This window comes from Kribbella turkmenica, from assembly GCF_004348725.1.
Classification (GTDB): domain Bacteria; phylum Actinomycetota; class Actinomycetes; order Propionibacteriales; family Kribbellaceae; genus Kribbella; species Kribbella turkmenica.
Window position 1 is genome coordinate 1 of record NZ_SMKR01000017.1, and the last position, 57,105, is coordinate 57,105.

The following is a 57,105-nucleotide window of genomic DNA, read 5'->3' on the forward strand; positions in this document are numbered from 1 at the left end:
CTGGTGGACCGGGACGGTGAGCTCGCCGGTCGGGCCGCTGAGGACGACGGTTGCGTCGCCGTCCGGAGGACCGCCGGCGCGGACGCGGATCAGCGGGCCGTCCTGTTCGAGCTTGAGCCACTCGGCAGTGGACGACGCCACGGCGGTCAGAGCGAGTGGCGGTCCCTCCAACCGTAGTTCGGCCGCGCCCGCCGGACCAAGGTCCAGCTCGGCCGGTGTCGCCCGCGGCACGCCTTGCTCGAGTGCCTCCGCGGCCGCCAGCGCGACCCGTCGGCTGTCGTCGTCCACCATCGGGCCCAGCGCCTGCCACGCGGCGTACGCCTGACTCAGATCGCTGCCGACGAGTCGCTCACGCAGGTAGTCGACCACGCCGAACCTTGCGGCCGGCAACGGACTGGCCATCGCCTCCAACAGCTCTGGCGCCAGCGGTGCCGGGGTGATCCGCCGGATCCGGCTGCGGGCGATCAGCAGCTCGCCCTGCGAGCCGAACGTCCACATCTGCGGATTCTGGTTGGGCGTCACCCGGCGGACCCGGTCGGAGACGTACCCGACCAGCTCGGTCAGGCCCACCCAGCCGTCACCGTCGCGGTCGGCCTCACCGGTCGACAGCCCGTCCACGACCGCACTGGTGAACACCGACGGTGCCGACGCGTCCGACGCCAGCTGTCCGCCCTCGAAGGCGTACTCCATCGCGCTCGACGCCGTCACCACCACTCGCCCGCGTCCACCGCCGACTTCCTCCTGCCCCGCGAAGACGTCCCGCACCTGCGCCTCACCGGCCGCGCGCACGACCATCCCGCGCGGAAAAGCACCTCCGTAGCAACAATCCAGGAACAGCGCGATCCGCTGCGCTCGGCTGTCGGCCATCTGCCGGTTGACGAAGTCGGCCGCCACCGCGGTCGAGGCCAGCCGCGTCGGCTTGGTGTCCGCGACGGCCAGGAACAGTTCGCCCGCCGCGTTCTTCAGGCCGTGGCAGGAGAAGTGCAGCATCAGCAGGTCCTCGGGTGCCCGGTCGGCGAAGAAGTCCTCCACGGCGAGCCTGATCTCCTGCGCGGCGGCGTTGCGCATGACCTGCACCTCGAACCCGCCGACCGACGGGTCCGCGAGCACCTCGGCCAAGGCGGCCGCGTCCTGCGCCGGCGCGACCAGGCTGCGCAGGCCGGCGTCGTCGTACTGGTCGTTCGCTATCACTAGCGCGACGCGAGAGCCGTCCATTTCATGCATCCGCCCCGGTCTGGTGCTTGCGGACCCAGGCATCGACCAGTTGCTGCTGGACCGCGTCACTGGCTCCGCTCAGCTCGATGGTGTCGCCGTCGATCGTGACCTTGACCGTCCGGCCGCTGCCCGACCGCCGCAGCCAGTCGCGCACCACCGCGACGACCGAGCCGAGCACCTGCAGACCAGGCTGGAGCGACACACTCAGTACGCCGGCGAGCGCGGCCAGCCCCGGCCCGCGCGTGCCCTCCGGCACGTCGCCCTCCCGGTAGGGCTCGACCGCGCGAACGTCGAGTGCCAGCAACTCCTGCCGCAGCAGCAGGGCCAGTTCCTCGAGCCGCGCGTCGTTCGACCCCTCCTCGACGACCCCGACCCGGACTTCAGCTCCCATCAGCGCTCCCCAACGTCCCCAGGCCGATCTTCTCCAACGATGCGCCTGTACCGTCGCGGCCACAAGCCGTCATGGGACTAGGCTTCGGGAACTGAAGTCGGCCGGGCTACGTCGGAGGGGCGTCATGGTGGGGAAGCGGGGACGCGTGATCGGCCGGATCGCGCCGGGGATCGTCGGCGAGGTGATGCTGCCGGTGCGCGGTGCCACCGAGGCCTTCTACGCTTACCCGGCAACCGACGAGGTGATCGAGGTGGGCACGCCGGTGGTGGTGGTCGAGTTCGACCCGCCGCGCACGGTCTACGTCGCTCGCGCCTTCTGAAACAACCCTCGCTCTCGATAGCCGCAGTCCCTTGGAGGGGAAATGCTCTGGACGTACCTGATCATCGGCGCGATCGCGCTGGTGGTCCTGCTCATCCTGTTCCGGATGGTCTGGCGGGTGGCCGAACCGAACGAGGCCCTGATCATCTCCGGTCTCGGCGCGCACTCCAGCCAGGACCAGGTGAACGAGACCCTCGGTTTCAAGATCGTCGTCGGCCGCGGCACCGCGGTGCTGCCCGGCTTCCAGACCGTACGGCGGCTGCCGCTGGACATCCGGGCGACGCCGCTGACGGTGACGTGCGTGTCCAGCCAGGGCATCCCGCTGCACATCAAGGGCGTCACGGCGTACAAGGTCGGTGACGACTACGGCTCGATCGCGAACGCCGCCCGGCGGTTCCTGGAGCAGAGCGACGAGCAGGTGATGAGCACGATCCACGAACTGTTCGCCGGTCACCTGCGGGCGATCGTCGGTTCGACCACGGTCGAGGAGATGCTGCACGACCGGGAGACGCTGACCACGAACATCCGCGGCTCGCTGGCCGGCGACATGGAGAAGCTCGGCCTGGTGGTCGACTCGCTGCAGATCCAGGAGATCGACGACGAGTCCGGCTACATCAAGAACCTCGGCCGCCCGCAGGCCGCGGCGGTCGAGGCGGCCGCCCGGATCGCGCAGGCCGAGCGGGACCGGGAGGCGACCGAGCGCGAGCAGGCCGCGGCCGCGAAGAAGGCCGCCGCCGTCCGGGAGAGCTCGATCGCCCAGGCCGGCTACCAGGCCGAGGTCGACCAGGCGAAGTCGAAGGCCTCGCAGGCCGGTCCGCTGGCCGAGGCGCTGGCCCGGCAGGAGGTCGTCGTCGCCGAGACCGAGACCGCGAAGCTGAATGCCTCGCTGGCCGAGAAGCAGCTGGAGTCGACGGTGCTGAAGCCGGCCGACGCCGAGGCCTACAAGCAGCGGACGCTCGCCCAGGCGGCCCGGGACGCGCAGATCGCGGCCGCCGAGGCGCAGGCCCGCGAGGTCGCGCTGCGCGGTGAGGCCGAGGCGAAGGCGACCGAGCTGACCGGTAAGGCCGAGGCCGCCGCCGTCCAGGCGAAGGCGATGGCCGAGGCGGCCGGTATCAAGGCCCGGGCCGAGGCGCTGGCGACCAACACCGACGCCGTCGTCGCCCAGCAGCTGGCCGAGGCGTACCCGCAGATCGTCTCCGCGGCGGCGAGCTCGTTCGAGAAGGTCGGCAACATGGTCGTGCTGAACGGTGCCCAGGGCATCGAGGACACCCTGGTGAAGACCATCACCATGGGCGGGTCCGGGTTCGCGCTGGCCAAGCAGCTGATCGACTCGCTCGCGACCAAGAAGGACGAGGACGAGAAGCCGACGCTCGAGCCGGTGCCGAACGAGGCCTGAGACCGCACCGCGGCTCCCCTTGTGCGCAAGGGGAGCCGTGGCGTTTCTCAGGCGGTGTGCAAGGTGAGCCCGTACGCCGACAGGATCTCGTTGACCGGCTGGAACCAGGTCTCGCCGCCGCTGCTGCAGTTGCCCCAGCCACCCGAGGTGACGCCCTGGGCCTGGTCACCGGTGATGAACGACCCACCGGAGTCGCCGCCCTCGGCGCACACGCTGGTCTTGGTCGCGCCGTGGAACAGTTGGCCGTTGCCGTAGTTCACGGTCTCGTTCTTCGCCAGGATCGTGCCGCAGTGCCAGTGGGTGGTCGACCCGCTCCGGCAGACCGAGGAACCGATCGGCGCCTCCCACGAGCCGCGAACCAGCCGGTCGCTCGTCTGGCCCCAGCCGTACACGACCGGCACGGTCCACCAGCCGTTGCCGACCGAGACCCAGCCGTAGTCGTTGTCGGGGAACGACCAGCCGCGGAAGCTGCCGATGTCCGTGCCGTCCCAGCCGCGGACGGTGCCGCCGCGACCACAGTGGCCGGCGGTGACGAAGCCGCCGTGCACGGAGAACCCGATCGAGCAGCGGATGTTGCTGACGTAGTACGGGTCGCCGCCGACCGTGCCGGCCGCGAACGTCCGCGGCGCCTGGGCGGCCACCTCCCGGACCGTGACCGCGCCGGCCTTCGCCACCCTGGCCACGAACGCGTCGACGGCCTTGGACCGCTTGCCTGCCTGCACGTTGATGACCACGGTGCCGGTACGCGGATCGGCCGCCCAGCCGCTGACGGCGTCGGGCACCGCCTTGCCGGCCAGTTCGTCGACCGCGGCCTTGCGCCGGTCGAGCTCCGCCGCGGTCACGGGTACGGCGGTGGTCTCGGCACCGGTCGCGCGGACGGCGGCCGCGTGGCCGGGCCGGGCGAGTCCGACCACGAGCTTCTGCTGGGCGGCGTCGTACCAGGCGCCGCCGAAGTCGGCGCCGGCGGCCTTCTGGGCGGCGGGCAGCAACTTCGCGGCCGACGTCTCGGCCTCGAGGCGTTGCCGCACTTGCGACTCGGTCAGGCCGAAGTCTCGTTGCATGGCCGCGGCCTGTCCCGGCACGGCCAGAGGCTGGGCCGCGACGGCCTGGCTGGGGACGGTCACCGCGCTCACCGCGAGCACGGCGGCTAGAAGGACTTTCATCGGACTCTCCTCACCTAGGGGCGGTTCGGTGTGTGAGAGCGCTCTCGCACTTGAGGGTGGCCTACCGCGGACGACTCGTCAAGGGCTGGTGGCCGACGTTGTCAGAGCCCGAGATGGGCGAGTACGGCGAGCACCCGGCGGTGACCGGAGTCGGTCGGGGGGAGATCGAGCTTGAGGAAGACGTTGCCGACGTGCTTGTGGACGGCACCTTCGGAGATCACCAGCTTCTCCGCGATCGCCGTGTTGCCGAGCCCTTCCGCCATGCCCGAGCACGTCGCGTTCGCGGGGCGTCAGCCGGTCCAGCGGGCTGCTCCGCCTCACCATCAACTGGCCGACCACCTCCGGGTCGAGCACGGTCCCGCCGGCGGCCACGCGCCGTACCGCCTCGAGGAACTCGTCCACCCGGGAGACCCGGTCCTTGAGCAGGTAACCGACGCCTTCGCTCCCGGCGGCCAGGAGCTCGGCGGCGTACACCTCCTCGACGTACTGCGAGAAGACGAGCACCGGCAGGCCGGGGCGGATCCGGCGGGCCTCGATCGCGGCCCGGAGACCCTCGTCGGTGAAGGTCGGCGGCAGGCGGACGTCGACCATCGCGATCTCCGGCTCCTGCTCGGCGACGATCCCGGCGAACTCGTCCGCGCCACCGGCGACCGCGACCACCTCGAAGCCGGAGTTGCCGAGCAGCAGACCGAGTCCCCCGGCCCAGCAGGTCGGACTGCTCGCTGATCCGCGCACCACCGATCCCGTCGTCGGTGATCGCCAGGTAGAGCTCCGGCCCACGCCGTTCCATCATGACGTCGACATGCCCGGCGGCGCTGTGTTTGGTGATGTTGGTGAGCGACTCGGCGACGACGAAGTACGCCGCGGCCTCCACCGGGGCCGGGACCTGGCCCAGCTCACCCAGCCGCAGCTCCACCGGCAGCGGACAGCGGGCGCACAGTGCGGGGCCGCACCGGCCAGACCGCGGTCGGCCAGGATCGGCGGGTACATGGTCCGCAGTACGCCGCGTAACTCGTTCATGGCCTGCTCCGCGCCGTCACGGGCGTCGTCGAGCAGCTTGGCGGCCCTGTCCGGGTCGTCGGCCATCATCTGCTTGGCGATCCCGATGCGCATGGCCAGCGGAACCAGCTGTGCCTGCGTGCCGTCGTGCAGATCCCGCTCGATCCGGCGCAGTTCGGCTCCGTGCGAGTCGACCGCGCCTGCCCGGCTCCTGGTGAGTTCTTCGACCCGCGCCGACAGGAGCTCGGCTTCACTCGGCGCCAGCACGTCGCGGACCGCTTGTGCGTGCCGACGGGCCACCGCGGGCGCAGCCCAGCCCAGTACGCCCAAACTGACCAGGATCTGCAGTGGACCGAGAACGAGCGCTTCCGGCCAGCTGTCGACGCCGACCCCGAGGAGCGTGAAGTTGCCTGGGTCAAGCTTCCAGAGCACCATCCTCCGCCAGACGACCCGGCCAGGTCGGTACAGCAGGCTCTACTCTTTCCTCACCCGCCGGCTAGCACTCCGGTACTCCTGGGAGCTTCGGGTCGGGGTGGTCGATGTAGATGTTGGTCATGTAGCCGCCCTGGTCGCGCAGCTTGGACCACCAGTTGTTGGTTGTGCCTTCGGCGGTGACCGGGTCACCCTGCACCTGGCACTCGACCCACACCTGGGTCGGGCCTGGCAGCGATGTGACGACGGAGGCGGACAGGCTGGGCGCCGAGCGGACCCGGACGCCGGTGCCGTAGGTGGTGAAGTTGTACTCCGGCGGGTTCGGGTTCCCGCCGTTCACCAACTCCATGTAGTAGTTCCAGTTCCAGTGCGGACCCGGGTCGGTGTGGTCGTTGCCGGGGATCTCGTTGTGACCCTTGATGTGGGCCCGGTCCTTCGGGATGCCGCGGCGGTCGGCGATGTTGCGGGTCAGCGCGGCCGACGAGCGGTACATCGCGTCGGTGAACCAGGACGGCTGGTCGACCCAGCCCTCGTGCTCGATGCCGATCGTGTACGGGTTCGCGCTGCGGACGTGCCAGGCGGTGTCCTTCTCGGCGACCATCTGGGTGACCTGGCCGTCGCTGGAGCGGACGACGTAGTGCGCGCTCACCTGCGACGACGGGTTCTTGAACCAGCTGATCGTGCCGGCGTACGACCCCTGGGTCACGTGGACGACGATCGTGGAGATCGCCTCGGTCCGGCCGACCCGGTAGTTGCTGCCGCTGGCCGCGTTCCAGATCGCGCCCGGGTAGTCCACGGCCGCCACCGAGGCCGGCGTCCGGGTGCCGAGCGGAGCCACGGTCGCGTACGCGCCACGGTCCGGGGTGACCTTCTTCGGCTCGGTGGTGACGCCGGCGGCGTTCACGCCCTGACCGATGATCTTGTAGACCTCGTCGGTGTAGAGCCGGCCGGTCGGCGCGTCCGCGGAGTGCGAGTACTTCGCGATCACCTCGTACCACTGGCCGAGGTCCGACCGGTCGGTCAGCTTCGCGGCGTCGGCGTACGCGTCCAGGACGGCGGCCGCGCCGAGGATGTTCGACGCGGTGTCCTTGGCCAGCTTCTCCACCGGCAGCCCGGTGAGTTTCGTTGCCTCGGACATCGTCGGGTTGACGTCGTTGCTGACCAGGTGCATCACGCCGTACCCGTTCGCCTGGCTGGGCAGGCCGTTGTGGCCGTCGAGGTGCGACTCGGTATAGCCGACACCGACGAGCACTTCCCTGGGTACGTCGTACGTGGCTGCCGCGGCGTCGAACGCGGCGGCGAGCCCAGTGGTTGCGGTCGACTCGACCGGCTCGGCCGCGTTGCTGGGCAGGGCACTCAGTGCGAGGGCGCCGGCGGCCGCGGTGGCGAGCAGCGCGGTGAGTCTGGACATGGGTACTCGGGCGGTTTTCCCCATTGGGCGGTTCCTTCCCTGATCCGGTCCGCCGAGGGGCGTCGGCGGTCCCGAGGTCACGCTAGGCCAAATTCTTCCGCCACGGCCAGCGTTTGAGTGAACTTCTTCCGATCACGGCCTGAACTCACACCGTCACGCGCTGAAGACAACCTTGCCACGCAACAGGATCACCCGGGGGTGGGTGAGGACGGCCGGGTTCGTTCGCGGATCCTCGTCGTACACCACCAGATCGGCCGGGTCGCCCGGCTGCAACGTGCTGGGGACCCCCAGCCAGTCGCGCGCCGCCCACGATCCGGCGGCCAGTGCCTGCTCCCCCGACATGCCGATCGACGTCAGCGCCTGGATCTCCTGGGCCACCAGTCCGTGCCCGAGCACGCCACCCGCATCGGTCCCGGCGTACACCGGTACGCCGGCCTCGTAGGCGTCGCGGAGTCGCTCGAGGCGGCGGTCGTACAGGTCGCGCATGTGCGCCGAGTACACCGGGAACTTCGCGGCGGCCTGGTCGGCGTACTCCGGGAAGTTCTCCAACTGGATCAGCGTCGGGACCACGGCGACGCCGCGCCCGGCCAGCTGGCCGAGCATGTCCGGAAGCACCCCGGTGCCGTGCTCGATGCAGTCGATGCCGGCGGCCAGCAGGTCGGGAAGGGCGTGCTCACCGAACACGTGCGCGGTGACCCGGGCACCGAGGTCGTGAGCCCGCGCGATCGCCGCATCCAAAGCCTCCGCGGGCCAGCAGGCGGTCAGGTCCCCGGCGTCCCGGTCGATCCAGTCGCCGACCAGCTTCACCCAGCCGTCACCGCGGCGGGCCTCCTGCTCGACGTACGCGACCAGTTCGTCCGGCTCGATCTCCCAGCCGTAGTTGCGGATGTAGCGCTTGGAGCGGGCGATGTGCCGGCCGGCCCGGATGATCTTCGGCAGGTCCTCGCGGTCGTCGATCCACCGGGTGTCCGCGGCCGAGCCCGCATCCCGGACCAGCAGCGCGCCGGCCTCCCGGTCGGCGATCGCCTGCTGCTCCTGGGTCTCCCGGTCGACGGCACCGTGCTGGTCCAGGCCGATGTGGCAGTGCGCGTCGACCAGGCCGGGCACGATCCAGCCGCCGGTGTGCACGGTGCTGACATCGGCAGCGGTGGGCCGGTCGACGACCAGCCCACCGCTGAGGTGGAGTTCCTGCCGCTCGCCGGCCGGCAACACCGTGCCGACGAGCCTGAGTACGCCCCTGTCTGTCAGTGCACTGTCCGTCATACCGCGACGTTAACCGGCTGTGTGTCAGCCGTGCGAGCCGCCGCCCGGCGTGCAGGTCGGCGTGGTCGGGTCGGTGCTTGCGCACGGCGAACTGGTCGGCGTGTCCGACGGGGTCGGAGTCGGCGTCGGGGTCGGCGTCGGCGTGGGGGTCGGCGTCGGCGTCGGCGTGGGAGTCGGCTTCGGGGTCGGCGTCGGACGCGTCGTCGGCCGGGTCGGCTTGTGCGTCGGCTCCTTGGTCGGCGTGTCCGCCGGGTCCGGCACGGTCGGCTCGTGCGTCGTCGTCGCCGGCGCGGTCGGCTTCGGCGTCGCCGACGTCGACGTCGCCGTCGCCGGCTTGTCGTCCGCGACGTCCGGCACCTCGCGCGGGTCCACCTTGCGCTCGGCGTTGCCGCTCGACCTGGCGACCGACAGGCTGCCCTTCTCGTTCGGGATGAGCACCGCGTTCTTGCTGTAGACCCGCATCCACTTCAGCACGGTGGCGACGAAGTCCTTGGAGTGCTGGTACCGCAGCAGGGACGCGACCAGGTCCCGCGGGCTCTTCAGGTCGCCGCCCTCGGAGCACAGGTACACCGCGACCGTGGTGACCGCGTCGTACACGTTGTTCGGGTTGCGGAAGCCGTCACCGTTGCCGTCGGCGCCGAACTCGGTCCACACCTGCGGGATGATCTGCATCGGCCCGACGGCCCGGTCCCAGGTGAGGTCGCCGTCGTACCGGCCCTTGTCGGAGTCGGTGATCCGGCCGTTGCCGCCGCGGCCGTTCAGCACCGGGCCGAGGATCTTCCCCCGGGTGGTGCCGGCCACGTCGACCCGGCCGCCGCTGGCGTGGTCGGACTCGACCTTGCCGATCCCGGCCAGCAACGGCCAGGTGAGACCACAGTTCGGCCGGACCACGGCGAGATTCGCGGTGGCGCGGCGGTAGGCGGGGAAAACCCCGCGCGGGATGCCGTTGACGGCACCTGGTCGTCCCGGCCGGACCACGGACCGGCCGTCGGTCGCACCCTGCACGGGCACGTCGGCACGGGCAGGCTTGTCCGAACCGAGCCGGCCGTCCACTCCGGGACGCTGCGGAACGATCATCGTCAGTTCGTCGAACTCACCGCTGTTGAGCCCGGCTCCAGGCGACGGAGCGACCGGACTGTCCGCCGCGAGCCGGCCGGAGGCACCGGCCCCGCCCGAGGCGACTGTCACGATGGCCCCGACCAGGAGCGGGGCCGTGCACAGTGAAGCGATGATGATTTTGACCCGACGGTTACCACTACGGGTTAGGCGCATAGTCCCCTCAACGATCCATACGCCAGAAAGTTACATCAAGACGACGCAAAGTTACCTGAGCCGCCAACACACCTGACAACGGGCGCCGTTCCCGCCTGGATCCGGCCGTTCCGGGCGCGCGGACCGGGGTAACCTGCCCGGTTACCCCGGGCTGAAACCTACCGGCTCAGCTACCGGGCTTCGGTGCCTGGTGTCGACTCCCCCGCCGGGGTCGCGCACGGGTCCGGCGTCGGGGTGGCCGTCGGCGTCGCGGTGGGCGCCGGCGTCTCACATCCCGGGGTGTTGGTGGGCGTCGGCGTAGGCGTCTCCGAGGGCGTCTCGGACGGGGTCCCGGAGGGAGTCTCCGACGGCGTCTCGGAGGGCGTCTCCGACGGCGTCTCGGAGGGCGTCTCGGTCGGCGTCTCGGACGGGGTGCCCGGGGTCTTCGTCGGCGTGGACGTCGGGCTGTCCGACGGCGTCGGCCTGGTCGTCGGCTTCGTCGTCATCGGCGGTTTCTGCGTCGTCGGCGGCTTCGACGTCGTGGCCGGCTTCGAGGTGCTCGGCGGCGGGGCGGTCGTCGTCCGCGACACCGTCGGCGCCGGCGTGGGCGTCGAGGTCGTCGCCGGGGTGTTCGTGTCGCTGTCGGAACGGGTGGGGTCGTTCGAGTGGTCCACGTTGCCGTTGTCGTCGACCGGCGGGTCGATCGTGCCGTCGGTGTCCGGGATCGTCACCGTCTGGTTCGCGTACGACTGCATCCACCGGAGCACGGTGGACACGTAGTCCATCGAGTGGTTGTAGCGCAGCACCGCCTGGACCAGGCCCTGCGGGTCGGCCAGGTTCGCCCCGCCCGAGCACAGGTAGTCGCCGGCCGCCCGGGCCGCGTCGTAGATGTTGTGCGGGTTCTTCACGCCGTCACCGTTGCCGTCCGCCCCGAACGCCTTCCACGTCCCCGGGATGAACTGCATAGGGCCGACCGCGCGGTCCCAGGAGGTGTTGCCGTCGTACAGGCCCTGGTCGGTGTCGGTGATCGCGGCGATCCCCGGGCCGCCGTCGAGGACCGGGCCGAGGATCTTGCCGCGGGTGTTGCCGCTGGCGTCCAGCCTGCCGCCGCTGGCGTGCGCGGACTCGACCTTGCCGATCCCGGCCAGCAGCGGCCAGGTGATGTGACAGCCCGGCTTCGCCAGGGCCAGGTCGTTGGCAGCCTTCTGGTACGCCGCCAGCACCGTGCCCGGAATGCCCGACGGGTTCCCGGTGATCCCCGGGATCGGCTGCACCGGACCGTCGACCGCACCGGTCACCGGCACCTGGATCTGCGACTTCTCCTGGGTCGGCAAGCTGCCGTCGGCACCCGGCCGGCTCGGGAGGTTGTCGGCCAACTCGTCGAACTGGGCGTCCTGGCGCGGCTGGGCCAGCGCGTGGGCGTCCACGATGAACGTGTTCGAGGTGACGCCCCCGGCGACGAAGACGGCGACCATGGCGGTGGGCGGAGCCAAGATGACCCAGGTGGCGGTCAGCTTCCCCCGCCACGTGTCCAGGTTCCTGAACTGCTGCCTCATCCGAGCCGTCCTTCGACGTTCGCAGTACACGGTGCTTCGGGCGTAGGCACGATCTTAGCCGTCCAGGGTCTACGGACAACCGGTCACGGTGCGCCGTATTCGATTGCCGCGCCCGCGGCACGGCGCGGCGGTGGGGCCGTTGGTTCCCGGCCCTCCCTCGTCCCTACCGGCCGCCGCCGAGCATCTTCTTCAGGTCGTCCGGGAGCTCGAAGTCGCCGCCGTTCTGGCCGCCGCCGAACGCGGCCGGCAGCTGGCCCGGCTGCGGCTCCGACGGCTGCCGGCTGCCCTGGTTCGCCCGCTTGGCGGGGTTGCCCGAGCCGCGCTTCTTGCCCTTCTTCGCCTGCTGCTTCGCCTTCCGGGCGCCGCCGCCACCGGCCATGCCCGGCATCCCGGGCATCCCGGGCATGTTCGGCAGGCCCTTGCCGGTCGCCATCGCGTTCATCATCTTGCGGGCCTCGAAGAACCGCTCGACCAGGCCGCTGACGGTGGCGACCTCGGTGCCGGAACCCTTCGCGATCCGGGCCCGGCGGGAGCCGTTGATGATGTTCGGGTCGGCCCGCTCGGCCGGGGTCATCGAGTGGATGACCGCCTCGATCCGGTCGATCTCACGCTCGTCGAAGTTCTCCAGCTGGTCCTTGAACTGGTTCGCGCCCGGCAGCATGCCGAAGATCTTCGTCAGCGGACCCATCTTGCGGACCGACTGCATCTGGGCGAGGAAGTCGTCCAGGGTGAAGTCCTTGCCGCCCTTCTTCTGCAGCTTGGCCGCGGTCTTGGCGGCCTGCTCCGCGTCGAAGGTGCGCTCGGCCTGCTCGATCAGGCTCATCACGTCACCCATGCCGAGGATGCGCGAGGCCATCCGGTCGGGGTGGAAGACGTCGAAGTCCTCGAGCTTCTCGCCGTTGCTGGCGAACATCACCTGGCGGCCGGTGACCTGCGCGATCGACAGCGCGGCACCACCGCGAGCGTCACCGTCCAGCTTGGACAGGACGACGCCGTCGAAGCCGACCCCGTCCAGGAACGCCTGGGCCGTGGTGACCGCGTCCTGACCGATCATCGCGTCGACCACGAACAGGATCTCGTCCGGGGTGACCGCGTCCCGGATGTCCGCGGCCTGCTTCATCAGCTCCTCGTCGACACCCAGCCGGCCGGCCGTGTCGACGATCACCACGCTGTGCTGCTTGGTCCGGGCCTCGTCCATCGCCCTCCGGGCGACGTCCACCGGGTCGCCCACGCCGTTGCCCGGCTCGGGCGCGAACACCGGTACGCCGGCCCGCTCGCCGACCACCTGCAGCTGGGTCACCGCGTTCGGCCGCTGGAGGTCGGCCGCGACCAGCATCGGCGTCTGGTGGCGGGTCTCCTTCAGCCACTTGGCCAGCTTCCCGGCCAGGGTCGTCTTACCGGCACCCTGCAGACCGGCCAGCATGATCACCGTCGGCGGCCGCTTCGCCATCCGCAGCTCACGGGTCTCGCCACCGAGGATCGTCACCAGTTCCTCGTTGACGATCTTGATGACCTGCTGCGCCGGGTTCAGCCCGCCGCGGACCTCGGACCCGCTCGCCCGCTCACGGACGGCGCCGATGAACTCCTTCACCACCGGCAGCGCGACATCCGCCTCCAGCAGCGCGATCCGGATCTCCCGCGTCGTCGCCTCGATGTCGGCATCGGTCAGCTTGCCCTTACCACGCAGGTTCTTGAAGGTCGCCGACAACCGATCAGAAAGCGTATCGAACACGAAACAGTCCGTTCTCCAGAGAAGACTCAGTACAACCCCACCGAGTCTACCCGGACGAAGATCGTTGACAGCCGGGTCGGCGGCCAGCAGGATCTAACCACTTATAGTCCTCATAGTGGTTAGGGGTTGGCTGTGGCGCAGCGGCGGGTCGTGGTGGACGGGCCTTCGAACCTGGGGTTGCGGCCGCCGGTGGCGGAAAGCGTACCGGGGTGTTACAAGCTGGCGGGGGCGGTGCGGGACCAGGGGTTCCTGCGGCGGATCGGGGCCGAGGACGCGGGGTGTGTGACGCCACCGCGGTACGACCGGGCGGGGTGGAAGCCCGGCGACGGCGTGTTCAACGCCGCCGCGATGGCGGCGTACACGGTGAAGCTGGCCGATCGGTTGACGAGACTGCTCGACGACGGGCGGTTCGTGGTGCTGCTCGGGGGTGAGTGCAGCAATGTGCTCGGGCCGGCGCTGGCGTTGAAGCGTCGTGGACGGTACGGCGTGGTCTACCTCGACGGGCACTCGGACTTCCGGACGGCCGACAACTCGCCGCACGTCGGGGCCGCCGGCGGCGAGGCGCTCGCGTTGATCACCGGGCGCGGACAGGCGGACCTCACCGACCTCGAGCAGCGGGGCCCGTACGTCGAGAACGCGGCCCTGCTCGGCATCCGGGAGGACGACGAGTACGTCGACGACGTGAAGGCCGCCGGGATCCCGGTCTGGCCGGCGCTCCGGATCGCCGAGGACCCGGGGGAGGCCGCGAGCGGCGTCCTCGAGCACCTGACGGACCTCGACGGGTTCTGGGTGCACCTGGACGTCGACATCCTGGACGCGGCGATCATGCCGGCGGTCGACAGCCCGGACCCGGGCGGCATCAGCCACACCCACCTGGCCGAACTGCTGCGACCGTTGCTCGCGGCACCCACCTGCGTGGGCCTCGACGTCGGCATCTTCGACCCCGACCTGGACCCCGACGGCCGGTACGCCGCCGAGCTCACCGACACCCTGGTCGCGGCGCTGAGCTAGGCCGAGGGCTCCCAGACGAGATCCTGCCCGTGGGGTTCGGCACGTCCGAGGATGCGGCGCCGGCCGGTCGGCCAGACCTGGAGCTCGACCAGGAAGTCGGAGGGACCGTCGGGCGTCCGGCGCAGCGGTTCGAGTCGCAGCCGGGCCAGTGGGGAGCTGTCGTCCGCCCGGGCGCCGAGCTCGGCCAGGCGTTCGTCCACCGCGGCCCGGTCGTCGCGGGTGAGGTACTGCCACATGATCGAGTGCCAGACGACGGTCACGTGCCCGGCCGAGAGCTCCAGCCCACGCACGAACGAGACCGCGTCCTCCCGTCGTACGTCGGCCGGCACCTGACGCGCGACGTCGAGCGCCCCGCGCAACCGGGCCAGCCGCGCCGGCATGTCCGGCCACACGTACGACGTCAGGGTCCGCGCGCCTTCCTCGGACAACGGGTCCACCGGCGCGATGTCGCTGCCCACCCGCTCGGCGATCCGCAGCGACACCGGCTTCAGCGCCTGCCCGGACCACGCGTCGTCGAACACCACCGGGCTGTCTGCCCGGCCGAACACGGTCCCGTCAGCAGCCTTGTAGCGGAAGTGGTCCGGCCGGAGGTTCAGCCCACCGCTCGCCCCGATCTCGAACAGCCGCACGGGCAGCGGCATTGCGGCGACCAGTTGGAGCATGCCGCCGTACAGCGCGGCTGCCCGGCCGACTTCGTTCGTCTGCGGCGGCTGCGTCAGCAACGACCTCAGCTCGGCCTGCCGGGACTGCAGCACCTGCTCGAACGCCTCCCACCCGAGCACCGGGTCCCACGACCCACCCACGCTCGGGTAGAACGCGGCCAGCTCCGGTGCCTGTCCTGCCAGCACCAACCGGTGCACAGAGCCCAACAACCGCAGAGCGATCGCATCACCGAACGAACGGTCCTCGTAGCCGGCCAGTACGCCGGTGGACACGCCGCCGACCTCGTAGTCGTCCACGAGAAGCCGGCACAGCTCGGCGTACATCGCCGACCCGAGGTCCTCGCAGGCGACCGCCTGACGCTGGAGAGTCTCTACGACATGCACGGTGCCGAGACTAGGCCGACACTAGAAGGTCAAGCGATCCAGGACCGTCTTTGCCGTCGTGCGCGCGTCCTCGTCGTCCAGCGGTGAACCGTGGCTGTCAGTCAGGTAGAACACGTCCACACACTCCGCTCCCAGCGTGCTGACGTGGGCTGACCGGATGTCGGCGCCGGTCGACGCGATGGCCGACGTGACGTCGTACAGCAGGCCTGGACGGTCGTGCGCTCGCACCTGCAGCACCGTGGCGGTCTCTGATGCGCCAAGCAACAGATCCACCCGGCTCGCGAACCGTGCCTTCGCTGCTGACGAGTCACGAGCAGTCAAGCGCCGTACCAGATCGGTGTCGTCGCGCAGGGCAACCGCCAGCCGGTCCCGCAACCGCACTGGGTCCGGAGCCGATCCGGCCACGGTCCACTGCGAGATGCCCAGCCCCTCGACCGACGTGATCACGGCGGACCGTACGGCGAGCCGCTCAACGGCCAGCACGGCCGCAACCGTGGACAGCGTGCCCACCTGATCGGGTACGGCGACGTTGACGCGCACGTCACCGTGATGCTCGGACACGGTCACGCCCAACCGCCCGACCCCGACGACCTGGTGCAGCGCCGGAACGGGAATCGGCGGAGCCTCGCTCCACATGCTCTCCCCTCCCCCGGCCAGCTCACTGCGCACACGGCGGCACAACTCCCCGACCAGCCGCATCCGCCACGGCGAGGAGGCCGCGGGCCCGGCCGCACGCGCGTCGGCATAGGTCAGGGCCTCCAGCAGGTCCAGCGTCTCGGTGTCGTGGACGATCCCGGCCACCAGTTCGACCGTCATCGGGTCGTCCAGGTCCCGCCGGGTGGCGACCTGCGCGAGCATCAGATGCTGCCGCACCAGCAAGGCGATCGTGTCGGCATCCGCCGAAGCGAAGCCGAGCCGGTGAGCCACTCTCGCCGCGATCACCGCTCCGGTGACGCTGTGGTCGCCGTCGACCGCCTTGCCGAGATCGTGCAGCAGTGCGGAGACCAGCAGCAGATCGGGCCGCCGGACGTCGCGGACCATCGTGGACGCCTCGACACAGGTCTCCAGCAAATGCCGATCGACGGTGAACCGGTGGATCGCCGACTGCGGCGGCCGGAACCGCACCGTGTCCCACTCCGGCAGGATCCGCGAGATGTAGCCGGCCTGGTCCAGCGCCTCCCACACCTCGAGCAGACCGTTGCCCGCGCCAAGCAGCGCGCACAGCAGCCGCCGGGCCTCACCCGGCCAGGGTTCCGGCAACTCCAGGGCACGCTTGGCCAGCCGTCCGCAGACAGCAGGGGACAACACGAGCTCCCGGTCCGCAGCAACCGCAGCAGCACGCAATCCCAGTACTGCGTCCCGTTCGGGTCGCGCGTCCGGCATCAGCACGACCTCGCCCTCGTGCTGACCGACACCCTCATCGAGTGCCAACAGCAGCGGTCCCCCGCTCCGGTGGCGACGCCTGGAACGCGGTGGCCGGGTCATCAGGCTCTCGATCCGCCGCCAGGAAACGTCGCAGACGTGCGCGAGCGTCCGTCCGGTCGAGTAGACGTGCCGCAGCAGTTCGTCCCGGCCGTCCAGACCGAGGCCCGCGGCGACTTCTCCGGCCACGTCCGCCACCAACCGGTCGGTGGCCCGCCCAGAAACTGTGTGCAGCTCGTCCCGGATGTCCAGCAGGTCCAGTCGAGCCCGCTCGACCACCGGATGCGGTACGTCGATCAACCAGGACGCCACCAAGGCACGCAGTACGACGGCGTCGCGCAGGCCGCCGTACGCCTCCTTGAGGTCAGGTTCCGCGAGGTGTGCGAGCTCTCCGACCGATGCGGCCCGGTCTTTGCAGGCCTGCGCGAGTCCAGGCAGCCGCGCACGGGCCGTACGACGCCAGTCCGCCATCAGTACCGACCGGAGCTGCAGGGTGAGGTGGGAGTCGCCGGCGACGTGCCGTGCGTCCAGCAGGCCGAGGGCGACCCGGAGGTCGCCGGCAGCCGCCTTCTGCGCCTCCGCGACGGTGCGGACGCTGTGGTCCAGCTTCGTCCGGGAGTCCCACAGCGGGTACCAGATCTGCGCGGCCAGCTCGTCCACCCGTGGGTACCCCTCGGCGTGCACGAGCATCACGTCGAGGTCGCTGTACGGCGACAGCTCCTCCCGGCCGTAGCCGCCGACGGCGACCAGCGCGACGCCCTCGGTGGGCACACCGAGGGCGTCACAGGCTTTCGAGAGGAGCAGGTACAGCAGCGCGTCGGCCTCCTCGGCACGAACGCGCCGCTGCTCTGCCCGGTCCACCATCTAGAGGGCGTCTCCGTCCAGTTCCCCGGTGCGGACGCGGACGATCGTCTCGACCGGGGTGACCCAGACCTTGCCGTCGCCGATCTTGCCGGTCTGCGCGGCCTTGACGATCACGTCGGTCACGTCGGCGCTGTCGCCGTCCTCCACGACCACCTCGACCCGGACCTTCGGTACCAGGTCCACCTCGTACTCGGCGCCGCGGTAGACCTCGGTGTGGCCCTTCTGCCGGCCGTAGCCGCTCGCCTCGGTCACCGTCATGCCGGTGACGCCGAACGTCTCCAGCGCGGCCCGGACGTCCTCCAGCTTGTGCGGCTTGACCACCGCGGTGATCAGCTTCATGCGTTGGCACCTTCCTTCGAAGCCTCGGTGGTCTCATTGTCGACCTCGGCCGCGGCCTGCGGCCGGGCGAGGGGGCTGTGGCCCCGCAGGCCGGAAGCGCCGAGGAAGTCGTACGCCGTCTCCGCATGCTCGACCTGGTCGACACCGGTGACCTCGTCGTCCTCCTTCAGCCGGAAGCCGATGGTCTTGTCGATGACCTTGCCCAGCAGGAAGGCGACCGCGAAGGAGTACAGCGCGACCACGACGTTGGCCAGGGCCTGCTTGCCCAGCTGCGACGCGCCACCACCGTAGAACAGGCCGTCCACGGCCGACGGGGCGGCCGCCGTACCGAGGAAGCCGATGGCCAGCGAGCCGACCAGACCGCCGACCAGGTGGACGCCGACCACGTCGAGCGAGTCGTCGAAGCCGAGCTTGTACTTCAGCGAGACCGCGAAGGCGCAGATCCCACCGGCGACGACACCCAGGATCAGCGAGCCGACCGGGGTGAGGGCGCCACAGGCCGGGGTGATCGCGACCAGACCGGCGACCGCACCGGACGCCATGCCCAGCGTGGTGGCCTTGCCGTGCCGGATCCGCTCCACGATCAGCCAGCCGATGACGGCGGCGGCGGTCGCGACCTGGGTGTTGACGAAGGTGACCGCGGCGGTGGTGCCGGCGCTCAGCGCGGAGCCCGCGTTGAAGCCGAACCAGCCGAACCACAGCAGCGCGGCGCCGAGGACGACCAGCGGCAGGCTGTGCGGCCGCATCGGGTCCTTGCGCCAGCCGATCCGCTTGCCCAGCACGATCGCCAGCGCGAGCGCGGCGGCACCGGCGTTCACATGCACCGCCGTACCACCGGCGAAGTCGATCGCGCCCAGCTTGTCGCCGATCCAGCCGCCGTTGCCGTCGTCGAGGAACCAGACCGAGTGCGCGACCGGGAAGTACACCAGCAGGGTCCAGCCGACCACGAACGCGATCCAGCCGCGGAACGTCGCCCGGTCGGCGATCGCGCCCGAGATCAGCGCCGGCGTGATGATCGCGAACATCAGCTGGAAGGCGACGAAGGCGAGCGTCGGGATCGTCCCGCTGACCGCCTCGGGCGCGATCAGGCCGGACAGGCCGACCTCGGAGAAGTTGCCGATCACGTGCCCGCTGTCACCGCCGAACGTCAGCGAGTAACCGACCAGCACCCACAACACAGTGACGACGGCGATGGTGATGGCGCTCATCATCATCATGTTCAGCACGCTCTTGACGCGCACCATGCCGCCGTAGAAGAAAGCCAGGCCCGGTGTCATCAGCATCACCAGGGCGGCGCTTACCAAGACCCAGGCGGTATCGCCGGCGTTGATCTCCATCAACGTCATCCCTTCCATCGATCCGGTGGTGGCCGGCGCCCTTTCGGCGGGGTGAGCTCCACAACGGCGGAGAGCCCGCGCCTGGCCACACCGCACACGGTGTCGGCGCGGGGTTTCAGCCGATCGGTCCGTTTGTTTCAGGCATGTGACAAAGAGGGCGTTCAGGTGACATCGAGGTGACATCGGCGAAGTTGTGGCACTCTGGCCTGGACCACACGGGTTCGCAGCCGCGCCACTGCACCCGTCCGAGCTGGGGAAACACCACATGGGGACCAATCACGGGGTGAGGCCGCGCCGCGGCAGGCCACGGGACCCGGACGCGGAACCGAGGATCCGCCGGTACGCCGTGCAGCTGCTGCTGGAGCGCGGGTTCGACGGAATGACGGTGGACGACGTCGCCGAGGCCGCCGGGGTCGGCAAGGCGACGATCTACCGCCGCTGGGCGAGCAAGGAGCAACTGGCCAACGACGCCCTGGCCGACCTGTTCGACATCGAGATCCCCGATGCCGACACCGGCTCGATCGCGGGCGACCTGCGCCAGGTCTACTACGACGCCCTGAAGTTCGTGAACAGCAAGGAAGGGCTGGCCCTGATCCGGCTGGCAGTGTCCGAGGCGACCCGCGACGAGCGGTCGGCCACGATCTACCGGGCCTTCCTGGAACGGCGGATCCAGCTGACCGAGGCCGCGCTGGCCCGGGCGCGGGCCCGGGGGGAACCGGTCCGGAGCAACGTGGACACGACGCTGGTGGTGCAGTGGCTGGCCGGGGTGTTCGTCATCCGGGCGCTCACCGGTGAGGACATGCCGACTCCTGAGGACGCCGACCGGCTGCTCATGTTCACGATGCGCTGCGTCATGGACGACGGCTCAGGGCCGGATCCCGGGGCCGAGAGCAACTCCGTCCACGGCTAGCTCGGTGACGCGTTGCACCCGGCCGGACCGGACGTCCCAGGCGAGCAGCCAGCCCCGAACCTGAATCACCGGCTTGTAGTCGTCGTACCAGCCCAGTACGGCGCAGCAGCCGGGCTGACGGACGTCCTGCGGGTCCATGGCCGGAGTGCTCCGATCGGCCTCCCCCAGGACCAGCAGACTGCTGGGAAGTGCGCGCAGGGTGGAGATGGCCGCGACCACCTGGGGCTGCGAGGCCTTGGTGGGCACCTGCTGGAGGTCGTCCGAGACGAACAGACGGGCCGTCATCGTGTACGTCGAGAAGGTCTGGCCCACCCAGGTCCGCACCGGCAGGTCCAGTTCGCTGTCCACCGCCCACTCACCGTTGCCGCGGTACCGGAGTACGGCGTCGCGCTCGATCCGGAACGGCGCCGTGATCGAGGCGGGGTTCGCGGACGGCGGGATGGCGACCACGGACTGTTCGCCGTCGCCTCCGCGCACGTGCACGCGGTAGGCCTTACCCGGCCCGCTCACCAGCACCTGCTGCGCATCCGGCGTCCAGGCCACGCTGCGGAGGTCGCGCGTCGGCAACGGGTAGCGGGAGACCTCGGCGGTCACCACGTCGAGCGTGACCAGCTCGCCCGGTTGCGGGAACGCCGCGGTGCGCCCGTCAGGCGAGACGGCGCCCGAGCTCAGGGGCGACCCGCTGCTGATCGGCGCCAGTTGCAGGTCCGCACGCGCCCAGGTCGAGTCGCCGCCGAGCAGGAGCGCGTCGTACCGGCCGTTGCGTTCCTCCAGCATCAGGGCAGCCGGGTTCTCGATCGGGTGCTCGGTCAACGAATCAACGTCGTCCGGCGCGCCCAGGCGATCGCCGAGTGGCGTGTAGACCCGGTCGAGGAACCGCTCGCTGCCGGCCGGCGGGGCGAGCCAGTAGTCGATCCCGGCGATCTGGCCCTCGGGCGGGACGTGGCCCGGCGGGAGACTCGGGGTGGTCGGCGGCGGCACCAGTTCGGCGTTCCTGCTGCCACTCACCCCCGCGCCGATCGCCAGCACCACAGCGAGGGCCAGCGCGGCCAGCAAGCCGATCACCACGTTGCGGCGCTGGCGGCGCCGGGTCTCCAGCCCGCCGGCCCAGGCGGTGTCGGCCAGGTCGGGTTCGGGGAGCCGGTCGGCCGCCTGGTAGAGCAGCGGCCGGATGTCCTCGCGCCTCATCGCGGATCGCCGGCGTCACGCCAGTCGCCGGCGCCGAGCGCCGCACGGAAGCGGCTGAAGGCGGCGAGGCCGTGTCCGTGCACGGTGGTGTGGGACATATTGAGTACATCGGCCACCTCGAACTCGGTCAGCTCCTCGAGGTGCAGCAGCACGAACACCGCTCGCTGGGCCCCGGTCAGCTCGGCCAGTGCGAGCTTGACCGGGTCGTCCTCGTCCGGAAACGCCCTCACCCGGTTCCACCGCACCAGGGCCGGCTGGTAGAGCACCCGCTGGACGAACGCATCCGGGTCGTCCACCTTGGTCCAGTGCAGCGACAGCCGGGTGAAGGCGTGCAGCAGTGCTTCCTCAGCCCGCTCCAGGTCGCCGTACACGAGGTACGCCGTACGGAGCCATCTGCCCTGCCGCGCGTCGACATACGAGGCGAAGTCCGGGTCGACCGATTTCTCCATCCACCCTCCCGCCTCTATTCAACTCCTCAACGACTGCGCGCGGCCACCGCCAGTCGCGTCTCTTCCGCGATCAGGTCCGCGTTGACACCGCCGGCCGCCATCAGTCCACCGGCCGCGGCGGGCATCACGGTCGCGCGGGCGTCGGTCACGTTGCCGGCGACGAAGACTCCCGGGACGGCGGTCGCCCCCTGCGCATCGGCCGCGACGATCGCGCCCACCACCATGCCGTTGTTCTCCTGCTCGACGATCTCGAGGCCCAGGTCGGCCAGGAAGGCGGCCCGCGCGCGCAGGCTGGTCTGCACCGCCAGAGCCTGGCTCGGGATGATCCGGCCACCCTCCAACCGGACACCGGTCAGCTGGTCGCCCTCCACCTCGAGCTGCTCGACTTTCCCCTGCACGACAGCGATTCCGCGGGCGGCGAGCTGCTCCCACTGCTCGTCGGTCGGCTCCGGCGCAGTGTGCAGGAAGAGGGTGACGTCGTCACTCAACTGCCGGAACAGCAGCGCCTGGAACGTCGCCATCCCAGTGGTGGCCAGGACGCCGATCGCCTGGTCACGCACCTCCCACCCGTGGCAGTACGGGCAGTGCACGACGTCCCGACCCCACCGCTCCGCCAGCCCCTGGACGTCGGGCAGCACGTCCGTCAGCCCGGTCGTCACCAGCAGCCGCCGGCCCTGGTACGCCGTACCGTCGGCAAGCTCGACGGTGAACAGCTCGTCCCGGCGGGCCGTGGTCACGGTGCCGGTGACGAACTCACCGCCATACCCGGCGACCTCCTCGCGGCCGATCGCGTACAGCTCGGCCGGTGGGATGCCGTCGCGGGTGAGGACGTTGTGCACTCCCTCGGCCGGGGCGTTGCGCGGCGTGCCGTCGTCGACGACCAGCACCGACCGGCGCGACCGCACCAGCGCCAGTGCACCACTCAGCCCGGCGGCTCCTCCGCCGATCACTATCACGTCATAGGTCTTCATCTCTCGGACTCCTCTCTCGGTGACTCGATGATCCGCGATGTTTTTCGTTTTCGACAACATTGTTTGCCATAATGGCAAGATGGAGACCTTCGACGACGTTCTCGAGGCGGTCGGGCCGCGGCTGCGGAAGCTGCGGGCCGAGCGGCGGACGACACTGGCCCAGCTGTCCGAGTCCACCGGAATATCGGTGAGCACTCTGTCCCGCCTGGAGTCCGGGCAGCGCCGGCCGACCCTGGAGCTGCTGCTGCCGCTCGCCCGTGCGCACCAGGTGCAGCTGGACGAACTGGTGGACGCTCCCCCGACCGGCGATCCGCGGATCCACGCCAAACCGATCAAGCACCACGGCGTGGTGCACATCCCGCTGTCCCGGCGGCCGGGCGGGCTGCAGGCGTTCAAGCAGGTCGTGCCGGCGGGCTGGCCGGGCGGCGACGTGGAGCAGAAGACCCACGAGGGCTACGACTGGTTCTACGTGCTGTCCGGACGGATCCGGCTGGTGCTCGGCGACAAGGACTTCGTGCTGGCCGAAGGCGAGGCGGCGGAGTTCGACACCCGGGTCCCGCACTGGTTCGGCAACCCGGGGCCCGGTCCGGCCGAGATGTTGTGCCTGTACGGGCCGCAGGGCGAACGGATGCATGTACGCGCCCGCACCCGGTAGCCTTCGCGGGCTCGGTTTTCGGCGGGTGCGGAAGCTGCTGTCAGCGGCGCGTTGTTCACCCGCGGTCGTTGGCATCGCCGGCCGACCTGACCGCGGCCGCCTTCGCGGACAGGTAGTCGCGTTCCGGCTTGGACGTCGTCCGGCGGGCCGCCTCACGGAAGTGGTGCGCGGCGGTCCCGAAGTCGCCGCGCATCTCGTACAGGTGTCCGCGAACTGCGTCCAGGCGGTAGTGGCCGGCGAGCTCCTCGTCCAACGGCTCCAGCAGCTCGAGTCCGGCGCCAGGGCCCCGAACCATGGCGGCCGCGATGGCTCGGTTGAGTTTCACCATCGGGTTGCCGGAGAGGGTCTCCAGCAGTCCGTACAGGGCGAGGATCTGCGGCCAGTCCGTGTCTTCCGGGCGGTCGACCTCGTCGTGCAGCGCGGCGATCGCGGCCTGCAGCTGGTACTCGCCCAGCGGCGGCGTAGCGAACGCTTCGACCGCCAGCGCGACGCCCTCAGTGATGTAGTCCTTGTTCCACAGTGAGCGGTCCTGCTCCGCCAGTGGGATCAGCTCACCGGCGCTTCCGGTGCGTGCGGCCCGACGCGCGTCACTGAGCAGCATCAACGCGAGCAGTCCGGCCACCTGGCCGTTCTCGGGCAGCAGGGCACGGACGGCGCGGGTCAGCCGGATCGCCTCGCCGGACAGGTCGCTGCGCTGCAGTTCCGGACCGCTGCTGGTCGTGTAGCCCTCGTTGAACATCAGGTAGAGCACGTGCAGGACGTTGCGCAACCGCTCCTCGCCGGCGTCCAGTTCGAAGGCCGCGCCCTTGAGTTTCTGCTTCGCCCGGCTGATCCGTTGCGCCATCGTTGCCTCAGGCACCAAGTAGGCGCGCCCGATCTCGGCGGTGGTCAGGCCGCCGACGGCGCGCAGCGTCAACGCGATCGCGGACGCCGGCGTCAACGTGGGGTGGCAGCACAGGAACAGCAGCCGCAGGGTGTCGTCATGCTCCTCGACGTCCTCCGGCGGGACGTCGCGCAGGGCGGCCCGCTCCTCGCGCCGGCGCCGGGCCTGCTCCTGCCGGACCTCGTCGATCAGCCGCCGCGAGGCGGTCTGGATCAGCCACGCCTTCGGCTTGTCCGGTGTACCGTCGCGCGGCCACGTGGTGGCCGCCGCCAGCAGCGCCTCCTGGACGGCGTCCTCGGCCGCGGCGAAGTCACCGGACCACCGGACCACCGCACCGAGGACCTGCGGCGTGAGCTCACGCAGCAGGTCCTCGATCGACTGGCTGGTCACATCGCCGGGTCGCCGCGCCGGAGGTCCCCGACGTCGTAGAGATCGGCGTCGGAGTCCATCACGCGGCGGACCTCGATCGGCTGCTCGACCGGCACGCCGCCCGGGCCGGGCGCCGCGGACAGCTCCGCCGCGATCTCCAGCGCCCGCTCCTCCGACTCGACGTCGACCATCTGGTAGCCGGCCAGGATCTCCTTGGACTCGGCGTACGGACCGTCGGTCACCACCGGCGCGTTCACCCCGGCCGCACGGACCACCTTGGCGTGCGACGGCCACGTCAGCGCCTGGGCCTCGACGAGCTCGCCGCTCGCGCGCAGCCGGTCCAGGTGGTCGGTCAGGTACTGCATGTGCGCCTTCATGTCCGGCTCGTCCCACTCCAGCATCGGGGTGTCGACGTTTCCGCCGTCCATGTTCACCAGCAGCAAGAACCTCGTCATGTCATCTCCTCCTCGCTGCCCATCCTCGGGCTCGTGTCACCCACGGGACGAGACCGGCACGCGGTTTTCGACATTCCGCTCAGTGTTTCCTGGTCCGCTCCGGGCTGGCGGTCTCCAGCGGCACGTCGGCGGCCGGGATGACCCCGAGCTGAGTGGTCTGGCGTCGCAGTACGGCGTCGTACAGCCAGTCCGTCGCGGTCCGGATCCGGTTGCCCGGCATCGAGAGCAGATGGTAGCCGCGCGTCACCGCCTTCGCGGGCAGCCCGGCGAGCGGGATGTGCAGCGGGTTGGCGGCCGCCTGGGTGCCGCCGAGGTCCACCACGAACCCGAGGTCGTGGTGCACGTACGGCTGCCGTTCACCGGTCCCGAAGCCGGCCGCGACGTTCTTGGCGGCTCGCTTGCCCTGACGCTCGGCATGCTGGGCGGTCATCGGGGTGACCTCGCCCGGCGTGGTCAGGTCCGGCACCGCGGCCGCGTCGCCGCAGGCGAACACCTCCGGGTGGTCGGGCACGTTCAGGTACTCGTCGACGAGCAGACGACCCTTCTCCGTCTTGAGTCCCAGTCCGTCGACCATAGGGTCCGGCCGGACGCCGACGCACCAGACCAGCGAGTGTGTCGGCACGAACGACTTGTCGGTGAGCCGTACGCCGTCGTGCATGGCCTCCTCGACCGACGTACCCATCAGCACCTCGACACCGCGCTCACGCAGGACCTTGTCCGCCGTCCGCGACAGCCGCTCGTCCAGCTCGGGCAGCACCCGGTCGGCGACGTCCAGCAGCAGCCAGCGCATCCGCTGATGCCGCAGCCGCGGCCGGCGCTTCCTCAGCAGTTCGGTGTAGAGCACCCCGTGGGCGGCCACCTCCGTCCCGGTGTAGCCCGCTCCGACGACCACGAACGTGCAGAGCGCGTTCCGTTCGGCCGGGTTGTCGCTGGCGTCGGCCAGCTCGATCTGCTGGGTCAGGTGGTCGCGGAGGAACACGGCCTCGGGGATGCCCCGGAAGCCGTGCGCGTACTCCGTGACGCCGGGGATCGGCAGCAGCTTGTTCACACTGCCAGCAGCGATGATGAGCCGGTCGTACCGGATCTCCTCGCGCCGGTCGACGGGGTCGGCGTACCGGACCTTGCGGTGCTCCAGGTCGAGCCCGTCCACCTCGCCGAGCACCAGGCGGACGTCCGGCAGCGTGTCGGCCAGGGAGACGGTGAGCCGCCGCGGCTCGAGAATCCCGGCGGCCACCTCCGGCAGCAACGGCACGTACAGGAAGTAGTCCGTCGGATTGATCACGACGATGTCGGCCCGCCCGCGCGCCAGCCGGCACAGTGTCCTGGCCGCGTGGTACCCCGCGAACCCGGCCCCGACGATGACGATCCTCGGTCGTTTCATCCTCCCTGGGTACCAGATTCCGCGGGGATGAAACGAGATCTCAGTCCAGCAGCGCGTCGACGAACTGCTCGGGGTCGAACGGCGCCAGGTCGTCCGGGCCCTCGCCGAGACCGACCAGCTTGACCGGGACGCCGAGCTCGCGCTGCACCGCGATCACGATGCCGCCCTTCGCCGTACCGTCGAGCTTGGTCAGCACCAGGCCGGTGACGTCGATGACCTCGGCGAACACGCGGGCCTGGGTGAGGCCGTTCTGACCGGTGGTCGCGTCGATGACGAGCAGCACCTCGTCCACCTCGGCGGACTTCTCGATCACCCGCTTGACCTTGCCGAGCTCGTCCATCAGGCCGGTCTTGGTGTGCAGCCGGCCGGCGGTGTCGACGATGACGACGTCGGCCTCCTCCTCGATGCCCTGCTTGACCGAGTCGAACGCGATGCTGGCCGGGTCGCCGCCCTCGGCCCCGCGCACGGTCCGGACACCGACCCGCTCGCCCCAGGTCTGCAACTGGTCCGCGGCCGCCGCCCGGAAGGTGTCCGCCGCGCCCAGGACGACGTGCTTGTCCTCGGCGACCAGCACCCGTGCCAGCTTGCCCACGGTGGTGGTCTTGCCGGTGCCGTTCACGCCGACGACCAGCACGACGGCCGGCTGCGCCTCCTTGCGGCTCACCTTGAGCGAACGGTCCAGCGCCGGGTTGACCAGCTCGATCAGTTCCTCGCGGAGGATCTGCCGGGCTTGCTCGCCGCCGACGCCCTCGACCCGGATCCGGGTCCGCAGCCGCTCGACCAGCTCCTGCGTCGGCGTGACGCCGACGTCGGCCGTGATCAGTGTGGTCTCGATGTCCTCCCACGCTTCCTCGTCCACCTTGTCGCGCGACAGCAGGGCGAGCAGTCCCTTGCCCAGCGAGCCCTGCGACCGGGCCAGCCGGGCGCGCAGCCGGACCATGCGGCCCTGCGCCGACTCCGGCTTCTCTATCGTCGCGACCGGCTCCTCCGGGAGCTCGGTGTCCTCGAGCGTCCGAGTCGGCGTGTCGCGCGGTTCTTCCGCGTCCTCGCCGACCTTCGGCTCGGCGGTGTCGAGCGGCGCCGGCGGGGTGGGTGCGGACACTTCGGCCTTGCGGCGCCGCGTCACCACCAGTCCGGCCGTACCGGCGACCAGAACCACGGCGGCGACGATGACGACGATCAGAACGGAGTCGGCGAGCTGAGCGACGAGCTGGGAAGTCAACACGGTTCCCCATCTTGACAGACACCCAGCCCGCTCCTCGCATCCGTCACGTCAGGCGCACCAGCTGTCGCGGTACGTGATCGGGGACCAGCTCCGGCCGGTGGGTGAGCAGTACCACGGTCCGGTCGCCGGCCGCGGCGAAGAGGTCCGCCAGCAGCGCACGGCCGGTCTCCTCGTCCAGGTGCTCGGTCGGCTCGTCCAGCACGAGTACGTCGCGATCGGCCAGCAGCAACCGGGCGAGCGCGAGCCGCTGGCGCTCACCGCCCGACAGCCGGGCACCGTGCTCGCCGACCATCGTGTCGAGCCCGTCCGGCAGCTTCTCGACGAACACGCCGAGCCTCGCGCGGTAGAGCGCCTTCCAGAGCTTCAGGTCGCTCGCGCCCGGCTTGGCGAGCAGCAGGTTCTCCCGGATGCTCGTGTCGAACACGTGGCTCTCCTGGGTCAGCAGCCCGACGACCGACCGCACCTGGTCGCCGTCGAGCTCGGCGAGATCCACACCGTCCATCCGGACCTCACCCGCGCGCGGCTCCAGGAACCGCAGCAGTACGGCGGCCAGCGTGCTCTTGCCCGATCCACTCGGCCCGGTGATCACCACCCGGCTCCCGGCCGGCATGTCCAGGCTCAACCCATCGAGTACGTCGTCCGCGCCGTACCCGACGCGCAAAAGCTTGACTTCGAGGTCACGACCGTCCGGAAGCGGCAGCGGCTTGGCGGGCTCGGTCACGGGCTCCGGGCTGTCCAGCAACTCCTGCACGCGACCGAGTGAGGCCCGCACCCGGATGGCGAGCTGGGCAGCGGCCGGGATGCCACCGAGCACGTCGGCCAGCGCAAGCGGCGTCAGCACGAGTACGGCGAACACCGCGCCGGTAATGTCCGCCGTACTTCCCAGGACCAGCCCGGCCACGCTCGCACCGCCGACGCAGAGGATCAGCAACGCACTCCCGAGTCCCGCACTCCAGGCCGAGCGTCGTTCCGAGTTGGCCAGTTTCGCGTCGCTGGCGTCGAAGGAACTGAGTATGTCGTCAACCGCATTGAAGGCCACCACATCGCCCGCGGTGAGCAGTGCTTCGGTGGCGGCGGCCGCCACCTCACCACGTGAGCCGGCGATCTTCCGCTCGGCACGAGCGGCCGTCTGAGCCATCAGCCATGGAACGGCAGTGCAGGCGACGAGGACTGCCAGCGCAACGGCGGCGCCCGCTTCGGGCAGCAGCACTGCGAGGAGAGCGACCGTCGCCGTGGCGGTCACGGCCGCGGCTGCGATCGGCAGCAGGACACGCAACCACAGGTCGAGTACTGCGTCGACGTCGAGCACGAGCCGCGCGAGCAGATCACCCTTGCGTCGTGAGCTCAGCCCACCCGGCGGCGCCAGCTTCTCCAACCGCCCGGTGATGCGTGCCCTCGTCTCCCCCAGCACCCTGTACGCCGCGTCGTGGCCGACAAGCCGCTCGGCGTACCGGAACACGCCCCGACCGACGCCGAACGCCCGTACTGCCACGATCGGCACCAGGAGCAGCAGCACCGGAGGCTGAGCGGCCGCGGCGGTGATCAGCCAGGCCGACGTCGCCAGCAACGCCACTGCCGAGCCCGCGGCGAGCACGCCGGTCAGCAGCGCCAGAAACAGCCGCCACCAGATCCGTCGCTCGGGTCTCACCAGGTGCCAGAGTTCGGCTGTGCTCGCGTTCATGCGTTCACCAGTTCTCGTGTGCCTACCTCGACTGTTCGGTCGGCAGCCGCGATCAGCGCCGGCCGATGCGCGACCATCAGGACCGTCCGGCCGCCGGCCCGCAGTCCGGCGACCACAGCGGCTTCAGCGTCCGCGTCCAGGCCCGCGGTCGGCTCGTCCAGCAGGAGGACCGGCGCGTCCGTGATCAGTGCCCGTGCCAGCGCCACCCGGCGCTGTTGCCCGCCGGACAACAGTTGGCCCTGCTCCCCCACCGGCTTGTCGAGCCCGAGCTCACCAGCACCGGCTCCGATCAGTGCGAGCCGTACGGCGTCGTCCGACGCATCCGGGCGGCCGAGCCGCACGTTGTCCGCGACCGTGCCCATCCGCAGGCCGGGCCGCTGCGGCACCCAGGCGAACTGCCGCCGCCACACGGTCGGCTCGAACTCGTCCGCCGCACTCCCGCCGGCCACGACCACACCGCGTTCCGGCTGGACGAACCCCAGCAGTACGGCGAGCACGGTGGACTTGCCGACTCCACTCGGCCCGGTGAGTGCGATCACCTCACCAGGCCGGACGTCGAGGTCGAACCCGTCCAGGGCGGGCTCGTCGCGACCCGGGTATCGCACTGTCACGTCGTACAACTGGAGGGCGGTCGTGCGCAGGTCGGGAACGTCGGTGCGGTCGCCGCTCGCAGGCAGTGGTGTCTCCAGCACGCGGAACACCTCTTCACTCGCGGCCACGCCATCGGCGCTCGCGTGGAAGTGCATCCCCACCTGTCGCAGCGGGAGGTAGGCCTCGGGCGCGAGGATCAGCACCATCAGGGCGGTCTCGAGCCCGAGTCGTCCCTCGACCAGGCGGAGGCCGACGCCGACTGCGACGAGCGCCACCGAGATGCTGGCCAGCAGCTCCAAGGCGAACGAGGACAGGAACGCCAGCCGCAGACTGCTCATCGACGCGGACCGGTGCTTGTCGGTCACCCGCCGTACGGCGGCTTCCTGAGCCTTGGCGCGGCCGAACAGTTTGAGCGTGGGTAGTCCGGCGACCACGTCGGCGAAGTGGTGGGCAAGGACGGACAGTGCGCGCCGGCGCCGTCGGCTGTGCGCCTGGGTCGCCCAGCCGATGAGCACCATGAAGATCGGGATCAGCGGCAGCGTGATCGCCACCGTCCCGGCGGCGATCAGGTCACCGGTCGCCATCCAGGCAATCACGCCCGCCGGGACGGTTGCCGCGAGCACCAATTGCGGGAGGTAGCGGGCGAAGTACGGGTCGAGGTCGTCCAATCCCCTGGTCAGCAGGGTGGTGAGCGCACTGCTGCGCTCTCCGCTCAGCCAGACCGGTCCGAGTTTCAATGAGTGCTCCAGTACCTGCCGGCGCAGAGTCGACTTCACTGCAGCTGCCGCACGCTGTGCCACGACTTCCTGCGCCCACATCAGTAGGGCTCGCGCCACCACGACCGCGCCGAGCGCCCAGGCGACACTCACGATCGGCTCACCGTGCAGGACGACCCCCGCGACGCCACGCGCCAGCAGGACTGCCTGCGCGATGATCAGCAGTCCGGTGCCGACCCCGATCACGACGGACGCGGCCAGAAAGACCCGGGCGGCCCGCGCTCGCCGGAGCAGCCGTGGGTCGAGTGGCTTCATGCGACCGCGACCGGCTCGACGGTGACGCGCTTGCGGAACACCCAGTACGTCCAGCCCTGATACAGCATCACCAGCGGCAGGAAGATCGCGCCGATGATCGTCAGGACCTTCAACGTGTACGGCGTCGACGCGGCCTCGACCGTCGTCAGGGTCGATCCGGGATCGAGTGTCGACGGCATGACCGCCGGGAACATCGCGGCGAACAGCGAGGTCACCGCCAGCGCCACCGCGAGCGCCGTACCGGCGAAAGCCCAACCCTCGCGGCGGACGCGGTTGGCCAGCAGCCCACCGGCGAACGCGGCCACCGCGGCAACGGCGGCCGTCACCGAGGCGGTGTCGCCGCGGATGGCCTGAGCCCACGCGAGGAACGCGACCACCAGGACGGCGGCAGCCCGGCCCGCCCGCGACGCCAGCAGGTTGGCGCGGTCACGGAGGTCGTCTGTCGTCCGCAGCGCGAGGAAGATCGCGCCGTGGGCCACGAAGACCATGGTGAAGGCGACAGCCCCGAGCACGGCGAACGGGCTGAACAGGTCGCCAAGGGTGCCGACGTACTCGTGGGACGCGTCCAGCGGAAGGCCGCGGAGCAGGTTCGCGAACGTCAGGCCCCACAGGAACGCCGGCACGACCGATCCGATCGCGATCATCGCGTCCATCCGGTCCTTCCACCCCGGCTCGTCGCGCTTGCCGCGGTACTCCAGCGCGACCCCGCGCAGGATCAGCGACACCAGGATCGCGAACAGCGGCAGATAGAGCCCGCTGAACAGCGTCGCGTACCACTCCGGGAAGGCCGCGAACGTGGCCCCGCCGGCCACGATCAGCCACACCTCGTTGCCGTCCCAGACCGGGCCGATCGTGGTGATCACCGCCCGCCGCTCGGGCTCGGTCCGGCCGAGCACCCGCAGCAGCATGCCGACGCCGAAGTCGAACCCCTCGAGGACGAAGTACCCGGTCCACAGCGCCGCGATGGCGACGAACCAGACCGTCGTGAGTTCCATCTCCCCTGCTTTCTCAGTAGGCGAACGACAGCGGCTTGCGGTCGGTGGTGTCGTCCGGCTCGTCGTCCGGCCCGGACTCCGGGTCGGTGCCGGCCAGGCCGCTCCGGATCGTCCGGAACATCAGCTTCAGCTCGACCACGGCCAGTACGCCGTACAGCAGGGTGAACCCCGCGAGCGACGTGATCACCTCGGCGCTGGTCGTCCCGGGGGAGACACCTGATGCCGTCGGCAACAGTCCGAAGACCAGCCAGGGCTGCCGGCCGGTCTCGGTGAAGATCCAGCCGAAGGTGTTCGCGGCCAGCGGCAGCAGCGGCAGCGGGGCCGCCAGCCAGACCAGCCGCCGGTCCGGCGCCCGCCCGCGCCGGGTCAGCCAGAGCACCAGCAGCGCGAGCGCCGCCGACGTCATCCCGACCCCGATCATCAGCCGGAAGGTCCAGTAGGTCAGTGGGATGTTCGGGTTGTACGAGCCCGGGCCGTAGAGCTGTTCGTAGGCGTCCTGCAGGGAGTTGATGCCCTGCACCTCGCCGTCGAAGTGCCCGGTCGCCAGGAACGACAGCAGGTACGGCACCTTGAGCGAGTAGATCTCCCGCGATCCGTCCGGCGTGCCGACGGTGAACACCGAGAACGAGGCCGGTTTCTCGGTCTCGTACAGTGCCTCGGCCGCGGCCATCTTCATCGGCTGCACCTCGGTCATCACCTTGCCCTGCTGGTCACCGGTGATCGCGACCCCGGCGCCGGCCGCGATCACGATCACCGCGCCGATCCGCAGCGCGGTCCGGAACACGTCCCGGTCCACGCCGGGGCGCCGTACCAGGTGCCAGAGCGCGACGCCGGCGACGAACGCGCCGCCGACCATGAACGCGGCGAAGATCGTGTGCGGGTAGGTGACCAGCACGACCTTGTTGGTCAGCACCGCCCACAGGTCGGTCAGCTCGGCGCGGCCGCGGTCGGCGTTGAAGCGGAAGCCGACCGGGTTCTGCATCCAGGAGTTGGCCGCCAGGATGAAGTACGCCGACAGCTGCGTGCCGAGCACGACCACCCAGATGCAGGCCAGGTGGACCAGCTTCGGCAGCCGGTCCCAGCCGAAGATCCACAACCCGATGAACGTCGACTCGAGGAAGAACGCGAGCAGTCCCTCGAGCGCCAGCGGGGCGCCGAACACGTCGCCGACGAAGCGCGAGTAGTCGCTCCAGTTCATCCCGAACTGGAACTCCTGCACGATGCCGGTGACGACGCCCATCGCGATGTTGATCAGGAACAGCTTCCCGTAGAACTTGGTCAGCCGCAGGTACTTCTCCTTGCCGGTGCGGTACCACGCGGTCTGCAGCCCGGCGGTGATCGCGACCAGCGAGATCGTCACCGGGACGAAGAAGAAGTGGTACACGGTGGTGATCGCGAACTGCCACCGGGCCAGATCCAGGGTCTCCACGCGCCCGCCTTCCGAGCCATCTACGACGTTACGTAGTAGATGCTAGCGCAGATCTACTACGACGTGTAGTTATACTGGTCACGTGGCGAGCGACGAGAAGGCACCGAGGCCCCTGGGGGAGCTGGAGCGACTGGTGATGGAGCAGCTCTGGGCCTCCCCGGGCGCGCTGACGGTCCGCGAGGTGCACGAGCGTCTGTCGGCCACCCGCGAGCTCGCCTACACCACCGTGATGACGGTGCTGGACCGGCTGGCGAAGAAGAAGCTGACCGAGCGCGAGCGCGACGGGAAGGCCTGGCGCTACCGGGCGGCCGCACCTCGCGAGGACCTGGCGGTCGAGCTCATGCGGGACGCCCTCGACCGCGCCGGCGACCGCCGCGAGGCTCTGGTCCGCTTCGTCGGCCAGGTCAGCGACGAGGAAGCCGACCTCCTGCGCGAGGCGCTCGCGCGGCTGGAGGAGAAGGCGGGGTGATCACCCCGGTTCTGCTCGCCGCCCTGGCCCTGGTGCTGACCGGCCCGGCGCCTGCCCTCCTGGCGCGCTCGTCGTGGCCCTACCGGATCCCCCGCGCCGCCGTCGCGCTCTGGCAGGCGATCGCCATCGCCGCGATCCTGGCAGCTCTCGGCGCCGGCATCTCGCTGTCCTACTCGACCGCCGGCCGGCCTGGCGAGCCCAGCTTCGACCCGACATCCATCCGCGATCTCCTGGCCGCGGCGATCCTTGCTCTGACCGCACTGGTCCTGGTGAAGCTCCTCTGGGTGGCCGGACGAGTGGCGATTGGGACCAGAGCCCGCCGCAAACGGCACCGCGACCTGGTCGACGTACTGGCGACGCCTGACGGTCTGATCCCCGGTCTGCGGGTGCTGTCCGAGGAGACGCCGCTCGCCTACTGCCTGCCAGCGTTGCGTGGCTCGAGGGTGGTCGTGTCGGTCGGAGCACTCGAGAGGCTCGACGAGAGCGAGCTGCACGCCGTACTGGCGCATGAGCAGGCGCACCTGCGGGCACGCCACGACCTGGTGCTGGAAGCGTTCACCGCACTGCACGAGGCCTTCCCGCGCTGGGTGCGCAGTGAGGTGGCGCTGGAACAGGCACGCACGCTGGTGGAACTGCTGGCGGACGACGACGCCCGCCGCCGCAACGGCCCTGGTCCACTGGCTCGAGCGCTCGTAGCCCTTGCCGGAGCGCCCGCACCAGCGGCCGGGCTCGCCGCGGCCACGTCGGCCACGGTTCTGCGGGTCCAGCGCCTGGCCGACCCCGAACCGCGCTACCCGTTGCTCTCGGGTGCGACGTACGCCGTCGCCGTCGGACTGCTCGTCCTGCCGACGGTCACCGTCGCAGCGCCGATCCTGACGGCGATCGTCGACGCGGTCAGCTGACCGACTTGTAGCGCAGCAGGGCGCCGCCGTTCGCCCACGGTCTGGCCTCGACCAGCTCCAGCACCCGGGTCTCGGCACTGTGGGGGAACACGGGCTTCCCGGCGCCGATCAGCACCGGGCAGACCCGGAGCTGAACCTCGTCGACGAGCCCGGCGATCAGCAGTGTGTGGAACAGCGAGATGCTGCCCCACAGGATGATGTCCTTGCCCTGCTCGCGCTTGAGCTCACGGACGTCCTCGACCGCGTCCCGGACCACCAGCGCCGACTCGTGCGCGCCCCACGGCGCATTGTCGAGCGTCCGCGACACGACCACCTTGCGCAACGCGTTCAGCTTCGGCGCGATCGGGTTGTCGGCCGCCCCCTGCGTCGGCCAGGCGGCCGCGAACAGCCGGTACGTCTCCGCCCCGAGCAGCATCGTGTCGACGGTCTCGAGCAGGGCCAGGTTGTCCACGTCCGCCTGCTCGGCGATCGTGCCGGAGAAGTCGAGGCCGCCGTCGGAGTCGGCGGCGTACCCGTCGAGTGTCACGTACTCCTGGAAGATCAACCGTCTCATCCGAGAAAACTACCCGAAGTTCTTCCCTTCGCCTCGCGCGACCGCCAGCAGCACCAGCCCCGACAGAACCAGCAGAACCACCATGGTGATGACGAACGTCAGCACTTCTCTCCCCGAATCCCCGCAACCGACCTCACTGAAAGGTCTTACGCCCTCATTGTTCCAGAAGTTCCCCGTAGGCCTTGGCCACTTCGTCGACCTGCCAGTCCAACGTGTTCGGAGTCACCACCAGCTCCGCCCACGACCAGCCGGGGACGTCGGCCGGCCGCCACGGCGGGCAGATCGCCTCGCGGGTGCGCTCCATCCGCTCCACCGACGCCACGTCGATCGCCTCGGCGGCCCGGGGCGCGTAGACGCGGAACGAGTTCGTCTGCGGCGGCTCCGGGAACACCCGGAATCCTTCGCTCTGCAAGGCCATCGAGAGCTCGACGGCCCGCTGGTACAGGTCGCCCATCCGCGGCAGCACGGTCCGCAGTCCCGCGCGCGCGGAGACGGCGTACGGGAACAGCGTGTACATGTTGCCACCGAGCCTGCGCTGCCAACGCCGTACTTCGGCGATCACGTCCTCCGGACCGGCCAGCGCGGCACCGCTCAGCCCGCCGAGCACCTTGTAGAACGACACGTAGACACTCGAGGCGAGCGCAGCCACCTCAGCAAAGCTGTGCTCCAGGTACGGCGTGCTCTCCCACAGCCGAGCGCCATCGAGATGCAATGGCACGCCGCGCTTCGCACAGGACTCGGCGAACACCACCAACTCGTCCCATGTCGGCAGAACGAAGCCGGCGTCCCGCAGGGGCAGCTCCAGCGTGACAGCGGCCAGCTTCCCCGGGATGGCGGCCAGCTCGTCCGGCCGGGGCTGCCGGGGCTCGGACGTCAGCCGCTCGATCCGCAGCCCGTGGACCTCCTCCAGCGCGTTGAGCTCGTGGACCAGCAGGTGGGAGAGGCCGTGTACCGCGACCCGGCTGGTCCCCGCACGGTCGGCGTACACCCGCAGGACGCTCTGCTGGGCCATGATCCCGGTGGGCATGAACACGGCCGCCGGCTTGCCCAGCAGGTCGGCGACCTCCTGCTCCAGCACGGTGACGTCACCGCCGGCGCCGTACCCGTCGGCCTCCTCCTCGGTCGCGGCCTCGACGAGCTCCTGCAGCCTGGTCCGCACCGGGGCCTTGTGCCCGGACAGCCAGCGCTCGCAGTTGGCGGCCGCGGCTCTGCGGCGGGCCCGGAGGTCGTCTGAGGTAGTAGCCACGCCCTCATCCTCTCGTGCGCCGCAAACGGATCAGACCTCGGTGGTCACCACATGCTGCCCCTGGAGCGTCCTGATCTGCACCGACTTCACCTGGTCGATCGGCACGAGCACACCGCCGGCGAACCAGCTGCCCTCGCGGGCCGACTTCTCCGACACCGACCAGGTGCCGGCCACCCAGGTCTTGCCGCCCTTGTCGGTGACGAGCATCTCGCACTCGGCCCCCGCCTTCAGACCGGTCAGCTTCACCTCGACCCAGCTCCACCCGCCCCGCGGCTCGACCGTGGTCGCCATCGTCGTACCAGTGGTGCCGTCCGTCGCGATCACCTGCTTGGCCCCGGCCACCGGTGCGTCGGCCGGGCTCACGCTCTGCCGGCCGATCAGGATCCCGCCGGCCAGTGCACCGGCGATCACCACGACCGCTGCGGCCGCCATCAACCACCGAGACCGCCGCCGTCGCTCGGGCGCTGCCGTGGTCCGCACCTCGCGGAGAGTGCGCTGCAGCAGAAGGTCACCGTCGGGCGGCGGACCCTCCAGGAACGCCTCCGGCGGCACCTCACCGAGGAACTCCTTCATCTCCTCGAGCTCGGCCAGCTCGGCCCGGCAGTCTGCGCACGTCGCCAGGTGCTGATCGACTTCACGAGCCTCGTCGGGCTCCAGCGCGCCGAGGACATAGGCGCCGAGCTGCGAGCTGTCGTGCTCGTTCATCGGGCCACCTCCCCCTTTCCTCGAGCCGGCACAGGGTCTCCGCTCATCACCGCGCGCAGTGCCCGGAGGGCGTAGTACGACCTCGATTTCACCGTACCGGGCGGGACACCGAGCTCCTTCGCGGCCTCGGCCACCGACCGGCCGCGGTAGTACAACTGCACCAGCACCTCGCGGTGCTCGGCGGACACCTGGTCCAGCGCGTCCAGCACCACCATCGTGTTCACCACCGACTCGGAGTGGTCGCCTTCCACCGGTGTCCGCTCCTCCACGTCCGCCACCTCGGTCGGCCGGGCCGCGCGCGCCCTGGCCCGGTCGGTGACGATGTTGCGCGCCACCGTCAGTAGCCAGCCGCGGACGGAGCCCTTGCCTTCGGTCAGGTCATCCGCGTGCTTCCACGCCCGGACCAGCGTCTCCTGTACGACGTCCTCCGCGGCGGCCCGGTCCCCGGTGAGCCTGGTCGCGTAGGCGAGCAGGCTGCGGCCGTGTTCGGCGTACAGGACCCGGACAAGCGCCTCGGCAGCCTCTGGGCTCCGGTAGTCACCCACCGACCGCACGATACCGGCAACAGCGGGCACCCACACCGCAACCACCAAGCAGGTGGCCTGGTATGTCGCTCAGTAGCCGTAGTCGTCATCGCCGGCCGGCTGGGTCGTGTTCTTCTTGCCGTCCGCACCGACAACCCACCAGACACCGCCCACGGCCTGGCCCTTGGCCTCACCGGCCCGGGTGTCCTGGGCGAACAGGTAGATCGGCAGCCCGCCGATGGACAACTGCTTGCTGCCGTCATTCCGGGTCACCGTGCCTACCAGGGAGGCGTCGATGCCCTCGAGTTGCGGCGTGCCCTCACCGGCCGGCACGACCGGCCACTTGGCCAGGCAGTCGCCCTCGCAGTTCGACGTGCCGGGGGTGTCCTTGTCGAAGACGTACACGGTCCGCCCGTTGCCGTCGACAACCACCTTGCCGAGGCCGGCGACCTCCCCGGTCGCCAGTTTCGGCGCGCTGCTCGCGGCCGTGGTCGCGCCCCCGGCTGCCGGGGTCTCGCTCTCGTCGCCACAGGCGGTGAGTCCGGCCAGACCGAGCGCGACCACACCGATGACACTGCCCAGACGCTTCATGATGCTCTCTCCTCCAGGGTGCCGATACCGGCCACACGTCCGGGATGCCGGAACGGTTCAACCGGGAGGGTTATCGTCGTCGGCATGAGTCAGCACATCCCGGCCGCGGTTCAGCGCGTGCTCACCGCGATCCACGAGCAGGACAACGACGCCTTCGTCGCCGCGTTCGCCCCGGACGGGTACGTCGACGACTGGGGCCGCGAGTTCCGCGGCCCGGACCGGATCCGTTCCTGGAGCGAGAACGAGCTGATCGGCAAGCGGGCCACCTTCACCGGCACCGAGGTGTCGACCCCCGGCAACCCGCTCACGATCGCCACCCAGGTCGGCGGCGACGGCTTCAACGGCCCGTCCCACTTCACCTTCGACGTCCGGGACGACCGGATCGCCTCGATGGCGATCACCGCCTGAGCATCACCCGGCGGGCCGGAAGGTCAGACCGGCTCGGGTTCGCGGATCCGCTGGGAGATGACGGAGGAGACGCCGTCGCCGCGCATGGTGACGCCGTACAGCGCGTCTGCGACCTCCATCGTCCGCTTCTGGTGCGTGATGACGAGGAGCTGGCTGTTCTCCCGCAGTTCCTCGTAGATCTCCAGCAGGCGGCCAAGGTTGGTGTCGTCCAGCGCGGCCTCGACCTCGTCGAGGATGTAGAACGGCGACGGCCGGGCCTTGAACAGCGCGACCAGGAAGGCGACCGCGACCAGCGACCGCTCCCCACCGGACAGCAGCGACAGCCGCTTGACCTTCTTGCCCGGCGGGCGCGCCTCGACATCGATGCCGGTGGCAAGCATGTCGCCGGGGTCGGTGAGCACCAGCCGGCCCTCACCGCCCGGGAACAGCCGGCTGAAGACGTGCTGGAAGGCGACCTCGACGTCGCGGTAGGCCTCGGTGAAGACCTGCTCGACCCGATCGTCGACCTCCTTGACGATGTCCATCAGGTCCCGCCGGGACTTCTTCAGGTCGTCGAGCTGCTCGGACAGGAAGCGGTGTCGCTCCTCCATCGCCTCGAACTCCTCCAGCGCGAGCGGGTTGATCCGCCCGAGCTGGTTCAGCGCCCGCTCGGCCTGCTTGAGCCGCTTCTCCACCTTGGTCCGGTCGAACGGCTCACCCTCGAGCTCGAGGGTGTTCTCCTCGCCGTCCTTCGGCAGCGGCGGCACCAGCTGGTCGGGGCCGTACTCGGCGACCAGCGCGTCGACCTCGATGCCGAGCTCGCCGAGCGCCTTCTCGTACAGCGCCTCCAGCCGCATCTTCTGCTCGGCCCGCGCCAGCGCGTCCCGGTGCACGGTGTTGGTCAGCTGCTCCAGCTCGGAGCTCAGGTTCCGGGTCGCGGACCTCGCCTGCGCGAGCGCCTGCTCACGGTCCGCCCGCTGCGCCTGGATCTCGGCCCGCTCGGCCGCGGCCTGCTGCAGCGAGGACTCCAGCCGGGCCAGCACGTGGCCGGCGGCCAGGTGCACGGCGTGCGCCGCCTCCGCCTGCCGGGCCCGGCGGGCCGCGCGAGCGACCGCCCGCGCCCGTGCCTCGCGCTCCTGCCGGGCCGCGCGCTCCAGCGAGTCCGCGCGTCCGGACAGCGCCCGCGCGCGCTCCTCGGTCGTCCGCAGCGCCAGCCGCGCCTCCATCTCGGCCGCCCGGCCCGCCTTGGCCGCCTCGGCCAGACGGTCCCGTTCGGTGGTGTCGGGCTCGTCGCCGTCGTCGTCGAACTGCTCGGCGTCGGTGAGCCGCTCCTCCAGCTCGGCCAGTCCGGACAGGTTCCGGTCGCGCTCCTCCTCGGCCGCCGCGATCGCCTCGGCCATCCGCTGAGCCTCGCCCCGGGACGCCTTCGCCAGCGACCCGAAGTGCGCCAACTGCTCGGCCACCGCGGCCATGGCCGCGTCCGACTCGTGCAGCCGGGCCAGCGTGATCTCGACGGTGTCCTTCTGCCGGGTCCGCTCGTCCTCCAGGGCCTGCAGCTCGAACCGCAGCCGCTCGCTCCGCGCGGTGGCCTCGGTCAGCTTCTCCGCCGCCTCGTCGACCGCGGACTGCACCTCGATCAGGCTGGGCGCGGCGTCCGAGCCGCCGTACGCGAAGTGTGCACCCAGTACGTCGCCGGCGCGGGTGGTGCAGGTGACGTCGGGCAGATGCCGCACGAGCGACTGAGCCGCTGGTACGTCGTCCACCACGGCGACCTTGCGCAGCAGCCGCCGCAACGCGGGCCGCAGGCTACCCGGGCAGTCCACGACGTCGACGGCGTACGACGCTCCGTACGGCAACTGGGGCCAGGACGTGTAGTCGTCGGCGGGCGCGTCGCCCAAAAGCAACCCGGCACGCCCGAGGTCGTGCTGCTTGAGGTGACCGACCGCCTCGAGCGCGGCGTCGGCATGGGTGACGGCGACGGCGTCGGCGGCTTCACCGAGCGCCGCGGCGATCGCGGTCTCGTAACCGGAGCGCACGCTCAGCAGCGCGGCCACCGACCCCATCAGCCCGTTCACCTGCTCGGAGGCCGCCAGCAGCGCGCCGGCGCCGTCCTTGCGGTTCAGACCGAGCTCGAGAGCTTCCTTCCGGGCAGCGAGGCCGGTGCGCTCGCGTTCGGCGTCACGCTCCTCCGCGCGCAGCTTGGCGAGCCGCTCGTCCATCTCGTCCAGGACCGCCTGGGCTGCCTCGTACTCCTCGTCCAGGCCCCGCTCACCGGCGTCCAGGCCGGCCACCTGGGTCTCCAGCGCGGTGAAGTCGTGCTGCGCCTTGGCAGCCCGGGCCTCCGCCTCCCGCATGTTGGTCGCCAGCCGGCCGATCTCGGACTCGGCCGCGGCCGCGCGGCTCCTCAGCGCGTTCACCTGGCCGGTCAGCCGGGCCAGGCCCTCGCGGCGGTCCGCCGCGGCCCGGATCAGCGCGGCGATCCGGCGCTCCTCCTCGGCCTCCTGCGCCTCCAGCTGCTGGCGCCGCTCGACCGCCTCGGCGAGCAGCTCGGAGTGCGCTTCGACCTCGGCCTCGATCTGCGCCTCGGTCTCGCGGACCCGGGCGGCCTCCAGCTCGAGCTCGTCCGGGTCCCGCCCGGTCCGCGGCTCCTCGGCCTCGTCGTTCAGCGAACGGATCCGGTCCGCGGCGATCCGCGCCGTTCCCTTGATCTTCTCGCCGAAGCCGGACAGCTGGTACCAGGTGTCCTGGGCGGCCTGCAGGGCCGGCGCGTCCTCGCGCAGCGCGTCCTCCAGCTCGGCCTCGAGCTCCCGGGCCTCGCGCAGCTTGGCCTCGGTCTCGGCGCGGCGCTCGGTCAGCCGCGCCTCGTCCTTGAGCTCGGCCTCCAACGCGGACTGCGCCTGCACGATGTCGTCGGCCAGCAACCGGGCCCGGCCGTCGCGGACCTCGGCCTGGATCGTCACCGCCCGGCGCGCCACCTCCGCCTGGCGCCCGAGCGGCTTCAGCTGACGGCGGATCTCGGTGATCAGGTCGCCGAGGCGGTGCAGGTTGCCCTCGGTGGCCTCCAGCTTCCGGATCGCCTTTTCCTTGCGCTTGCGATGCTTCAGGACACCGGCGGCCTCCTCGACGAACCCGCGCCGGCCCTCCGGCGTGGCGCGCAGGATCGAGTCGAGCTGGCCCTGGCCGACGATGACGTGCATCTCCCGGCCGATGCCGGAGTCGCTGAGCAGTTCCTGGACGTCGAGCAGCCGGCAGTTCTGGCCGTTGATCTGGTAGTCGGACCCGCCGTTGCGGAACATCGTCCGCGAGATCGTCACCTCGGCGTACTCGATCGGCAGCGCGCCGTCGGTGTTGTCGATCGTCAGCACGACCTCGGCGCGGCCCAGCGGGGCGCGGCCGGAGGTGCCGGCGAAGATGACGTCCTCCATCTTGCCGCCGCGCAGCGACTTCGCGCCCTGCTCGCCCATCACCCAGGCGAGGGCGTCGACCACGTTGGACTTCCCGGAGCCGTTCGGACCGACGATGCAGGTGATGCCCGGTTCGAAGTTCATCGTCGTGGCCGACGCGAACGACTTGAAGCCTCGGAGCGTCATGCTCTTCAAATACAAAGCGAAGCTCTCCAACCCGTGAAAGGACAGACGATACCGAAGGAACCGCCATAACTGCACATGACGCCAGTACTGCTCGTGACGCTGCCGCTACCCGGGGGAAGTAGTTCCGCTTCGCAGTCTACAAAGACATATCCGCGGACCGTGGGAGGCCGACCGATGCGCACGGCGGGCGGGGTCAGGAAGCTCGACATTCAGGCAAAAAAGGCGGCGGAGGCCCGGACGGGGGCCACCGCCGTGGTTGTGCGGACGGTAGAGATGGAACTCTGTTGTCGCGGCTCGGGTCCTCAGACCGAAGCAGGGGCGCGCAGTGCCTCGTCGACGGTGAGCAGCCGGCCCTCGTGGACCTGCGCGACGAGGTGGTCGTTCTCTGCCTGCAGACGCATCACGTGCGCCTCCAGATCTGCGACACGCCGGTTGAGCAGTCGAACCTGCTCGAGCATGCGCGGGTCAGTGCCTCCAAGGTGCCCTAGAAGAGCCTTGGCCATTGTGCTGTCCTCCGGAAGGGTTCTGGCCTGTGAGCGCTCCTGGTCCACGGAGCGCCTAACAAATAATGTGTGCCGTCTTTCAGGGTGACACTGGCGGGGCCGACGGTCAACCTAGGCCCTCACTCTCCAACGATACCTCTCTTACCACCGGACCTGGCGAGGGACCGGCTGACATTTGGGACACCGGTACGACGAACGGTTCATGAACGGCTCGCGACGGATCGGCCGGCCGTCGCGCGGGCACGGCGAACCCTCCTGTCCGTAGACGTTCAGGCCGCGTTCGAAATAGCCCGATTCCCCGTTCACGTTGACGTACAGGGCGTCGAAGCTGGTACCGCCGACGTCGAGCGCCTCGGCCATCACCTCATGGGCGTGCCGGAGGATCTCCCTTATCTGCAAGGGTTTCAGCGTCTCGGTGGCCCGGGCGTAGTGCAGCTTCGCCCGCCACAGCGCCTCGTCGGCGTAGATGTTCCCAACGCCGCTGACGACCCGCTGGTCGAGCAGCGCGCGCTTGAGGCCGGTCCTGCGGCGGCGGATCGCGGCCACGAAGACGTCCGGATCGAACAGAGGATCGAACGGGTCCCGGGCGATGTGGGCGATCTCCCCGGGCAGCCGGGCGCCGCCGTCGGAGTAGGACAGACCACCGAACATCCGCTGGTCCACAAACCGGACCTCTCCGCCGTCGTCGGCGAACCGGAACCGGACCCGCAGGTGCGGCTCGTCCGGTGCTCCCACCGGCTGGACCCGGAACTGGCCGCTCATCCCGAGGTGGGTCAGCACCGCGTCACCGGACTCCAGCGGCAGCCAGAGGTACTTCCCGCGCCGGGCCGGCTCGGCGAACACCTGGCCCTTGAGCCGGGCGGCGAAGTCGTCCGGCCCGGCGGCGTGCCGGCGGACCGGGCGGGGGTGCAGGACCTCGACCGCGTCGATCGTCCGCCCGGTGGTGAACTCCGCCAGACCTCGGCGGACGACCTCGACCTCGGGAAGCTCAGGCACCGGTGTCCTCGAGGGAGGGCATTAGGTCTGGGAGGGGTCTGTGCTGTCGGGATGCGCCGCGCGCAGGGCCTTCCAGGCGGTCTCGGCAGCCTGCTGCTCGGCTTCCTTCTTGCTCCGGCCGATGCCGTGCCCGTAGGTGTCGGGCCCGATCCGGACCCGCGCCTCGAACGTCTTGGCGTGGTCCGGGCCGGACTCGGCGATCACGTACTCGGGCACACCGACGCCGAGCTGGGCGACCAGTTCCTGCAAAGAGGTCTTCCAGTCCAGGCCGGCGCCGAGCCGGGCCGACGACTCCATCAGGTCGTCGAACAGCTTGTGCACGACCTCGCCCGCGGTCTCGAACCCGCGGTCCAGGTAGACGGCACCGATCAGTGCCTCGACGCAGTCGGCCAGGATGGACGACTTGTCCCGCCCGCCGGTGGCTTCCTCGCCGCGGCCGAGCCGGAGGTACTTGCCCAGCTTGAGCTCACGGGCGACCCCGGCGAGCGCGCGCATGTTGACCACCGCGGCCCGCAGCTTGGCCAGCCGGCCCTCGGACAGGTCCGGGTGGTTGCGGAACAGCGACTCCGTGACGATGACGCCGAGGACGGAGTCCCCGAGGAACTCCAGCCGCTCGTTCGTCGGCAACCCACCGTTCTCGTACGCGAACGAACGGTGGGTGAAGGCGTGCTCCAGTAAGTTGTCAGCCAGCGATACGCCGAGCCGCTGGTTCAGCTCGGCGTAGAGCCCCGTTTCGTTGACCGAGTTCACTGACTGGTGCCGTTTAGCTCTCGACGACCTGGCGACGCTCGCCCTTGGCGCCGTACTGGCCGCAGTTGGGGCAAACGGTGTGCTGCAGGTGCTTCGCGCGGCAGGCGGGGTTCACGCAGGTCACGAGCGACGGGGCAGTGGTCTTCCACTGGGCCCGGCGGCTGCGGGTGTTGCTGCGCGACATCTTCCGCTTCGGAACGGCCACGGTTATGACTCCTCGGTTCGGCCGGGGGCTGGTGGACCCGGCCGGCTGGCTGGCGAATGTTCGGTGTTCAGTTGTCCTGCGGTCGTTCGTCCTGCTGGAGCAGGCCGCCGAGCGCGGCCCAGCGTGGGTCGGTCCGGTCCTCGTGCCGATGGCCGGGCTCGTCCGCCAGGCGCACCCCGCACTCGGGGCACAGACCCGGACAGTCGTCCGTACACAGCGGCTGGAACGGCAGCGCGAGCACCACCTGGTCCCTCAGCACCGGCTCGAGGTCGATCAGGTCGCCCTCCATCCGGCTGGCCTCGTCCGGTTCGGCCTCGCTCTCCGGGTAGACGTACAGCTCCTGGACGTCAGCGAGGAACTCGTCCTCGATGTCGACCAGGCACCGCGCGCACTCCCCGACCAGACGGCCGCGGGCCGTACCGGTGACGAGCACCCCTTCGACAACCGACTCCAGCCGTAGATCGAACTGGATCGGGTCGCCCTCGGGGACGCCGATCACGTCGATTCCGAGATCCGCCGGCGCCGGTGCCGTGAAGGTGACTTCGCGCTGGGACCCGGCGCGGCGTGTCAGCTCGTGCGTGTCGATCACGAGAGGGGACCGCGGGTCCAAGACGCTCAGGACATCCCCTTCAGGCGTGGGCAGGCAAGATTCCCGGTCTCGTCGAGACCGAGAGTCAACATTACCAACTCCCCGGCCAGTCGCCCAATTCGGGGCGATTCTAGAGTTTCGCCAGTAACCGAGAGTGAACGGACGGCGGCACGAAGGCGACCACGTCCCCACCGAGTCTGGCGATCTCCTTGACCCAGCTGGAGGAGACGAAGGAGTGCTCCGAGCGGGTCGGCAGGAACATCGTGTCCACCCCGGTCATTGCGTAGTTGAGCTGAGCCATCTGCAGCTCGTAGTCGTAGTCCGCGGCCGATCGCAGCCCCTTGAGGACGACCCCGGCGCCTTCGGCCCGGCAGTAGTCGACCAGGAGTCCCTCGAAGCTCCCGACCCGGACGTTGCCGAACGGGGCGGTCAGCTCGGTGAGCATCTCCAGTCGTTCCTCCGGGCTGAACAGCCGGTTCTTCGACCGGTTGACGCCGGTCGCCACGATCACCTCGTCGAAGGCCGCGGCGGCCCGGGTGATGATGTCGAGGTGCCCGACGGTGGGCGGGTCGAAGGTACCTGGGAACACAGCCTTCGTCATGGGCAGGCCTTACTCATGCCGGTGACCGTACCAAAGCCGGGCCTCGCCGTACTTGCGATCGCGCAGCGCGGCGAAGCCTTCCGGCCACTCCCACGGCTCGCGCTTCCCGCGCTCGACCACGACGACGGCGTCCTCGGCCAGCCAGCCGCTGGCCGCCAGCTCGGTGAGGATGTCCTGCAGGTCAGCGGTCTCCAGCTTGTACGGCGGGTCGGCGTAGACCAGGTCGAACGGGCCCGGGCTCTCGCCGGCCGCGACCTTCTCCACCGGCCGCGTGAGCACGGTCGCGCCGGGCAGCCCGACCGCCCGCACGTTCGCGGAGATCACGTCGGCCGCCCGCCGGTCGGACTCGACCAGCACGACCCGCGCGGCGCCCCGGGACAGCGCCTCGAGCCCGATCGCGCCGGACCCGGCGTACAGGTCCAGGACCGCGAGCCCGTCGAAACTGCCGAACTCGGACTCCAGCGACGAGAACAGCGCCTCACGCACCCGGTCCGCCGTCGGCCGGGTCCCGGTTCCCGGCGGTACGCCGATCCGCCGCCCGCCGGCCACTCCGCCGATGATGCGGGTCACGGGGCCTCCCGGTCCGGACTGAGGAGCGCAGGGAGCGAAGCGGCTGGATCGCCGAGGGAAGACCGGGAGCCAGGGCCCCGGGACCCCCGCGCCGGAGGCGCGGCATCGAGCACAGTCACGTCTTCTCCAGGTACTCGGTGGTCTCGGACTCCAGGGCGCTCCGGACGAACGACCTCAGCGTCGGGTACCCGGCCAGCTCCGGGTCCACGGAGACGATCGAGTTCGCCACCTGCCGCGCGGCGAGGATGACCTCCTCGTCCCGCAGCACGCTGAGCAGCTTGAGGCTGCTCCGCCGGCCCGACTGAGCCACCCCGAGTACGTCGCCCTCGCGCCGGGTCTCGAGGTCGATCCGGGACAGCTCGAACCCGTCCGTGGTGGACGCCACCGCGTCCAGACGCCCGTACGACTTGGAGCCCGGCCACAGGTCCGTCACCAGCAGGCACAGCCCCGGCACCCGGCCGCGGCCGACCCGCCCGCGCAACTGGTGCAGCTGGGAGATGCCGAACCGGTCGGCGTCCATGATCACCATCGTCGACGCGTTCGGTACGTCGACGCCGACCTCGATGACCGTGGTCGCGACCAGCACGTCGATCTCGCCGGCCGCGAACCGGGACATCACCGCGTCCTTCTCCTCGGCCGGCAGCCGGCCGTGCAGGATCTCGACCCGCAGGTCGTGCAGGACCTCGGCGAGCGCCTCGGCCACCTGCAGGACCGAGATCGGCGGCCGGGCCTTCGACGACTTCTCCTCGTCACCGGCGACGAACTCGCCCTCCTCGTCGGCCGCGTTCTTGACGTCGTCGCCGATCCGCGGGCAGACGACGTACACCTGGTGGCCTTTGCCGACCTCTTCGCGGACCCGCTGCCAGGCGCGCTGCAGCCAGTCCGGCTTCTCCTTGGCCGGGACCACCGACGACTGGATCGGCGACCGCCCGGCCGGGAGCTCGGTCAGCGTGGACACCGCGAGGTCGCCGAAGACGGTCATCGCCACGGTCCGCGGGATCGGCGTGGCCGTCATCACCAGCACGTGCGGGGTGTTCTCCCCCGACTTCTGGCTGAGCGCGGCCCGCTGCTCGACGCCGAACCGGTGCTGCTCGTCGACGACCACGAGACCGAGGTCCGCGAACTGCACCTTGTCCTCGAGCAGCGCGTGCGTGCCGACCACGATCCCCGCCGCGCCGCTGGCCGCGTCGAGCATCGCCGTCCGCCGGGCGGCCGCGCCGAGCGACCCGGTCAGCAGCCCGACCCGGGTGGCCCGCTCCGCGCCGCCGAGCATGCCCTCCTCGGCCAGGTCGCCGAGCATCTTGGTCAGCGTCTTGTGGTGCTGGCTGGCGAGCACCTCGGTGGGCGCCAGCAGCACGGCCTGGCCGCCGGCGTCCACGACCGAGAGCATCGCCCGCAGCGCGACCACGGTCTTGCCGGAGCCGACCTCGCCCTGGAGCAGCCGGTGCATCGGGTGCGGGCGGGCCAGGTCGGCGAAGATCTCCTCGCAGACCTCCGCCTGGCCCTCGGTGAGCGTGAACGGCAGCCGCTGGTCGAACTCGTCCAGCATGCCGCCGGCGGTCCGCGGCCGGGGCACCGCGTTCAGCGCGTCGGTCACGGCCCGGCGCTGGGCCAGGATCGTCTGCATCACCAGCGCTTCCTCGAACCGGAACCGCTGCTGGGCGTCGCGGATGTCCTTCTCGGTCTCCGGCAGATGCACCTTCTGCAGCGCCTCGCGCAGCCCGAGCAGCTTCTCCCTCCGCAGGACCAGCTCGGGGACAGGGTCGTCGAGGGTCTCGTCCAGGCTGTCCAGGACGATCTTGACGCTCCGCTCGATCGTTGCGGTGGGCAACTTGGCGGTCGCCGGGTAGAGCGGCCGGAACGGCCGGGCCCGGCGCTCGATCTCGGCCTCGGACAGATCCTCGTCGTCGAGGATCTCGGTGCCCGGGCTCTTGAGCTGCATGATGTCGCGGAACATCGTCACCTCGCCCCAGAAGAGCGCGGCGGTGCCCGGTGTCAGCTTGGTCGCCAGCCAGGGCTGGTTGAAGAAGGCCAGCTCCAGATCGCGCCGGCCGTCGGTGACGACCACCTTGGTCAGCGTCTTGCGCCGGGCCCACTTCTGGACGTCGGTGAGCGGGATCTCGGCCTTGGTGTCCAGCGAGCGCACGGTGACCTTCTTGACCCGGCCGTTCACGGTCGCCTGGTCGCCGACCTCGAGCTCGTCGAACGGGGTCAGCTCACCCTTCTTGAGGTACCGGCGCGGGTAGTGCCGCAGCAACTCCCCGACGGTCTCCAGGCCGAGCACGTCCGCGAAGGTCCTGGCCGTCCGGGCACCGAGGAAGTCGCGGAGCTTCCGGTCCATGTCCGCCTTCATGTCAACACCGCTATTCCACCCCGATCAGCAGCGGGTACCTGTCCTGTCCTCCGTCGTACACCACGACGTCGACATCTTTGCGGTTCCGGCGCACGTGCCGCTCCAGCGCGACCACCAGACCGGGGTCCGCGTCCCGCCCGGTGACGACGGTGAGCAGCTCGCCGCCACCGCCGAGCAGCCGGTCGACCACGCCGATCGCGGCGTCCTCCAGGTCCTCGGTGATCAGCGCGAAGTCGCCGTCCACCACGCCGAGGGCGTCGCCGGCGCGGCACATGCCGGCCATCGTCCAGGCGTCCTTGACCGCGATCGTGACCGCCCCGTGGCGGGTCTGGCCGGCGGCCGCGGACTGGTGGACGACGTCGTCGTCGAAGCTGCGCCCGGGATCGTGGACGGCGATCGCGGCGAGGCCCTGGACCTGCGCCCGGGTCGGGATCACGGCGACCCGGACGCCGTCCTGGCGGGCCGCGGTCGCGGCGGCCTCGGCGACCGCGATCGAGTCCTTGTCGTTCGGCAGCAGCACGATCTCGGGCGCCTTCGACTTCTCGATCGCCTGCAGCAGCTCACCGGTCGAGCACCGTCGGCCCGGACCGCCCATGATGACGTGGGCGCCCGACCCGGTGAACAGCCCGGCCAGCCCCTCGCCGGCCACGACAGCGATCACCGCGCGACCGGGGGCCGGCTCGTGATGGTGCGTGACGTCGGCGAAGTGGGTGACCCGGACCCGGTGCGGCCGGCCGATGTCGATGCCCTGCTCGATCGCGGCGCCGACGTCGTCGGTGTGCACGTGCACGTTCCACAGCCCGTCGCCGCCGACGACCACCACCGAGTCGCCCAGGCTCGCCAGCGTCTGGCGGAAGTCGCCGATCTTGTCGTCCGGCGCGTCCAGCAGGTACATCACCTCGTACGCCGGGCCGTCCTGGCTCTCGGCGTCGTCACCCTGGGGCTCGACCCGGCCGGGTACGTCGACCCGCACGGTCTGCCCGGTCAGCACCGATTCCATCGCCCCGAGAATCACGACCAGGCCCGCTCCCCCGGCGTCCACGACGCCCGCGCGGCGCAGTACGTCCAGTTGCTCGGTCGTCTTCGTGAGCGCCTGCCGTGCGGAGGCGACGGCGGCCAGGCACACGTCGGCCAGGCTCTTGCCGTCGTTGGCGGCGGTCATCGCCCCGGTCGCGGCCGCCCGGGCGACGGTCAGCATGGTGCCCTCGACCGGTTGCGCGACCGCGCCGTACGCGGCGTCGGCGGCATACCGCAGGGCGTCGGCGAAGGCGACGGGTTCGCTCATCCTGGGATCGGCCAGTACGCCGGGCTCGCCGCGGTCCCGGTCACGCGGCAGGTTCTCGGCGAGGCGGAGGCCGCAGGCACGGACGAGCTGGGAGGCGATCACGCCGGAGTTCCCGCGGGCGCCGACCAGGGCGCCGCGGCCGAACGCCTGGACCGCCTCGGCGAACGTCAGCTCACCGTGCGGCAACGCGTCGCAGGCAGCTTCCCAGGTCAGGTAGAGGTTGGTCCCGGTGTCGCCGTCGGGCACCGGGTACACGTTCAGCTCGTCGATCTCGGTCCGCGCCCGGCCGAGCTCGGCCAGCGCCGTCCGGGCCCAGGCCCGCAGTACGTCGACGGTCAGTTCCTCCACGCCCGGAAGGCTAACCGGTCGGCCTACCATGTGCTGTGCTTCGCTCGATTCTGTTCTCGTTCGCGCCGGACAGCTACCGGTACGCCGTCCGCGAGGTCCGGGAGGTGTTCCCGGGCGAGTACCGGATCGAGCGGCTGGGCGCGGACCTCGGCCGGATCAGCGAGCACCCGTTCGCGATCGACCGGCTCGCCGCCGCGTGTGACGAGGGTCGCATCATGTTCGTCCGGCACCTGACGCTGGAGCTGGCCGGTTATCCGCTGGACGACCTGCCGAACGGCCAGGAGCTCGCGACCACGGTCCTGGAGGCTGTGCCCGGGCGATCCGTCGCGGTCCAGACATGGACCGACGGTGCGGGCACCGGCGGCTCGTACTACCACCTGCTCGGTGACGCCCTCGAGAGCCGCGGGGTCGGCGTCAGCCGGTCCGGACAGGACATGATCGTGTCCTGCATCGAGGTCGGCAAGCAGTTGATCGTCGGCACGAACCGCCGCGATCACAGCCTGTCGGACTGGCCGGGTGGCCGGATGCGGCTGGCCCGGTCCGAGGAGCGGGTGTCGCGCTCGGAGTTCAAGCTGGAGGAGGTGATCGCGACCTTCGGGCTGGCGTTGCCGGCGGGTGGGAAGGCCGTCGATCTCGGCGCCGCGCCGGGCGGCTGGACCCGGATCCTGCGGCAGCACGGGCAGGAGGTGTGGTCGGTGGACCCGGGCTCGCTGGACCAGCGGCTGCGCGGCGACCGGCGGATCCACCACGCGGCGACGACGGCCGGACGGTTCTTCGCGGCGAACCGGGTGCGCTTCGACGTGGTGGTGAACGACATGCGGATGGACCAGGTGATGTCCGCCCGGATGATGCTGGACGCGGCCGCGCACCTGCGCCGCGGCGGGCTGGTGATCGTCACGCTGAAGGGCGGCGGCAAGAACCCGCTGGACGGGGCCCGCCGCGGGATGGACGTACTGCGGCAGGAGTACGCCGTACTGCACGCGCGGCAACTGCATCACAACCGGAACGAGATCACCGTGGTGGCCAGACACGGATAGCAGACACGAACAGGCGCCCGGGGTGATCCCCGGGCGCCTGATTCAGGCCCTACACGGAAGAGTTAGCTGGGGTCAGCCGACGACCCGCTGGACCTTGCCGGCCTTGATGCAGGACGTGCAGACCTTCAGGCGGGTCGGGGTGCCCTTGATGAGCGCCCGGACCGGCTGGATGTTGGGGTTGAACCGCCGGGGCGTGCGAGCCTTGACCCGGCGGATCATCGCGCCCTTACCCAGGCGGGCAACGTTGTTGCCGAACGTCGGCTGCTTGCCGCAGACATCGCACTTCTTAGACATGATTCTCCGTGTTCAGGGTCGTGACACCGACAGACCATGTTACATGGGCGCCTCTGCACGACCAATTCGGCGTCAGGCTCGGATCACTGCGTGAGCCAGGCCACTTCCTCGGGGGTGAGTTCGACCGACAGGCCCGGCATCGAGGTCCGGGTCTCGCTGATGTGGCGGGGCCCGATCAGCGGGAACACCGGGTACGGCTGGTGCAGCAGCCAGGCCAAGGCTATCGCGGTCGGTTCGACGCCCTTGGCGGCGGCCAGTTCGCGGGCCCGGTCGAGCCGGCGGAAGTTCTCGTCGGAGTAGAAGCAGCGGACGAGTTCCTCGTCGGAGCGGTCCGCCGGCTTCGCCCGGCCGGTGAAGAACCCGCGGGCCTGGCTCGACCACGGGAACAGGGCGACCTGCCGCTCCCGCAACCACACCTGCGACTCGTCGTCGGCGACGTGCCGGCACCCGGCCCACGGGACGTCGTACGCCCGGGCGAGGCTGAGGTGGTTGCTGAGCAACGTGAACGGCTGCTTGCCGTTGGCCTCGGCGTACGCGTTCGCCTCGTCGAACCGTTCCAGCGACCAGTTGGAGCCGCCGAACGCCTTGATCCGGCCGGCCTTGAAGTGCTCGTGCAGGACGTCGACGAACTCGCCGACCGCGATCTCCTCGTTGTCGCGGTGCATCAGGTAGAGGTCGACGTGGTCGGTCTGCAACCGTTCGAGGCTCTCGGTCAGCTGCCGGGTGATCGACTCCGGGTCGCAGTGCGGGGTGTGCGCCCCCTTGCCGATGACGACGACCTGGTCGCGGTTGCCGCGGGACCTCATCCACTGGCCGAGCAGCTTCTCGCCGCGTCCGCGTCCGTAGATGTACGCCGTGTCGAACGTCGTACCGCCGCGCTCGACGAAGTCGTCGAAGATCGCCGCCGCGTGCGTCAGCGTCTCCTGGTTGTCGACGCCCATCACGAGCCTCGACACGTCCTTGTCGAGTCCCGCGACGCGCCCGTACTTCATCGGTGCGCCTGGTTTGCGGGCCAGCGGCCGGCCGGTCGCGGTCGGGATGATCGCGTCGTCCCGCTCGCTCGCGTACTGCTGGCCGATCGCCTTCCGCCAGGCGTCCTGGACGGTGAGGTTGCCGAGGGTGTCGGCCCAGGTCATCTCCGGTGCCTGCCGCTGCTCGATCGCGGCCGCGACCGCCTCGGCCTCGGCGGCGTAGATGAGGGCCGGCTCCGCCGAGATGTCCCGCGGCTCCTCCCCCACCTTGTGCAAGGTGACGTGGGTGGGCTCGCCGTCGCCGCCGAACCACGGGTCCTCGACGACGAGGTACCCCTCGCTGCCGTAGATGCGGACCTGGTTGTCGTCGCGCAGCCGGACGCCGGTGCTGACCTGGGCGGTCACGCCGCCCTCGAAGAACAGGGTCGCGACCGACCACTCGTCGGCGCCGGTCTCGCCGACGTGCCCGACCGCGGTCACGGCGGCCGGCTCGGCGTACGGCTGCCCGGTCGCGGCGCCGGCGACCAGGCGGGCCATCGACACCGGGTAGCCGCCGACGTCGAGGATGCCGCCGCCGGCCAGTTCGTCGGCGAAGATCCGGCTCTCCGGCCGGAACGACGAGGCGAACGCGAAGGTGGCCTGGATCTGGTGGACGGTGCCGAGCTCGCCGTCGCCGACCAGCTGGGCGATCAGCTTGGTCTGCGGCAGGCAGCGGTACATGTACGCCTCCATCAGGAAGACGTCGTTCGCGACCGCGGCCTCGATCATCGCCTCGGCCCAGGCCTTGTTGATCGCCAGCGGCTTCTCGCACAGCACGTGCTTGCCGGCCTCGGCGGTCCGGATCGCCCACTCGACGTGCATCGGGTGCGGGGTGGCGATGTAGACCGCGTCCACGTCCGGGTCGGCGAGCAGGTCGTCGTACGACCCGTGCCGGTTGGTGATGTTCCACTTGTCGGCGAAGGCGCCGGCCGAGTCGATCGACCGGCTGCCGACGGCGACGACCTCGTTGGCCGGCGACGTCGGCACCTGACTGGCGAACCGGGAGGCGATGTTCCCGGTGCCGATGATGCCCCAGCGGAGCTTGGTCTGAGTCAAAGTATGTCCCGTGGTCGTTGGCAGGGTGGGGTCAGAACTTCATGGCGCCGGCGGCGATGTCGGCGATGAAGTGACGGCCGCCGATGATGAAGACGCCGATCAGCGGGATGACGCTCATCAGGGCACCGGCCATCACCATCGAGTAGTCGGTGCCGTAGATGCCGTTCAGCTGCTGCAGGGCGACCTGGAGCGGCAGCTTGTTCGGATCCGTCATCACGATCAGCGGCCAGAGGTAGTCGTTCCACACGTTGATGAAGGTGAAGATACCCAGGAAGGCCAAGCCGGGCCGGAGCACCGGGATGCCGACGGTGAGGTACTGCCGGAAGAATCCGGCGCCGTCCACCTTGGCCGCGGAGATGAGCTCGTCGGGGATCGCGCCGCGGGCGTACTGGCGCATCCAGAAGATCCCGAACGCGTTCGCCGCGCCCGGGATGATCAGGGCCTTCAGCGACCCGATCCAGCCGAACTCGGCGAGCGTCACGAACTGCGGCACCAGCGACAGCTGGGCCGGGATCATGAACGTTGCCAGCAGCAAACCGAAGAGCCAGTCCCGGCCGGGGAACTCGTACTTCGCGAACGCGAAGGCCGCCAGCGAGTCGAAGAACAGCACGAGCACGGTGACCGCGAGCGAGACGACCAGGGTGATCATCATCGACCCGAAGAAGTCGATGTTGTCGAGCACCTTGCCCATGTTCTCGAACAGGTGCGGGCCGATCACCAGCTTCGGCGGGTAGCTGAAGATGTCCGGGGTGGTGTTCGAGGCCATCACCACCATCCAGTAGAACGGGAAGATCGAGAGCACCACGCCGAACATCAGCACGACGTGGCTGATCACGTTACGGGTCCGCTCAGCGCGCATCGGCGTTCTCCTTCCCGGTCGCGACCCGGCGGGCGGTCCGGCGGGCAGTCCGCTCGTCCCCACCGCCGATCAGCCGCCAGTTGACGATGCTGAACAGCACGATCAGGATGAACAGCGCCCAGCCGATCGCGGCGCCGTACCCGAACTGGTTGTCCAGGAACGCGCTCTCGTACAGGTAGGACACGATCGTCATCCCGGAGCCGCCGGGGCCGCCGGTGTCACCCAGCAGCACCTGGGACTCGGTGAAGATCTGCAGGCCGCCGATGGTGGAGGTGACCGCGGTGAACAGGATCACCGGGCGCAGCAGCGGGACGGTGATCCGCCAGAAGGTCTGCCGCGGTGAGGCGCCGTCGACCTTGGCGGCCTCGTAGACGTCGTTCGAGATGGCCTGGAGGCCGGCCAGGAAGATGATCGCGTTGTAGCCGACCCAGCGCCAGGTGACGATGGTGGCAATGGCGATCTTGATCCCCCAGGGCTGGGTGAGCCACTCGATCTTGGTCACGCCGATCGACTGCAGGAACGCGTTCAGCAGGCCGAAGTTGTTGCTGAAGATCGAGCCGAACACCATCGTGACGGCGACGATCGAGGTGACGTTGGGGATGAAGTAGGCGATCCGGTAGAAGCTGCGGAACCGGGTGGCGTTGTGCAGCGCGTTGGCGATCACCAGCGCGAGCAGCAGCATCGGCACGGTCGACAGCACCCAGATGATGAGCGTGTTCCCGATCGACTGCCAGAACTTCGGGTCGGCGAGCAGGTAGCTGTACTGCTCCAGGCCGACCCACTTCATCTCGCCGATGCCGTCCCAGGAGTGGAACGAGATCCAGATCGAGAACAGCACCGGGAACGCGCCGAAGATCGCGAACAGGATGAAGAACGGCGAGATCGCGGCGTACTGCGGCAGGGCCTGCCGGAACCTGCCCGGCGGTTTCGGCGGGGCCGGCTCCGCGGTGGTGCTGACCGCGGTGGGGAGGGTCTTGCTGGTCACTGCCATCTCAGATCGCCCCCGCTCGGGTGAGTTCGCGTTCGATCTGTTCCTGGGCGTCGGCCCACGCCAGGTCGGGCGACTTGCCGGCGGTCTCGACGTTCACGAGCTCGGCGGCGATCGGGGCGCCGATGATCGAGTCGTACGGGCTGAAGTAGGCGCCGGGGTACTTCTTGGCGGAGGCGCCAAAGACGTCGACGATCCGCTGACCGCCGAAGAACGGGTCCGGAGCGGTCATCCGCTCGTCGGTGTAGCTGGCCGGCGTGGAGGGGAACAGCACCGGGTCCAGGAAGGCCTGCGCCTGGTTCTTCGCCGACTCCAGCCAGCTGATGAACGCGAACGCGGCCTCCGGGTTCTTGCAGTACTTCGTGATCGCCAGGAACGACCCGCCGCGGTTGCCGGCCCCACCAGGAGCGGCCGTCACCCGCCAGAGTCCCTTGGTCTTCGGAGCCGCGTTCTTCGGGCCGAGCTGGGCCCACCACACGGCCGCGTTGTAGGCGACCAGCTTGCCGTTGGTGACGACGGCGTCGGCGTCGGTCGTGTCCTGCTGCGCGTTCGCGGACAGCCCTTCCTTGACCACCCGGATCGCGAGGTCGAACTGCTCGCGGATGTGGTCCTGGTCGCCGATGTACTGACCATCCTCGGTCATGTACCGCTTCGACTGCTGCGCCAGCGCGTAGAGGTAGACGCCGGTGATGTTGTCGGTGATGGCGGACCCCGGGACCGCCGCCTTGAGCTTCTTGCCGAGCTCGATGTAGGCGTCCCAGGTCGGTGCCAGCTCGGCGACCGCCGCGGGGTCGGTGTCGATCCCGGCCTTCTGCAGCATGTCGGTGCGGTAGAACAGCGCGGTCGGGCCGGTGTCCATCGGGTAGGCCATCATCTTGCCGTCGGCCGTGATCCCGAGCTTCCACTTCCACGCCAGGAACTCGGACTCGCGGTCCTTCGCGCCGAGCTCGTTGAGGTCGTGGAACTGGTCGGCGTTCGGGAAGTACGTCGCCACGTCGTCGTTGATGGCGACGATGTCCGGGACCAGCGACTTGCCGGCCAGCGAGGTCAGCACCTTGGTCTTGTAGTTGGTGCCGATCCGGGTCATCGCGAGCCGCATGTCGTCGTACCCGGGGATGGCCTTCTCCGCCTGGGCGATCAGGTCGTCGTTCACCGAGCCGACCCAGGTCCACATGCTGAGCTGGTCGGATCCACCGAGCGAACTGCGGGAGCCGCAGCCGGTGAGGCCGGTCGCGGCCGCGGCGGCCCCCGCGCCGAGCGCGAGGAACTTCCTTCTGGTCACTGTCATACGCCTCACCTGGCGCTTTCTGTTGGATTTCGCCGGAAGGTGTCCAG

General features: G+C 70.3%; 53 protein-coding genes and 1 pseudogene. 9 read left to right on the top strand and 45 right to left on the bottom strand.

Annotated features, from left to right (window positions below):
* Both E1218_RS05940 and E1218_RS05945 read right to left on the bottom strand, forming a co-directional pair.
* A partial coding sequence (locus tag E1218_RS05940) for a caspase family protein (RefSeq protein ID WP_165949143.1) occupies window positions 1–1,215 on the bottom strand: 1,215 nt, incomplete at its 3' end.
* A gap of 1 nt (window position 1,216) precedes the next feature.
* Window positions 1,217–1,606 carry an effector-associated constant component EACC1 gene (locus E1218_RS05945; RefSeq protein WP_132317074.1) on the bottom strand — a complete coding sequence of 130 codons (390 nt, stop codon included), beginning with the start codon at window positions 1,604–1,606 and terminating at the stop codon, window positions 1,217–1,219.
* Window positions 1,607–1,730: 124 nt separating this feature from the next.
* Between E1218_RS05945 and E1218_RS05950 the strand changes: the two genes are divergently transcribed.
* Together E1218_RS05950 and E1218_RS05955 are read left to right on the top strand one after the other, a co-directional pair.
* Entirely contained in the window at window positions 1,731–1,925 is a 195-nt protein-coding gene (locus E1218_RS05950; RefSeq protein WP_132317076.1) for a hypothetical protein, read from the top strand.
* Window positions 1,926–1,967: 42 nt separating this feature from the next.
* Complete coding sequence (locus E1218_RS05955) at window positions 1,968–3,320, top strand: flotillin family protein (RefSeq protein WP_132317078.1); 1,353 nt, start codon at window positions 1,968–1,970, stop codon at window positions 3,318–3,320.
* Window positions 3,321–3,367: 47 nt separating this feature from the next.
* On the opposite strand, the gene E1218_RS05960 is transcribed toward E1218_RS05955, so the two are convergent.
* The 8 genes and pseudogenes from E1218_RS05960 to ffh all read right to left on the bottom strand — a co-directional run bounded on the left by E1218_RS05960 (window position 3,368) and on the right by ffh (window position 13,127).
* Window positions 3,368–4,483, bottom strand: a complete 1,116-nt coding sequence (locus tag E1218_RS05960) for a S1 family peptidase (protein WP_132317080.1) — start codon at window positions 4,481–4,483, stop codon at window positions 3,368–3,370.
* A 101-nt stretch (window positions 4,484–4,584) separates the two neighbouring features.
* Window positions 4,585–5,221: pseudogene (locus E1218_RS05965) on the bottom strand (LuxR C-terminal-related transcriptional regulator).
* Window positions 5,222–5,272: 51 nt separating this feature from the next.
* On the bottom strand, window positions 5,273–5,914 hold the full coding sequence (locus tag E1218_RS05970; RefSeq protein ID WP_233712033.1) for a sensor histidine kinase: 642 nt from the start codon (window positions 5,912–5,914) through the stop codon (window positions 5,273–5,275).
* Window positions 5,915–5,978: 64 nt separating this feature from the next.
* On the bottom strand, window positions 5,979–7,325 hold the full coding sequence (locus E1218_RS05975) for an N-acetylmuramoyl-L-alanine amidase (RefSeq protein WP_233712034.1): 1,347 nt from the start codon (window positions 7,323–7,325) through the stop codon (window positions 5,979–5,981).
* A 153-nt stretch (window positions 7,326–7,478) separates the two neighbouring features.
* Window positions 7,479–8,588: an amidohydrolase family protein gene (locus E1218_RS05980; RefSeq protein ID WP_165949144.1), complete on the bottom strand. Its 1,110-nt coding sequence runs from the start codon at window positions 8,586–8,588 to the stop codon at window positions 7,479–7,481.
* A gap of 24 nt (window positions 8,589–8,612) precedes the next feature.
* The gene (locus E1218_RS05985) at window positions 8,613–9,776 is read right to left on the bottom strand and encodes a lytic transglycosylase domain-containing protein (protein ID WP_233712035.1); all 1,164 of its coding nucleotides are present in this window, start codon (window positions 9,774–9,776) and stop codon (window positions 8,613–8,615) included.
* A gap of 254 nt (window positions 9,777–10,030) precedes the next feature.
* The gene (locus E1218_RS05990) at window positions 10,031–11,395 is read right to left on the bottom strand and encodes a lytic transglycosylase domain-containing protein (protein ID WP_132317086.1); all 1,365 of its coding nucleotides are present in this window, start codon (window positions 11,393–11,395) and stop codon (window positions 10,031–10,033) included.
* 163 nt (window positions 11,396–11,558) lie between these two features.
* Window positions 11,559–13,127, bottom strand: a complete 1,569-nt coding sequence (gene ffh, locus E1218_RS05995; protein WP_132317088.1) for a signal recognition particle protein — start codon at window positions 13,125–13,127, stop codon at window positions 11,559–11,561.
* A 189-nt stretch (window positions 13,128–13,316) separates the two neighbouring features.
* On the opposite strand from ffh, the gene E1218_RS06000 reads away from it, so the two are divergent.
* A complete protein-coding gene (locus E1218_RS06000) occupies window positions 13,317–14,138 on the top strand; it encodes an arginase family protein (RefSeq protein ID WP_233712036.1) in 822 nt (273 codons plus the stop codon).
* Here E1218_RS06000 and E1218_RS06005 read toward each other — a convergent pair.
* From E1218_RS06005 to E1218_RS06020, 4 genes are read right to left on the bottom strand one after another with little or no spacing between them, the layout of a single operon-like run.
* The gene (locus tag E1218_RS06005) at window positions 14,135–15,184 is read right to left on the bottom strand and encodes a DUF2332 domain-containing protein (RefSeq protein ID WP_132317090.1); all 1,050 of its coding nucleotides are present in this window, start codon (window positions 15,182–15,184) and stop codon (window positions 14,135–14,137) included. The two genes, E1218_RS06000 and E1218_RS06005, sit on opposite strands and share 4 nt — an antisense overlap.
* Before the next feature lie 21 nt (window positions 15,185–15,205).
* A complete protein-coding gene (locus E1218_RS06010; RefSeq protein WP_132317092.1) occupies window positions 15,206–17,470 on the bottom strand; it encodes a [protein-PII] uridylyltransferase in 2,265 nt (754 codons plus the stop codon).
* Window positions 17,471–17,809, bottom strand: a complete 339-nt coding sequence (locus E1218_RS06015; RefSeq protein WP_132317094.1) for a P-II family nitrogen regulator — start codon at window positions 17,807–17,809, stop codon at window positions 17,471–17,473.
* Window positions 17,806–19,155 (bottom strand): ammonium transporter, encoded by a 1,350-nt coding sequence (locus tag E1218_RS06020; RefSeq protein WP_132317170.1) that lies wholly within the window; start codon window positions 19,153–19,155, stop codon window positions 17,806–17,808. Before E1218_RS06020 ends, E1218_RS06015 begins: the two co-directional genes overlap by 4 nt.
* A 256-nt stretch (window positions 19,156–19,411) precedes the next feature.
* Between E1218_RS06020 and E1218_RS06025 the strand changes: the two genes are divergently transcribed.
* Window positions 19,412–20,056 (top strand): TetR/AcrR family transcriptional regulator, encoded by a 645-nt coding sequence (locus E1218_RS06025; RefSeq protein WP_132317096.1) that lies wholly within the window; start codon window positions 19,412–19,414, stop codon window positions 20,054–20,056.
* Here the strand turns inward: E1218_RS06025 and E1218_RS06030 are convergent.
* The 3 genes from E1218_RS06030 to E1218_RS06040 are packed head-to-tail and all read right to left on the bottom strand — an operon-like array spanning window position 20,012 to window position 22,664.
* Window positions 20,012–21,244, bottom strand: coding sequence for a hypothetical protein (locus tag E1218_RS06030; RefSeq protein WP_132317098.1), 1,233 nt, complete (start codon window positions 21,242–21,244; stop codon window positions 20,012–20,014). The two genes, E1218_RS06025 and E1218_RS06030, sit on opposite strands and share 45 nt — an antisense overlap.
* A complete protein-coding gene (locus E1218_RS06035; RefSeq protein ID WP_132317100.1) occupies window positions 21,241–21,693 on the bottom strand; it encodes an RNA polymerase sigma factor in 453 nt (150 codons plus the stop codon). Before E1218_RS06035 ends, E1218_RS06030 begins: the two co-directional genes overlap by 4 nt.
* A gap of 26 nt (window positions 21,694–21,719) precedes the next feature.
* On the bottom strand, window positions 21,720–22,664 hold the full coding sequence (locus tag E1218_RS06040) for an NAD(P)/FAD-dependent oxidoreductase (protein ID WP_132317102.1): 945 nt from the start codon (window positions 22,662–22,664) through the stop codon (window positions 21,720–21,722).
* Window positions 22,665–22,743: 79 nt separating this feature from the next.
* On the opposite strand from E1218_RS06040, the gene E1218_RS06045 reads away from it, so the two are divergent.
* Window positions 22,744–23,319, top strand: coding sequence for a helix-turn-helix domain-containing protein (locus E1218_RS06045; RefSeq protein WP_132317104.1), 576 nt, complete (start codon window positions 22,744–22,746; stop codon window positions 23,317–23,319).
* A gap of 55 nt (window positions 23,320–23,374) precedes the next feature.
* On the opposite strand, the gene E1218_RS06050 is transcribed toward E1218_RS06045, so the two are convergent.
* The 8 genes from E1218_RS06050 to E1218_RS06085 form a co-directional block, all read right to left on the bottom strand.
* Window positions 23,375–24,592, bottom strand: a complete 1,218-nt coding sequence (locus E1218_RS06050; RefSeq protein WP_132317106.1) for an RNA polymerase sigma factor — start codon at window positions 24,590–24,592, stop codon at window positions 23,375–23,377.
* Window positions 24,589–25,026: a YciI family protein gene (locus E1218_RS06055; RefSeq protein WP_132317108.1), complete on the bottom strand. Its 438-nt coding sequence runs from the start codon at window positions 25,024–25,026 to the stop codon at window positions 24,589–24,591. Before E1218_RS06055 ends, E1218_RS06050 begins: the two co-directional genes overlap by 4 nt.
* 79 nt (window positions 25,027–25,105) lie before the next feature.
* Window positions 25,106–26,407: an NAD(P)/FAD-dependent oxidoreductase gene (locus E1218_RS06060; protein WP_132317110.1), complete on the bottom strand. Its 1,302-nt coding sequence runs from the start codon at window positions 26,405–26,407 to the stop codon at window positions 25,106–25,108.
* 40 nt (window positions 26,408–26,447) lie between these two features.
* Window positions 26,448–27,632 carry a signal recognition particle-docking protein FtsY gene (ftsY, locus tag E1218_RS06065; protein ID WP_132317112.1) on the bottom strand — a complete coding sequence of 395 codons (1,185 nt, stop codon included), beginning with the start codon at window positions 27,630–27,632 and terminating at the stop codon, window positions 26,448–26,450.
* A gap of 43 nt (window positions 27,633–27,675) precedes the next feature.
* Window positions 27,676–29,313 carry a thiol reductant ABC exporter subunit CydC gene (gene cydC, locus E1218_RS06070; RefSeq protein WP_132317114.1) on the bottom strand — a complete coding sequence of 546 codons (1,638 nt, stop codon included), beginning with the start codon at window positions 29,311–29,313 and terminating at the stop codon, window positions 27,676–27,678.
* Window positions 29,310–30,935 (bottom strand): thiol reductant ABC exporter subunit CydD, encoded by a 1,626-nt coding sequence (gene cydD, locus E1218_RS06075; protein ID WP_132317116.1) that lies wholly within the window; start codon window positions 30,933–30,935, stop codon window positions 29,310–29,312. Before cydD ends, cydC begins: the two co-directional genes overlap by 4 nt.
* Complete coding sequence (cydB, locus tag E1218_RS06080) at window positions 30,932–31,930, bottom strand: cytochrome d ubiquinol oxidase subunit II (protein ID WP_132317118.1); 999 nt, start codon at window positions 31,928–31,930, stop codon at window positions 30,932–30,934. The genes cydD and cydB overlap by 4 nt, the downstream gene beginning before the upstream one ends.
* 13 nt (window positions 31,931–31,943) lie before the next feature.
* Entirely contained in the window at window positions 31,944–33,359 is a 1,416-nt protein-coding gene (locus tag E1218_RS06085) for a cytochrome ubiquinol oxidase subunit I (RefSeq protein ID WP_132317120.1), read from the bottom strand.
* An 82-nt stretch (window positions 33,360–33,441) separates the two neighbouring features.
* Between E1218_RS06085 and E1218_RS06090 the strand changes: the two genes are divergently transcribed.
* Both E1218_RS06090 and E1218_RS06095 read left to right on the top strand, forming a co-directional pair.
* Complete coding sequence (locus E1218_RS06090) at window positions 33,442–33,828, top strand: BlaI/MecI/CopY family transcriptional regulator (RefSeq protein WP_132317122.1); 387 nt, start codon at window positions 33,442–33,444, stop codon at window positions 33,826–33,828.
* A complete protein-coding gene (locus E1218_RS06095; protein ID WP_132317124.1) occupies window positions 33,825–34,730 on the top strand; it encodes a M56 family metallopeptidase in 906 nt (301 codons plus the stop codon). Before E1218_RS06090 ends, E1218_RS06095 begins: the two co-directional genes overlap by 4 nt.
* Here E1218_RS06095 and E1218_RS06100 read toward each other — a convergent pair.
* From E1218_RS06100 to E1218_RS06120, 5 genes are all read right to left on the bottom strand, one after another.
* Window positions 34,723–35,283, bottom strand: a complete 561-nt coding sequence (locus E1218_RS06100; protein ID WP_132317126.1) for a dihydrofolate reductase family protein — start codon at window positions 35,281–35,283, stop codon at window positions 34,723–34,725. The genes E1218_RS06095 and E1218_RS06100 overlap by 8 nt on opposite strands.
* 154 nt (window positions 35,284–35,437) lie before the next feature.
* Window positions 35,438–36,529 (bottom strand): threonine aldolase family protein, encoded by a 1,092-nt coding sequence (locus E1218_RS06105; protein ID WP_132317128.1) that lies wholly within the window; start codon window positions 36,527–36,529, stop codon window positions 35,438–35,440.
* 30 nt (window positions 36,530–36,559) lie between these two features.
* Window positions 36,560–37,234, bottom strand: a complete 675-nt coding sequence (locus E1218_RS06110) for an anti-sigma factor family protein (protein WP_132317130.1) — start codon at window positions 37,232–37,234, stop codon at window positions 36,560–36,562.
* Window positions 37,231–37,779: a sigma-70 family RNA polymerase sigma factor gene (locus E1218_RS06115; RefSeq protein WP_202865805.1), complete on the bottom strand. Its 549-nt coding sequence runs from the start codon at window positions 37,777–37,779 to the stop codon at window positions 37,231–37,233. The genes E1218_RS06110 and E1218_RS06115 overlap by 4 nt, the downstream gene beginning before the upstream one ends.
* A gap of 69 nt (window positions 37,780–37,848) precedes the next feature.
* Complete coding sequence (locus tag E1218_RS06120; protein ID WP_132317134.1) at window positions 37,849–38,349, bottom strand: hypothetical protein; 501 nt, start codon at window positions 38,347–38,349, stop codon at window positions 37,849–37,851.
* An 84-nt stretch (window positions 38,350–38,433) separates the two neighbouring features.
* Between E1218_RS06120 and E1218_RS06125 the strand changes: the two genes are divergently transcribed.
* A complete protein-coding gene (locus tag E1218_RS06125; protein ID WP_132317136.1) occupies window positions 38,434–38,757 on the top strand; it encodes a nuclear transport factor 2 family protein in 324 nt (107 codons plus the stop codon).
* A 23-nt stretch (window positions 38,758–38,780) separates the two neighbouring features.
* Here E1218_RS06125 and smc read toward each other — a convergent pair whose 3' ends face one another.
* From smc to E1218_RS06175, 10 genes are all read right to left on the bottom strand, one after another.
* Window positions 38,781–42,341, bottom strand: coding sequence for a chromosome segregation protein SMC (gene smc / locus E1218_RS06130; protein WP_165949145.1), 3,561 nt, complete (start codon window positions 42,339–42,341; stop codon window positions 38,781–38,783).
* Between the two features lie 287 nt (window positions 42,342–42,628).
* Window positions 42,629–42,784 (bottom strand): hypothetical protein, encoded by a 156-nt coding sequence (locus E1218_RS06135; protein WP_233712037.1) that lies wholly within the window; start codon window positions 42,782–42,784, stop codon window positions 42,629–42,631.
* 186 nt (window positions 42,785–42,970) lie between these two features.
* The gene (gene mutM / locus E1218_RS06140) at window positions 42,971–43,825 is read right to left on the bottom strand and encodes a bifunctional DNA-formamidopyrimidine glycosylase/DNA-(apurinic or apyrimidinic site) lyase (RefSeq protein WP_132317140.1); all 855 of its coding nucleotides are present in this window, start codon (window positions 43,823–43,825) and stop codon (window positions 42,971–42,973) included.
* A gap of 21 nt (window positions 43,826–43,846) precedes the next feature.
* The gene (rnc, locus tag E1218_RS06145) at window positions 43,847–44,575 is read right to left on the bottom strand and encodes a ribonuclease III (protein WP_132317142.1); all 729 of its coding nucleotides are present in this window, start codon (window positions 44,573–44,575) and stop codon (window positions 43,847–43,849) included.
* Between the two features lie 13 nt (window positions 44,576–44,588).
* The gene (gene rpmF / locus E1218_RS06150) at window positions 44,589–44,780 is read right to left on the bottom strand and encodes a 50S ribosomal protein L32 (protein WP_130387616.1); all 192 of its coding nucleotides are present in this window, start codon (window positions 44,778–44,780) and stop codon (window positions 44,589–44,591) included.
* Window positions 44,781–44,847: 67 nt separating this feature from the next.
* Window positions 44,848–45,369, bottom strand: coding sequence for a YceD family protein (locus E1218_RS06155; RefSeq protein WP_233712038.1), 522 nt, complete (start codon window positions 45,367–45,369; stop codon window positions 44,848–44,850).
* A 130-nt stretch (window positions 45,370–45,499) separates the two neighbouring features.
* Window positions 45,500–45,970 carry a pantetheine-phosphate adenylyltransferase gene (gene coaD / locus E1218_RS06160; RefSeq protein WP_132317146.1) on the bottom strand — a complete coding sequence of 157 codons (471 nt, stop codon included), beginning with the start codon at window positions 45,968–45,970 and terminating at the stop codon, window positions 45,500–45,502.
* A gap of 9 nt (window positions 45,971–45,979) precedes the next feature.
* Complete coding sequence (rsmD, locus tag E1218_RS06165; RefSeq protein WP_132317148.1) at window positions 45,980–46,540, bottom strand: 16S rRNA (guanine(966)-N(2))-methyltransferase RsmD; 561 nt, start codon at window positions 46,538–46,540, stop codon at window positions 45,980–45,982.
* Between the two features lie 115 nt (window positions 46,541–46,655).
* Window positions 46,656–48,893 (bottom strand): ATP-dependent DNA helicase RecG, encoded by a 2,238-nt coding sequence (gene recG / locus E1218_RS06170; RefSeq protein WP_132317150.1) that lies wholly within the window; start codon window positions 48,891–48,893, stop codon window positions 46,656–46,658.
* A gap of 10 nt (window positions 48,894–48,903) precedes the next feature.
* The gene (locus E1218_RS06175; RefSeq protein WP_233712039.1) at window positions 48,904–50,526 is read right to left on the bottom strand and encodes a DAK2 domain-containing protein; all 1,623 of its coding nucleotides are present in this window, start codon (window positions 50,524–50,526) and stop codon (window positions 48,904–48,906) included.
* 35 nt (window positions 50,527–50,561) lie between these two features.
* On the opposite strand from E1218_RS06175, the gene E1218_RS06180 reads away from it, so the two are divergent.
* Window positions 50,562–51,563: an SAM-dependent methyltransferase gene (locus E1218_RS06180; RefSeq protein ID WP_233712040.1), complete on the top strand. Its 1,002-nt coding sequence runs from the start codon at window positions 50,562–50,564 to the stop codon at window positions 51,561–51,563.
* Between the two features lie 72 nt (window positions 51,564–51,635).
* Here the strand turns inward: E1218_RS06180 and rpmB are convergent, their stop codons facing one another.
* The 5 genes from rpmB to E1218_RS06205 form a co-directional block, all read right to left on the bottom strand.
* Complete coding sequence (gene rpmB / locus E1218_RS06185; RefSeq protein WP_131355194.1) at window positions 51,636–51,857, bottom strand: 50S ribosomal protein L28; 222 nt, start codon at window positions 51,855–51,857, stop codon at window positions 51,636–51,638.
* Between the two features lie 83 nt (window positions 51,858–51,940).
* Window positions 51,941–53,923, bottom strand: coding sequence for an aldo/keto reductase (locus E1218_RS06190; RefSeq protein ID WP_132317154.1), 1,983 nt, complete (start codon window positions 53,921–53,923; stop codon window positions 51,941–51,943).
* 31 nt (window positions 53,924–53,954) lie between these two features.
* Window positions 53,955–54,782: a carbohydrate ABC transporter permease gene (locus E1218_RS06195; protein ID WP_132317156.1), complete on the bottom strand. Its 828-nt coding sequence runs from the start codon at window positions 54,780–54,782 to the stop codon at window positions 53,955–53,957.
* Window positions 54,772–55,773, bottom strand: a complete 1,002-nt coding sequence (locus E1218_RS06200) for a carbohydrate ABC transporter permease (RefSeq protein WP_132317158.1) — start codon at window positions 55,771–55,773, stop codon at window positions 54,772–54,774. The genes E1218_RS06195 and E1218_RS06200 overlap by 11 nt, the downstream gene beginning before the upstream one ends.
* 1 nt (window position 55,774) lies before the next feature.
* The gene (locus E1218_RS06205; protein WP_132317160.1) at window positions 55,775–57,058 is read right to left on the bottom strand and encodes an ABC transporter substrate-binding protein; all 1,284 of its coding nucleotides are present in this window, start codon (window positions 57,056–57,058) and stop codon (window positions 55,775–55,777) included.
* Window positions 57,059–57,105: the final 47 nt, after the last annotated feature.

Coding starts and splice junctions, on each gene's coding strand:
- E1218_RS05945 (WP_132317074.1), bottom strand. CDS start 1,606: ATGGGAGCTGAAGTCCGGGTCGGGGTCGTCGAGGAGGGGTCGAACGAC.
- E1218_RS05950 (WP_132317076.1), top strand. CDS start 1,731: ATGGTGGGGAAGCGGGGACGCGTGATCGGCCGGATCGCGCCGGGGATC.
- E1218_RS05955 (WP_132317078.1), top strand. CDS start 1,968: ATGCTCTGGACGTACCTGATCATCGGCGCGATCGCGCTGGTGGTCCTG.
- E1218_RS05960 (WP_132317080.1), bottom strand. CDS start 4,483: ATGAAAGTCCTTCTAGCCGCCGTGCTCGCGGTGAGCGCGGTGACCGTC.
- E1218_RS05975 (WP_233712034.1), bottom strand. CDS start 7,325: ATGTCCAGACTCACCGCGCTGCTCGCCACCGCGGCCGCCGGCGCCCTC.
- E1218_RS05980 (WP_165949144.1), bottom strand. CDS start 8,588: ATGACGGACAGTGCACTGACAGACAGGGGCGTACTCAGGCTCGTCGGC.
- E1218_RS05990 (WP_132317086.1), bottom strand. CDS start 11,395: ATGAGGCAGCAGTTCAGGAACCTGGACACGTGGCGGGGGAAGCTGACC.
- E1218_RS06010 (WP_132317092.1), bottom strand. CDS start 17,470: ATGGTGGACCGGGCAGAGCAGCGGCGCGTTCGTGCCGAGGAGGCCGAC.
- E1218_RS06015 (WP_132317094.1), bottom strand. CDS start 17,809: ATGAAGCTGATCACCGCGGTGGTCAAGCCGCACAAGCTGGAGGACGTC.
- E1218_RS06020 (WP_132317170.1), bottom strand. CDS start 19,155: ATGACGTTGATGGAGATCAACGCCGGCGATACCGCCTGGGTCTTGGTA.
- E1218_RS06025 (WP_132317096.1), top strand. CDS start 19,412: ATGGGGACCAATCACGGGGTGAGGCCGCGCCGCGGCAGGCCACGGGAC.
- E1218_RS06030 (WP_132317098.1), bottom strand. CDS start 21,244: ATGAGGCGCGAGGACATCCGGCCGCTGCTCTACCAGGCGGCCGACCGG.
- E1218_RS06035 (WP_132317100.1), bottom strand. CDS start 21,693: ATGGAGAAATCGGTCGACCCGGACTTCGCCTCGTATGTCGACGCGCGG.
- E1218_RS06040 (WP_132317102.1), bottom strand. CDS start 22,664: ATGAAGACCTATGACGTGATAGTGATCGGCGGAGGAGCCGCCGGGCTG.
- E1218_RS06045 (WP_132317104.1), top strand. CDS start 22,744: ATGGAGACCTTCGACGACGTTCTCGAGGCGGTCGGGCCGCGGCTGCGG.
- E1218_RS06055 (WP_132317108.1), bottom strand. CDS start 25,026: ATGACGAGGTTCTTGCTGCTGGTGAACATGGACGGCGGAAACGTCGAC.
- E1218_RS06060 (WP_132317110.1), bottom strand. CDS start 26,407: ATGAAACGACCGAGGATCGTCATCGTCGGGGCCGGGTTCGCGGGGTAC.
- cydC (WP_132317114.1), bottom strand. CDS start 29,313: ATGAACGCGAGCACAGCCGAACTCTGGCACCTGGTGAGACCCGAGCGA.
- cydD (WP_132317116.1), bottom strand. CDS start 30,935: ATGAAGCCACTCGACCCACGGCTGCTCCGGCGAGCGCGGGCCGCCCGG.
- cydB (WP_132317118.1), bottom strand. CDS start 31,930: ATGGAACTCACGACGGTCTGGTTCGTCGCCATCGCGGCGCTGTGGACC.
- E1218_RS06100 (WP_132317126.1), bottom strand. CDS start 35,283: ATGAGACGGTTGATCTTCCAGGAGTACGTGACACTCGACGGGTACGCC.
- E1218_RS06110 (WP_132317130.1), bottom strand. CDS start 37,234: ATGAACGAGCACGACAGCTCGCAGCTCGGCGCCTATGTCCTCGGCGCG.
- E1218_RS06120 (WP_132317134.1), bottom strand. CDS start 38,349: ATGAAGCGTCTGGGCAGTGTCATCGGTGTGGTCGCGCTCGGTCTGGCC.
- E1218_RS06125 (WP_132317136.1), top strand. CDS start 38,434: ATGAGTCAGCACATCCCGGCCGCGGTTCAGCGCGTGCTCACCGCGATC.
- E1218_RS06135 (WP_233712037.1), bottom strand. CDS start 42,784: ATGCTCGAGCAGGTTCGACTGCTCAACCGGCGTGTCGCAGATCTGGAG.
- coaD (WP_132317146.1), bottom strand. CDS start 45,970: ATGACGAAGGCTGTGTTCCCAGGTACCTTCGACCCGCCCACCGTCGGG.
- recG (WP_132317150.1), bottom strand. CDS start 48,893: ATGAAGGCGGACATGGACCGGAAGCTCCGCGACTTCCTCGGTGCCCGG.
- rpmB (WP_131355194.1), bottom strand. CDS start 51,857: ATGTCTAAGAAGTGCGATGTCTGCGGCAAGCAGCCGACGTTCGGCAAC.
- E1218_RS06195 (WP_132317156.1), bottom strand. CDS start 54,782: ATGCGCGCTGAGCGGACCCGTAACGTGATCAGCCACGTCGTGCTGATG.
- E1218_RS06200 (WP_132317158.1), bottom strand. CDS start 55,773: ATGGCAGTGACCAGCAAGACCCTCCCCACCGCGGTCAGCACCACCGCG.
- E1218_RS06205 (WP_132317160.1), bottom strand. CDS start 57,058: ATGACAGTGACCAGAAGGAAGTTCCTCGCGCTCGGCGCGGGGGCCGCC.